At 59.1% G+C, this 57,671-nt stretch carries 44 protein-coding genes and 1 pseudogene (2 of these 45 only partly in view); 13 read left to right on the top strand and 32 right to left on the bottom strand.

All coding sequences use genetic code 11. The features are described from left to right. From MJA45_RS02370 to MJA45_RS02350, 5 genes are all read right to left on the bottom strand, one after another. Window positions 1–5,734, bottom strand: the 5' portion of a protein-coding gene (locus tag MJA45_RS02370) for a phosphodiester glycosidase family protein (protein WP_315605699.1). Its footprint begins 620 nt before the window's first position; only the first 5,734 of its 6,354 coding nucleotides appear in the window; the start codon lies at window positions 5,732–5,734; its stop codon lies off the left edge, out of view. A 218-nt stretch (window positions 5,735–5,952) separates the two neighbouring features. After that, on the bottom strand, window positions 5,953–8,610 hold the full coding sequence (locus MJA45_RS02365) for a PAS domain S-box protein (protein ID WP_315605698.1): 2,658 nt from the start codon (window positions 8,608–8,610) through the stop codon (window positions 5,953–5,955). Window positions 8,611–8,742: 132 nt separating this feature from the next. After that, window positions 8,743–9,519 carry an oxygen-insensitive NADPH nitroreductase gene (gene nfsA, locus MJA45_RS02360; RefSeq protein ID WP_315605697.1) on the bottom strand — a complete coding sequence of 259 codons (777 nt, stop codon included), beginning with the start codon at window positions 9,517–9,519 and terminating at the stop codon, window positions 8,743–8,745. A gap of 84 nt (window positions 9,520–9,603) precedes the next feature. Continuing rightward, entirely contained in the window at window positions 9,604–10,476 is an 873-nt protein-coding gene (locus MJA45_RS02355; protein ID WP_315605696.1) for a sugar phosphate isomerase/epimerase family protein, read from the bottom strand. 315 nt (window positions 10,477–10,791) lie between these two features. Beyond that, window positions 10,792–12,030, bottom strand: coding sequence for an MFS transporter (locus MJA45_RS02350; RefSeq protein ID WP_315605695.1), 1,239 nt, complete (start codon window positions 12,028–12,030; stop codon window positions 10,792–10,794). Window positions 12,031–12,425: 395 nt separating this feature from the next. Between MJA45_RS02350 and MJA45_RS02345 the strand changes: the two genes are divergently transcribed. After that, complete coding sequence (locus MJA45_RS02345) at window positions 12,426–13,325, top strand: cation diffusion facilitator family transporter (protein ID WP_315605694.1); 900 nt, start codon at window positions 12,426–12,428, stop codon at window positions 13,323–13,325. A gap of 25 nt (window positions 13,326–13,350) precedes the next feature. On the opposite strand, the gene MJA45_RS02340 is transcribed toward MJA45_RS02345, so the two are convergent. Continuing rightward, window positions 13,351–13,716, bottom strand: a complete 366-nt coding sequence (locus MJA45_RS02340; RefSeq protein WP_315605693.1) for a hypothetical protein — start codon at window positions 13,714–13,716, stop codon at window positions 13,351–13,353. Between the two features lie 266 nt (window positions 13,717–13,982). On the opposite strand from MJA45_RS02340, the gene MJA45_RS02335 reads away from it, so the two are divergent. After that, the gene (locus tag MJA45_RS02335; protein ID WP_315605692.1) at window positions 13,983–15,161 is read left to right on the top strand and encodes a sensor histidine kinase; all 1,179 of its coding nucleotides are present in this window, start codon (window positions 13,983–13,985) and stop codon (window positions 15,159–15,161) included. Next, window positions 15,145–15,819: a response regulator gene (locus MJA45_RS02330; protein WP_315605691.1), complete on the top strand. Its 675-nt coding sequence runs from the start codon at window positions 15,145–15,147 to the stop codon at window positions 15,817–15,819. Before MJA45_RS02335 ends, MJA45_RS02330 begins: the two co-directional genes overlap by 17 nt. Before the next feature lie 455 nt (window positions 15,820–16,274). Here the strand turns inward: MJA45_RS02330 and helD are convergent, their stop codons facing one another. From helD to MJA45_RS02280, 10 genes and pseudogenes are all read right to left on the bottom strand, one after another. Further along, window positions 16,275–18,665, bottom strand: coding sequence for an RNA polymerase recycling motor HelD (gene helD / locus MJA45_RS02325; protein ID WP_315605690.1), 2,391 nt, complete (start codon window positions 18,663–18,665; stop codon window positions 16,275–16,277). A 113-nt stretch (window positions 18,666–18,778) separates the two neighbouring features. Next, window positions 18,779–19,747 (bottom strand): ABC transporter ATP-binding protein, encoded by a 969-nt coding sequence (locus MJA45_RS02320; RefSeq protein ID WP_315605689.1) that lies wholly within the window; start codon window positions 19,745–19,747, stop codon window positions 18,779–18,781. Between the two features lie 51 nt (window positions 19,748–19,798). Further along, complete coding sequence (locus MJA45_RS02315; RefSeq protein WP_315605688.1) at window positions 19,799–20,590, bottom strand: ABC transporter permease; 792 nt, start codon at window positions 20,588–20,590, stop codon at window positions 19,799–19,801. Continuing rightward, window positions 20,587–21,363 carry an ABC transporter permease gene (locus MJA45_RS02310; protein ID WP_315605687.1) on the bottom strand — a complete coding sequence of 259 codons (777 nt, stop codon included), beginning with the start codon at window positions 21,361–21,363 and terminating at the stop codon, window positions 20,587–20,589. Before MJA45_RS02310 ends, MJA45_RS02315 begins: the two co-directional genes overlap by 4 nt. 320 nt (window positions 21,364–21,683) lie before the next feature. Further along, window positions 21,684–22,307, bottom strand: a complete 624-nt coding sequence (locus MJA45_RS02305; protein WP_315605686.1) for a TetR/AcrR family transcriptional regulator — start codon at window positions 22,305–22,307, stop codon at window positions 21,684–21,686. Window positions 22,308–22,455: 148 nt separating this feature from the next. Beyond that, window positions 22,456–23,571, bottom strand: a complete 1,116-nt coding sequence (locus MJA45_RS02300) for an aminopeptidase (protein WP_315605685.1) — start codon at window positions 23,569–23,571, stop codon at window positions 22,456–22,458. Window positions 23,572–23,997: 426 nt separating this feature from the next. Beyond that, a pseudogene (locus tag MJA45_RS02295) lies at window positions 23,998–25,110 on the bottom strand (putative glycoside hydrolase); the annotation flags it as partial. Window positions 25,111–25,790: 680 nt separating this feature from the next. Beyond that, window positions 25,791–26,693: an ABC transporter ATP-binding protein gene (locus MJA45_RS02290; protein ID WP_315605684.1), complete on the bottom strand. Its 903-nt coding sequence runs from the start codon at window positions 26,691–26,693 to the stop codon at window positions 25,791–25,793. A gap of 54 nt (window positions 26,694–26,747) precedes the next feature. Further along, complete coding sequence (locus MJA45_RS02285) at window positions 26,748–27,806, bottom strand: FecCD family ABC transporter permease (RefSeq protein WP_315605683.1); 1,059 nt, start codon at window positions 27,804–27,806, stop codon at window positions 26,748–26,750. Then, window positions 27,806–28,816, bottom strand: coding sequence for a FecCD family ABC transporter permease (locus MJA45_RS02280; RefSeq protein ID WP_315605682.1), 1,011 nt, complete (start codon window positions 28,814–28,816; stop codon window positions 27,806–27,808). The genes MJA45_RS02285 and MJA45_RS02280 overlap by 1 nt, the downstream gene beginning before the upstream one ends. Before the next feature lie 287 nt (window positions 28,817–29,103). Here MJA45_RS02280 and MJA45_RS02275 point away from each other — a divergent pair, with 287 nt between their 5' ends. From MJA45_RS02275 to MJA45_RS02245, 7 genes are all read left to right on the top strand, one after another. Next, window positions 29,104–30,105 carry an ABC transporter substrate-binding protein gene (locus MJA45_RS02275; RefSeq protein ID WP_315605681.1) on the top strand — a complete coding sequence of 334 codons (1,002 nt, stop codon included), beginning with the start codon at window positions 29,104–29,106 and terminating at the stop codon, window positions 30,103–30,105. A gap of 277 nt (window positions 30,106–30,382) precedes the next feature. Then, window positions 30,383–30,730, top strand: coding sequence for a DUF2512 family protein (locus MJA45_RS02270; RefSeq protein WP_315605680.1), 348 nt, complete (start codon window positions 30,383–30,385; stop codon window positions 30,728–30,730). Window positions 30,731–30,824: 94 nt separating this feature from the next. Beyond that, window positions 30,825–31,910 carry an endospore germination permease gene (locus tag MJA45_RS02265; protein WP_315605679.1) on the top strand — a complete coding sequence of 362 codons (1,086 nt, stop codon included), beginning with the start codon at window positions 30,825–30,827 and terminating at the stop codon, window positions 31,908–31,910. Then, a complete protein-coding gene (locus MJA45_RS02260; protein WP_315605678.1) occupies window positions 31,903–33,393 on the top strand; it encodes a spore germination protein in 1,491 nt (496 codons plus the stop codon). The genes MJA45_RS02265 and MJA45_RS02260 overlap by 8 nt, the downstream gene beginning before the upstream one ends. Continuing rightward, entirely contained in the window at window positions 33,380–34,528 is a 1,149-nt protein-coding gene (locus MJA45_RS02255; RefSeq protein ID WP_315605677.1) for a Ger(x)C family spore germination protein, read from the top strand. The genes MJA45_RS02260 and MJA45_RS02255 overlap by 14 nt, the downstream gene beginning before the upstream one ends. Window positions 34,529–34,629: 101 nt before the next feature. Next, on the top strand, window positions 34,630–34,857 hold the full coding sequence (locus MJA45_RS02250) for a cold-inducible protein YdjO-related protein (protein ID WP_315605676.1): 228 nt from the start codon (window positions 34,630–34,632) through the stop codon (window positions 34,855–34,857). Window positions 34,858–35,236: 379 nt separating this feature from the next. After that, the gene (locus MJA45_RS02245; protein WP_315605675.1) at window positions 35,237–36,628 is read left to right on the top strand and encodes an extracellular solute-binding protein; all 1,392 of its coding nucleotides are present in this window, start codon (window positions 35,237–35,239) and stop codon (window positions 36,626–36,628) included. Window positions 36,629–36,843: 215 nt separating this feature from the next. On the opposite strand, the gene MJA45_RS02240 is transcribed toward MJA45_RS02245, so the two are convergent. From MJA45_RS02240 to MJA45_RS02190, 11 genes are all read right to left on the bottom strand, one after another. After that, window positions 36,844–37,599: a sugar isomerase domain-containing protein gene (locus MJA45_RS02240; protein WP_315605674.1), complete on the bottom strand. Its 756-nt coding sequence runs from the start codon at window positions 37,597–37,599 to the stop codon at window positions 36,844–36,846. A gap of 164 nt (window positions 37,600–37,763) precedes the next feature. Further along, entirely contained in the window at window positions 37,764–39,101 is a 1,338-nt protein-coding gene (locus tag MJA45_RS02235; RefSeq protein ID WP_315605673.1) for a neutral/alkaline non-lysosomal ceramidase N-terminal domain-containing protein, read from the bottom strand. Beyond that, window positions 39,098–40,126, bottom strand: a complete 1,029-nt coding sequence (locus MJA45_RS02230) for a Gfo/Idh/MocA family protein (protein WP_315605672.1) — start codon at window positions 40,124–40,126, stop codon at window positions 39,098–39,100. Before MJA45_RS02230 ends, MJA45_RS02235 begins: the two co-directional genes overlap by 4 nt. Continuing rightward, complete coding sequence (locus MJA45_RS02225; protein ID WP_315605671.1) at window positions 40,123–40,989, bottom strand: sugar phosphate isomerase/epimerase family protein; 867 nt, start codon at window positions 40,987–40,989, stop codon at window positions 40,123–40,125. The genes MJA45_RS02230 and MJA45_RS02225 overlap by 4 nt, the downstream gene beginning before the upstream one ends. A gap of 254 nt (window positions 40,990–41,243) precedes the next feature. Then, entirely contained in the window at window positions 41,244–42,491 is a 1,248-nt protein-coding gene (locus MJA45_RS02220; protein ID WP_315605670.1) for a DegT/DnrJ/EryC1/StrS family aminotransferase, read from the bottom strand. 15 nt (window positions 42,492–42,506) lie between these two features. Next, window positions 42,507–43,412, bottom strand: coding sequence for a Gfo/Idh/MocA family protein (locus tag MJA45_RS02215; RefSeq protein ID WP_315605669.1), 906 nt, complete (start codon window positions 43,410–43,412; stop codon window positions 42,507–42,509). A 31-nt stretch (window positions 43,413–43,443) separates the two neighbouring features. Then, window positions 43,444–44,715, bottom strand: coding sequence for a DegT/DnrJ/EryC1/StrS family aminotransferase (locus MJA45_RS02210; protein WP_315605668.1), 1,272 nt, complete (start codon window positions 44,713–44,715; stop codon window positions 43,444–43,446). Window positions 44,716–44,836: 121 nt separating this feature from the next. Next, window positions 44,837–46,414 (bottom strand): extracellular solute-binding protein, encoded by a 1,578-nt coding sequence (locus MJA45_RS02205; RefSeq protein WP_315605667.1) that lies wholly within the window; start codon window positions 46,412–46,414, stop codon window positions 44,837–44,839. 52 nt (window positions 46,415–46,466) lie between these two features. Further along, window positions 46,467–47,354, bottom strand: a complete 888-nt coding sequence (locus MJA45_RS02200) for a carbohydrate ABC transporter permease (RefSeq protein ID WP_315605666.1) — start codon at window positions 47,352–47,354, stop codon at window positions 46,467–46,469. Between the two features lie 12 nt (window positions 47,355–47,366). Further along, window positions 47,367–48,335 (bottom strand): ABC transporter permease, encoded by a 969-nt coding sequence (locus tag MJA45_RS02195; RefSeq protein WP_315605665.1) that lies wholly within the window; start codon window positions 48,333–48,335, stop codon window positions 47,367–47,369. 98 nt (window positions 48,336–48,433) lie between these two features. Continuing rightward, entirely contained in the window at window positions 48,434–50,119 is a 1,686-nt protein-coding gene (locus tag MJA45_RS02190) for a polysaccharide deacetylase family protein (RefSeq protein WP_315605664.1), read from the bottom strand. Between the two features lie 235 nt (window positions 50,120–50,354). Between MJA45_RS02190 and MJA45_RS02185 the strand changes: the two genes are divergently transcribed. Beyond that, window positions 50,355–52,325, top strand: a complete 1,971-nt coding sequence (locus MJA45_RS02185) for a PQQ-binding-like beta-propeller repeat protein (RefSeq protein ID WP_315605663.1) — start codon at window positions 50,355–50,357, stop codon at window positions 52,323–52,325. 249 nt (window positions 52,326–52,574) lie between these two features. On the opposite strand, the gene MJA45_RS02180 is transcribed toward MJA45_RS02185, so the two are convergent. Both MJA45_RS02180 and MJA45_RS02175 read right to left on the bottom strand, forming a co-directional pair. Beyond that, complete coding sequence (locus MJA45_RS02180) at window positions 52,575–52,979, bottom strand: DoxX family protein (protein ID WP_315605662.1); 405 nt, start codon at window positions 52,977–52,979, stop codon at window positions 52,575–52,577. A 28-nt stretch (window positions 52,980–53,007) separates the two neighbouring features. Next, window positions 53,008–53,484, bottom strand: a complete 477-nt coding sequence (locus MJA45_RS02175) for an SRPBCC family protein (protein ID WP_315605661.1) — start codon at window positions 53,482–53,484, stop codon at window positions 53,008–53,010. Between the two features lie 334 nt (window positions 53,485–53,818). Between MJA45_RS02175 and MJA45_RS02170 the strand changes: the two genes are divergently transcribed. After that, entirely contained in the window at window positions 53,819–55,882 is a 2,064-nt protein-coding gene (locus tag MJA45_RS02170; RefSeq protein ID WP_315605660.1) for a hypothetical protein, read from the top strand. 161 nt (window positions 55,883–56,043) lie between these two features. Beyond that, entirely contained in the window at window positions 56,044–56,283 is a 240-nt protein-coding gene (locus MJA45_RS02165; RefSeq protein ID WP_315605659.1) for a hypothetical protein, read from the top strand. A gap of 131 nt (window positions 56,284–56,414) precedes the next feature. On the opposite strand, the gene MJA45_RS02160 is transcribed toward MJA45_RS02165, so the two are convergent. The 3 genes from MJA45_RS02160 to MJA45_RS02150 all read right to left on the bottom strand — a co-directional run. Continuing rightward, window positions 56,415–56,981, bottom strand: coding sequence for a dihydrofolate reductase family protein (locus tag MJA45_RS02160; RefSeq protein WP_315605658.1), 567 nt, complete (start codon window positions 56,979–56,981; stop codon window positions 56,415–56,417). A 100-nt stretch (window positions 56,982–57,081) separates the two neighbouring features. Then, complete coding sequence (locus MJA45_RS02155; protein ID WP_315605657.1) at window positions 57,082–57,609, bottom strand: nucleoside-triphosphatase; 528 nt, start codon at window positions 57,607–57,609, stop codon at window positions 57,082–57,084. 23 nt (window positions 57,610–57,632) lie between these two features. Further along, window positions 57,633–57,671, bottom strand: partial view of an aminoglycoside phosphotransferase family protein gene (locus tag MJA45_RS02150; RefSeq protein WP_315605656.1) — the 3' portion only. The gene runs 804 nt beyond the window's last position; only the last 39 of its 843 coding nucleotides appear in the window; the start codon falls outside the window, past its right edge; its stop codon occupies window positions 57,633–57,635.

Genomic DNA, 57,671 nt, shown 5'->3' with positions numbered 1-57,671 from the left:
AGCCTCCCACGTACGTAAGCTGGCCGTTGTCCGCCACGTAGTAGAGGTTCGTCAGCTTCCGGTCCACTCCCGCTTTCGCCTTAAATTCGATCGTCAGCGGCTTGTCGAATCGGCTTATCGTCATAGCCTTGCCGTCCTTGGTCGTGAAGCTCAGCCCGAATTCCATCAGGTCTCCCGCCGGCTCCACCCGGGCACCGGACTGCCGTTCCGCCGCGGTCAGCAGCCGTTCCACTTCCGCGCCCGAAACCTTATCGACGGTAAGCGAGAGCCGGCTGCCCGCCAAGTCCGAAGTGCCGGCCAGGCCGCGGAGCGACCCGAAGACCTCGGCCGGAATGAGGACGGCAAGCTCCGGCGATTGAATACGCAGCGCGTCCCCCTCAAGGCTCTCCAAAGCACGATCGGGCAAGACAATCTCCCGGAAGTTATCGTTCAAGATAACCACTTTCATCCCTTCGATTTCCGAAGCTGCGAGCTTCTCAGGGTCAAGCTTCACCAATCCGGGTACCGGCTCGGGCTTCTCCGGCACAGGAGGAGAGACGGGACCGGAGCCTCCGCCGCCCGGGTTCTCCGTGTCTGTTGATTCGGCCGTAACCGTCAAGGCAAAGGAGGCGGTTTGGCCTTCATACGATACCTCTATAGCGACCTTCCCTTTCTTGTGGGCCTGAATCCGACCATCCGCCGTCACTTCGGCTGTCGCCGGATCGCTGCTGCGGAAGTCAAGCCCTTCCGTAAGCTGCTTCACTAACCCGCTGCTGTAGGAGGCTATCACCTTCGCAACCTGATAATCCCCGGCTTTCATGATTGAACTAAGCCCCTGAATCTCCAGCTTGTCCAGCGTCACGGCCGGAGCGGCGCTGCGTACCGTCAGGGAAAAATCCGTCGTCAGGCCGCCGTAAACCGCCGTCAGTACGGTCGTGCCTTCCGAGCTTGCCGTGACCTTCCCTGAGGCGTCGATGGAGGCCACCTCTGGCTTCTGGCTGATGTAGCCAACCCCTTGTGTCAGCTGCGTGCGCAAACCGTCGCTGTACACGGCATAGGTAACGGCCTCCCGCGTCTCTCCCGTCTTCATTTCGCTGGGAAGTCCGCCGAATTCCAGCCGGTCCAGCGTCACAACCGGCTGCTCCGTACTAACGGTTAAGGAATAGGAGCCCTGGAAGTTCTGGTAGACGGCCGAGATAACCGTGGTCCCTTCCTTTAAGGCCGTAACGAGACCCGTTGGGTTCACCTTGGCCACCTCAGGATTGCTGCTGGCATATGACAAGCCGGTGCTGACGGGGAGTTCCAAGCCGGAGGTGTATACCGCTTTGGCTACCGTCTGGTCCGTGTCCCCCAGCCTCAGCCCTGTCCTGCCCGTCAACGAGAGGGACGTCATCGGGTCGGCCGGAGCAGCCTTCACTATAACAAAACGGTCGACTTCCCGTCCGTCAATGGTCTTGACCGTAAAGCTAAGGGTATCCCCTTCCAGCTCCACGGCGGAGAAGATTTGCTTCTCCTCAGCAAACGTCTTCTCCTGCCAGCTCCTAGGAGTCAGGGGATAAAACTTCGGGCCGGAAGAACCCCCGACGACGTAGACCGTTCCCTTGCCCAAATCCGTCTTCATTTGATTCTTCATAGGAGGCGTCCTGAGGTATACATGCTCGTGCCCGTTCATAACCAGATCGACCCCGAATTCATCGAATACCGGCGTCCACTCGGCGCGGATAACCCCGTTGTCGTAAATGCTTCCATACGGGCCTTGATGGAAGATGACGATCTTCCACTTCTTCGTAGATCCTGTCAAATCCTTGCGCAACCATTCCTTCTGGGCGGCGATCTCATATTCGCTGTTCAGCACGACATAGTGAGCCTCTTCGTAGTCGAAGGAGAAATTCGTTCCCTTCAAGCTCTCCAGTCCGTTCTCGGGGTTATAGAAGTGGGCGAGATAGTCCTCATTCTGCCTTGTTCCCATCACCTCATGGTTGCCGATAGCGGGAACCAACGTGGCCTTCATCAGGTTGGCTTGCGCCTCCTTGTACCACATGTTCCATTGGTCCTCCTGGTATCCGGCGTCGACAATATCGCCCGCATGGAAGAAGAGTTCCGCGCCCGGCATCTCCTCCAGCCCTTTTTGCAGAGTGGCTGCCCACAGAGAGAAGCCTGCTGTGTCGGAAGCCTGGGAATCCCCAAAGAACAGGAACCGGGTTTTGCCCCCTGTGGCGGAAGCCGTTCGGAACGTTCCTTCTGCGCTGTACAGCCCCTTGCCGTCGCCCACCCGGTATACATATTCGGTATCGGGTGCGAGGCCGGACGCCTTCGCCTTATGCACCCGGACGGTGCCGTCCTGATCGGAGACGAAAATCGAGCTCGTTCCCGTGAACCGCATGACGCTGCCGGAATCGAAGCTTGCCAGCTCCGAGCGTTTTACCACCTCCACGACCGTGTCCAACGTATCCACATGAGTATGCCAGGCAAAATGGCGCGAGGATGACGCTTCGTCTCCCATATTGACGCTGATATTGAAAGGCTCGGCCGTTCCCGCAAGCGGAGAAACCTTAAACGTCAGGATCGGGCTGTAGGAGCTTCCTTTAACGGCCTGCACCTTATGCGTTCCCGTTAGGCGCGTAGCGGCATCCGTTGCCAACAGCCCGCGGGCATCCGACTGGGAGGAAGCTCCACCGTCACCGGCCTCGACCCCGTCCAGCAGCAGCCGGGCGCCTTCCACCGGTCCCCCGTTCCGATCCTTGATCATGAATTGGGTGGTGAAGCTTTCCGTAACCCCTTCAGCGTCCCAGTCGAGCGTAAGCTCATGCTCAATCGCGGACGAGAGGGCATCTCCGTAAAAGGCGCGCGTGCTTCCATCCAACGCCGTCACGGTGCCGGAAGAGAAATGGATCACGTTGGTACCGGCCGCACTGCCTTTAACCCGGTACTCCACCTTGGCGAGGATATCCTCGTCGCTGAGAGTCAGGCCGTCCAAGCCGGTCAGGTCCACTCGGACCGTACCAGCCGCGGGGTCCAGAGAAGCCGCCGCCTGATTGCCGGTAAGCTTGTCGCCAGGCAGCATCCGTGTGATCTCCACCACAGCGGGATCAAACCCGAACTCGGAAGACCCGCTCTTCAGTTGAGCGATCTTATCCCCCCGGATATCAAGCGTATACAGATTTCCGGCGTAAACTTTGTCCGGTGTGCTGTGGAGAAGCTTGGGCAGGCCCAGGTCGACCCGGAAGCTCCATTCCCTAATCGTCTGGTTGCCGCTCATGTCCCGGACCGCCACCTTGACCTTGTGCGGCCCGTCCTCCAGCGGCTCGAGCGGCTTATACTGAATCCGGCCTTCCGGCGGATACAGGCCGTAGGAGACCTGCACGCCATCCATATACACCCGGATTTTGGCAGGGTCGATCAGCGTCGTTCCCGGGTGCTTCACCGGATCATAGCCACTGTCCTCTGCGTAGGCGGTAATGGTGGGCATGGCTGTTTTGACGACCGCATTCTCAGCCGGGGTAATATTCTTGATCACCGGAGGCGTTCGGTCCTCCGTTACCGGTCCATACAGGACGCGGATATCGTCGACATAAAGAGTACCGGCGGTTTTATTCTTGTTGTTCGTTTCCATGTAGCGGACGACCTGGTCTATCTGCAAAGGAAGGGTCTTCCCCGCCGGAATGGGCGCCTCCACGTATTTCCACCCCGTCCAGTTCACTCCGATTTCGGCGCTCGTCAGGTCCACCGCAAAGGCCTTGCCGCCGCCGTCGCGGAACTGGCTGCGCAGCCAGTGCTTCTGACCGTCCCCGTACACCCACATGCCGATCTTGGTGGGATAGCCGGGAACGGAAAGTCGGTCGTCCGCCGATTTCACCTCGAAGTAAGCGCCGGAGGTTCCGGTCTTTCCGGTAAAGTCGTAGTCCAGCTTAAGCGCCCCCTTTCCGGAGCGAACGTAATCCTGGTTGGTTTCCAGACTGATTCTCGCATAGTTTGCCACTACTGGAGTGGCTTTGTAGCGGGTTAAGTCCCCCTCGAAATCCTCCAGCATCACGGGAGGAACACCAACCGTCACCTCCATCGACGTTTCCACGTTCCCGTATTTGACATAGATTCTGCCCTTCTGGTCATTGGCGGAAGTGGAAGTAAAAATACCGTCCGGAGTAATCGTCCCGATCTGCCCCTCTAACCGCCACTCAAAGCTATCATTGGAGGCCTGGATGACCTGTCCGTCCCTCAGCGCCTTGACGGAAAGCTTCACCGTAAAGCCGGTCGTATACGTTTTGGCTTCATCAGGCAGCTTCAGCTCCGTCAACCGGTCAACCACCTCCACTTCTCCCATTCCCTGGAGGGAGCCATCTGATACCCGAATGCGGCCCGCCGCGGGAACGGAGCCCGCCGTGAAGCGGCCGGATGCGTCAACCGTTCCAATCGCGGGGTCCACGGACCAGTTTGGAGTTCCGCTCCACGCTGCGGGATGCCCCGCTTCATCAAGGGCTGCCGTCGCAAAGGAGAAGGAGGATCCCTTCAAGATGCGTTCCATCCCGGGGTTGACCGCGAGCCTGGCGGCAGGACCTTCCGGAGCTTTATTGACCAGAAGCAGGCTGTTGCCCGTCTGCCGCTCTCCGCCGTCTGATCCCTGATTCATCATGCGGACACCGACTTCTCCTGGCATTCGCGCCACGAAAGTGGAAGAGCCTCCCCCATCGAGATTGATGGCGTTCACCACTCCGAGGTCCGCCAAGATCCGGGCCAGCTCTGCGGTTTCCACCCCTTCGCTGAAGCCGGGCGCTCTTCCGTCGACTTCAAACAGGACGATAGACCCGTCCGCCTTCGTGCCAAGAGCGGTTCTCGGATGGACTCCTTCCGGAATAACATTCGTTTGCGGGACCCCGTCCTTCACCAAGGGGCCTCTGCCTCCGACCGCCACCGTTACCTCGGACCATTCTCCTTCCAGATCGAAGCGCGCCGTGATTTCATCTCCGGCCTTCACATTCTCGAGGACGGGCCGGGAACTCCCGGACGCGGAAAGCACCACCTTTCCCTCCGAAAGCGGCGTATCTCCGGCATTCCGGCGCACCTCCGACACCTTCAGCCTCAAGGTGGTGCCACTTTTGACGGAGCCTTCCAGAATGTCGAGAACCACTTCATCGCCTTGGTTGGAAGTTTTGGTAGAGGTGAAATAATCCGTTGTATAGAGAACGAGCTGATTGTCCTCCCGGAACCGGTTGATATGCGTAAGATTCGTGGTGACGTCCCCAATGGTAACCGTACGGGTTAGCTTAGGACTGCCGTAGAGGCTCGTCCCATCCTTCTTCAAGCCGTAAGCATAAGAATTGACCGCGGTGTTCAAGATCCTTCCCTCGCCGATAAAAAGCCCGTTCGGCACGCCTGTGGCATTGCCGCTGATATCGAAGAAGTCCGCGTTAATTCCCCCTATAACCCGGTTGCCCGGCTTATCCGCATAAGCCGCCATTTCGGTGACGCCTTCCATTCCCCGGACCTTCCCGGATTTGGTGCCGGCCTGCAGCTCGAGGTTCGGGTTCTTCGGGTCAAACTCCAGAAAATGAACCTTCTCCTGTCCCCTCGGAATGGTCATATCGTACCAGGTATAAACAGCTCCGGGTGCCAGCTCGGTTTGACGAATGTCATGGACTTGACCGAATGTACCGGAGGGCATGTCCATCGCCTTCGTATGTGCCGGCGGCGGCAGAACAGAAAACAGCAGGAGAGTCGCAAGAATCATACGGATCAAACGGTACAGCCGCTTATTCATCAAAAAGCTCCTCCTCGGCCCGAATGGGGGAAGTATTCTATAGGCACTCCTACTATAATAGAGACCGTGTCACGGTTCAATGCGATTTCCAATTTGTTACATAATCTTAATAAAAGCGCTTACTTTAACAATCAGCGTCAGAAAACCTTTAGGAATGCAAAAAGAGGGCTTGCGCCCTCTTGATTCTCTTGGTCCAGTAGATTCAATCCGTTCTTCCGCTAACGGCCCGCCTGCCCTTCGGCATGCTCCTGCCGGGAATAACGCTCGATGATGGAGGCCACGGTATCCCGGGTGATCGGCTTGCTGATATAGTCGTCCATGCCGGCGGCGAGCAGCATTTCCCGGTCTCCCTTGAGAGCGTTGGCGGTGACCGCCACAATAACGGGACGGCGCTCGGGAGGGAGCTTCTCCTTAAGCAGGCGCGTCGCCTCCAGGCCGCTCATGACCGGCATGCGGACGTCCATGAAGATCAGGTCGTAGCGGCTCCGGACCGCTTCCTCCACCGCCTCCTTCCCGTTCTCCACCAGACGGACGCGCTGGCCCAGCTTCTCCAGCATTTTCTGCAGAACGAGCCGGTTCACTTCGTTGTCCTCGGCCACCAGAATGGACAGCCCCTTCTGCCCCTCCGGCTCTTCGGGATTCTCCACGGCAGTGCCGGAAGTCCCTCCGGCCTCCTCCTGCTTAACCACAACGGTAAAGACGAAAGTAGCCCCCGGGCCCTTCACCGGCTCCGCCCAGATCTCTCCGCCCATCAGCTCCACCAGCCGGCGGCTGATCGCAAGCCCGAGTCCGCTTCCCTCCGATTTGCGCAGCATGAATTGATCGAGCTGGTAGAAGGGCTCGAAAAGGTGCTCGCGTTTGTCCTCCGGTATTCCGATCCCGGTGTCCCGGACCGTCACCTTCAGACGGAACTCTCCCCGTTCTCCCCCGGCCCGTTGAACCGAAACGGAAACCTCCCCGGAATCGGTAAATTTCACGGCATTGCCGATAATGTTAAGGAACACCTGCTTCAGCCGGGCGGGGTCCCCTCTAAGAACGCAGGGGATGGTTTCTTCCACGGACACCGTCATGCCGAGTCCCTTGCCGTCCCATCTCGGCTTAAGGATGTCCAGCGTTTCCGCCAGCACCTGCCGCACATCGAGAGGACTCTCCTCGAGCCGGATTTTGCCCGACTCAATCTTGGAAAGGTCCAGAATTTCATTGATGATGGCGAGCAGCGTCTCTCCGCTCTTGCGGATGACGGCCACATATTCCTTCTGCAGGGGATCGAGGTCGGTGGTGGTCAGAAGCAGATCGGTCATGCCGATCACCCCGTTCATAGGCGTCCGGATTTCGTGGCTCATCATGGCGAGAAACTCGCTTTTGGCTTTGTTCATCGATTCCGCTGCGTCCTTCGCCAGCACGAGCCTCTTCTGCTCGGTAATGTCCTTCGCGATAATGTAATACCCGACCGTCTCCCCGTTGATGACGATGGGGGCGATCGTGGTCAGCACCTCGACCGAATGTCCGTCCCGGTGACGGATCTTGTCAATCTTCTGCTCGGCCGTCCGGTCCTCCTCGGCATGGGTCAGGATTTCCTTCAGGTGCTCCTCCCCGATGAAACGGGCAAAGGTCACGCCGACCATGTCCGCCACGACATAGCCCGTCAGCCGTTCGGCCATCTGGTTCGTGTTATGAACCCGTCCCTGCAGGTCCAGGGAGAACACGGCGTCATGATTGTATTTCTTCAGGGAGGTATAGCGTTCCACGGTCTCCTGCAGCTTAAGCTCGACGTTCTTGCGGTCGGTCACGTCCTGAACCGTTCCGCTCATCCGGACGGCTTTGCCGTCGCCATCCAGAACCGTCTCGCCCCGGACATGCATATACCGGATCCCCCCGTCCTTATCGATGACTCGATATTCCTGCTCCAGTCCTCCGGTTTCGAGAGCCTGCGACAGACCGGCCAGAATATGGTCGCGGTCCTTCGGGTGGACCGTCTCCAGCATCTGGGCGGGAATCCACTCCTTCTCCCGCGGCTCCAGACCGTGGATCCGGTAGAGCTGATCGGAGAAGATCACCTCCGCTTTCGGGATATCCCACTCCCAGCTTCCGAGGGAAGCGACCCGCTGGGCTTCCGCGAGCAGCTCTTCGTTCTTCTTGCGGTCCGTTATGTCGCGCCCGACTCCGAGGATGAATTTCACCTTCCCCGACTCGTCCCGGTTCAACGTAACGGCCGTTTCGAACCACTGGTAATGCCCGTTCTTATGGAGGACCCGGCACGTAAACACATCGCTGTCCTCAAAGGTCCGGGAACGCAGAGCCGCCAGGTCGTCGGGGTGGTAGAAACTCAGGTTCCGGCTGCCGATAAGCTCCTCCGGCTCATACCCAAGCAGAGTCCGCGCGGCGGGGGAACAGTAAAGCATGGTTCCGTCCGCCCGGCTGTAGGTAATCACGTCCCGGGCATTCTCCAGCATAAGGCGGTAGAAGTCCCCCGTATCCTGAAGCTCGCTCTCGGCCGCTTTCTTCTCCGATATATCGATAAGATGCAATATATAATACAAAGGCTCCCCTGTCTTCTCCTCGCGGGCCAGCGATACGTGCAGAGAGGCCCACAGCAGGCTTCCGTCCTTGCGGAAATACCGCTTCTCCAAAGAGCAGGAGGAAGTTCGGCCTTCGATCAGTTCCTTTACATGGTAGTCGGCAGGCAGGTCATCCGGGTAAGTAAGGTCATGCAAGGTAAGCGTCGTCAATACTTCTTCGCTGTATCCCATCATCCGGCATAGCTCGGGGTTAACCCGCAGCCATTCACCTTTCAAGGAAACCAGGGCGATTCCGATAGGAGCATACGTGTAGACTTGTTCATAAAAAGGTTGAGATGGGATGGATTCGTGTCTCATGGGCTACCTCCATATGCCAGGATACGCTTATCCCATTATAATATGTTTTCTCTAACATAGGGACCCAAAGGGGAAAAAGATTCCCAGGTAAAGAAAGCCTTTTCCCCTTGCAGCCCTCGGCCGCGGGCCGGGTCAGGTGAGCTTAAACCCCTGCTCCTCCAGATACGCCCTCATATGCGCCCGTTGCGGTACGGACAAGCGCTCCGCCATCTGCGAGGACCAGTCCCGGTCCGACTGTCCCCCCGTGCGCACCCGCATGTAATCGCTCACGATGCGGTCATACTCGTCGATGGCGGGCCGGATCTGCTCCGGCCGGTACGCATTCTCGTGATAGATGCCGCTTACCGGCAGGCGGGGGCGCAGGCCCGGGTCTTGATCCGGGTAGCCCAGGCACATACCGAACACCGGATAAACGAGCTTCGGCAGCTTCAGAAGCCCGGTCACTTCGGCAATCCGGTTGCGGATCCCGCCGATGTAGACGATGCCGAGCCCGAGCGATTCGGCGGCAGACGCCGCGTTCTGGGCGGCCAGGGCGGCATCCACGGTGGCGATGATGAAATTCTCCGTCGTGTCCTCGGCAATCGCCGTCCCGTGCTTCGCCCCGGCCTCCTTCAGACGGTACAGGTCGGCGCACCAGACGAGAAAGAGCGGGCATTGCTCCACGTAAGCCTGGTTACCCGTAAGCACGGCCAGCTCCCGCTTCAGGGCGGGCTCCGTCACCCCAATGACGCTGTACGCCTGCATGTTGCTGGAGGTGGAGGCCATCTGGGCGGCGTACAGAATGGCGTCCCGCTTGGCCGGCTCCACGGGGTCGGGCTTGTAACGGCGGATGGACCGGTGGGCGATCAGGGTTCGGATGGTTTCGTTGGATAGATCCTGGTTGGCTTGGTCACGGGTGGTTTCGCTCATGCTATCCCTCCTGGTGAATGGGTGATCGGCTTGCGGAGTTAACAAAAAAGCCCCCTTAAGCAGGAAGGCTTTACGGAATGCTCTTTATTTATACCGCTTGATGAATTCCACGGCGCGGCGGATGTCTTCGGCCGGGTTGGCTCCCGCTTCCCGCTCGATCGTGAGGTAGCCGGTGTAGCCGATTTCTTGAATAGCTGCAAAATAGGCGTCAAAATCGACGTTGCCTTCCCCGAGCGGCAGCTCGCGGTAGATTTTGCCCTCGGTGCCCATGGCGGCGATCTTCTCGTGGCTCATCGGCTCATAGCCGTGCCCGCCGTATACCTCGCGCGGATCAAGCTCCAGGTACCGGACGCCGTCCTTCACGTGGGTATGGACGATGTAGTCCTTCAGCAGCTTGATGCCTTCCACCGGATCGTCGCCGGTAACCATAACCATGTTCGCCGGGTCGAAGTTAACCGATACCCCGTTCGTGGTCAAGGAATCGAGAAACTTCTTCAGATGAGAAGCGCGCTCAGGACCGGTTTCGATGGCGAAAAACGCATTCATGCTCTTCGCGTACACCCCAAGCTCCTCGCAGGCTTCCTGCATGGCCAGGTAGACCGGATCGTTCGCATCCTCCGGCACCACGCCGATATGCGTTGTCACCACGTTTGTGCCCAGCTCCACGGCCAGGTCCAGAATCCGCTTGGACTTCTCCACCCGCTCGGCGTTCTGCTCTTTGTAATGAAACCCTCCGCCCATATCGCCGCACAGGGCGGAGATTTCCAGGCCGAGAGACGCGATATAGTCCTTAAGCTCTTTGCGCTGGGCCGTGCTCAGGTTGTCCGGATCCATTTCTCCCTTTACCGCATACAGCTGCACGCCGTCCGCTCCTACTTCCTTCGCTGCCTTCAGTCCGTCCCGGACCCCCAGGCGGAAGCTGTCGGCGATGACTCCGATTTTGTTGGATAAGGCCATTGGTATGTAGTCCTCCTTGCGTTATAATCGTTTCCCCTTCATCTTATGGGTTCACCGGAGGAATTTCAACCCGGTTCGTCCGTCCCCGGTTAATGGACGACTTTAAGCCACCGGCGTCTGCCCGTAAGCGCCCCCCGTCACCGCACCTGTGCCGCATAACCGCATGAACCGTAAACGGCGCCAATCAACTGTTCCCTCTCCCCCTGGAATAAAAAAACCGCCCGGTCCCCAGGACCGGACGGTGCGGCTTACGGTGTCAGGCGGCGGAGGTCCGGCGGCTTAGCCGGCTTACGGAGTCAGGCGGCGTACGCCGGCTTAGCCGGCTTCCGCTGCGGTCCGAACCTCCTGCAGCCGGAACAGCGGCAGAAGGATGAACACGCCCACGATGAACAAGGCGGCTGAAACGCCGTAGATGGTCACGAGCGGAATGGCGTTCTTCAGCGCCCCTGCCAGGCTCATGGTAATGACCATGGAGCCCATGAAGAGCGGCGTCAGAATGCCGTTCGCACGCCCGACGAAGGCCTCCTCCGTGTTCTTCAGAATCATCGTGTTGATGCCGATCTGGATGGCCGGCATGACAAGGCCGCTGATGAAGTTGGCGGCCAGCGTCAGCCAGAGCATCGTCGACATCCCGCTGACGAGGATGAACACGGCGCTTACCGCCATGCCGAAGGCAAGCAGCTTCTGGGGAGCGGCGTTCTTGGCGATGGCCATCGTGAGGCCGCCCCCTACGATCATGCCGATGCCGTTCGCCATCATGAACCACTGCAGGTATTCCTTCGGCAGGCCGAGCCGCTCCGTCAGAAGGAATACGGCAAGAGGCTGGATGAGGCCGAGCGCCAGGCCGGCGGCGGCGAACGTTCCTCCGAGCGTCGAGAGCACCTTGCTCGACAGCACGTAGCGGAAGCCGAGCTTCATCTCCTGGAGTACGCTGGTCTGGGCCTTGGCCTCCGAGGCCACCCGGTCCGGCGGCAGGAACGTGAGCACGCCCGCCGACAGCAGGAAGGCGACGCCGGTCACGGCGATGGCCCAGTCGATGCCGAAGCTCTGGAAGACGAAGGTTCCCAGAATGGGACCCAGGATCATGAAGAGCGCGAACAGCGTCTGGTACATCGACATGCCCGCCTGCACGTGCTCCTCGGGCACATGCAGCTTGAACAGCTTCATCCCCGACGGCTGGGAGAACTGGGACAGAATGGAAGAGACAAGCGTAGCGAAGAAGACGGCCTTCCAGCCCCCGAACACCATAGCGAGGAGCACCGCGAAGATCGAGAGTGAGCTCAGGATATCGCACCAGACCATCGTCCGCTTCGGACGCCAGCGGTCGGCAAAGGTTCCCCCGATGAAGGAGAAAATAAAGATCGGGGCGAATTCCGCCACCGAAATCAGGGAGACGGCGACGGGGTCTTCCCCCGTTTTCTCCATGACGAATAACAGAATCGAATAGTTGCGCACCCATATGCCGATTTGCAGGAACAGGGCGGACAGCAGAATGGCCCGGACAAAGCCGTTGCTAAACAGGCCCGGACTTTTGGCTTTGGCAGCCGTTGACATGGGTAAACCCTCCTTAATCCAAATCCTCTACCAGTTTATACAGGTTTCCTGCCGGTCTTCAACAGGGAAAATCGATAAAGCTATTTTTTCCTTTCCTGTCCTCCTTAGTGCCTTATCCGAAATATCCGTAACATAACATTGTTACATCATAAAAATTATTCTATCGAAACATTGTTTCGCTGTAAAGCATTATTTTCTTTCCACTCTCGTTTGGATTCCTTTTTCCAATCAGGCTGGCCCCTTCCGGATTGACCCTTCTCCGGTTTCTCTTCCCTTTCGCAGAAAGAGCATGCCCGCACATACGAAAGCCCGTTTCGGAATAGGATGAAAAATTCGGAAGGAAACGAAAAGGATTCGGGGATTTTGGGCCATAATGAAGGCAGGAGGAATCCATCATGCGTCCAACCAACAGCCAAACCATGTTCGCCGCCTGGATCAGCCTGGTGAGCAACATCCTGCTGACCGGCATCAAATTCGTCATCGGCTTCCTGTTCAACAGCCAGGTGCTGATTGCCGACGGGGTTCACAACGCGGGAGACGTCATTGCCTCGGGCGCCGCCCTGAGCTCAATGCGCATCTCCAGCCGTCCGGCGGATAAAGAGCATCCGTACGGCCACGGCAAAGCGGAGGTGCTCGGCGCGGCGGTCGTCGCCGTTATTCTCGCGATGGCGGCCCTCTTCATGGCCTACCACTCGTTCGAGGTGCTTCTACAAGCCGAGCCGCCGGAAGCCCATCTTCTTGCCTTGGCCGCCGCCTTCGTCTCGCTCGTCTGGAAGCAGCTTCTGTACCTGTATACGATCCGCATCGGGCGGCAGCTGAACAGCAAGGGCCTGATCGCCACCGCGCACGACCATCTGGCGGACGTCTACGCCTCCATCGCGGCGGTGGCGGGCATCGGCTGCGGCCTCATCGGGGAGTATTACGACAATCCCGTGCTGGGTTTCGGAGACCCGGTCGCGGGTATCATCGTCTCGTTCCTCGTCATGAAGCTCGCCTATACGATGGGACGGGAATCCTTCGACATTCTCATGGAACGCAATGTAGCCCCCGAGCAGCTCGAGCAGTACGCCTCCCTGATCCGGAGCGTGCCGGAGGTGAGAAGGATTGACCGGCTTCGCGCCCGGGAGCATGGCCACTACACCATCGTGGACGTGCGCGTGGCGGTGCCCGGCACGCTTACCATCCAGGAAGGGCATGATATCGCCCGCACCATCAAGCTCTCCATCATGAACGCGCACCGTGATGTGGAAGAGGTGCTGGTGCACCTCAATCCCTGGTACGAAGCCAAACAATAAAAGAGCGGGGGCTACCCCCCGCTCTTTATCCGTTTATTAACGAAATGGCCAGCAGCACGGCGATTATAAAATCAAGAACCCCGCAAAATTCCGCGTACTCCCGCCATACGACCTTCCTCTTGATGAAATGATACACATCCCATATCGCATGACCCAAATAGCCTATGATGAGGAGAAGAATCCCCGCTTCCCTCCCCGCCATCATCGCCGCGGCGGCAATCCCTGCGAAAATAAGCAGGCCGCCCACCTGAGCCGTGATCGGCCCCGCTCCCCGCATATGACCCCGGATCGCCCCGGCGATCGGGTAAACCAGAGCGGCCAGGATCAAAATCTGCGCCAGCGGCTGGACGGTAGTGGTCGGCAGGCCGGATGCCGCAATGACTAACGCCACGATAGAGGGTCAGCGGTATTTGATCAACGTTCCACACAGGCATAACTTCATCATCATCGTCTCCTTTTTCTCTTGTAGGGCCTGTCGCATCAGGCTCCCTTGGAAAAAAGGTACCACGGACGGAGCGGACCGGTCGTCTACCCCTTGGCTGATTTCCGCCGCTGAAACCTACACCGATCGGTAGAGGCCGCCTTTCCGTTTTTTTGATAAACTGGGGAAAAGATGACCATTCTCAGTCGGGATCCCCCGATTACAGGAGGAGCTCCATGGAAATCGTACGATCTTTCCCCGCCGCCCGAGCCGCTCACCTGCTCTTTCTTGTGGGCTGGTTTCTTCTGATCTTTCCAAAAGAACGGGCGGCGGACCTTCCCGCTCTCCTGATCGCCCTGCTCCTCTTGAGCGGGTATGCCTTCCTGGTTCTGCTTCCCGCCCGTTTATGGAGCCGGGAACGCTACCTCGGGGGGCTGCTCCTCCTTCTTGCGGTGACGCTCGGCTCCCGCCTGCTTTATCCGGATTTTCCCGATCACCGGATCTTCTGGCCCTTCCTGTATCTAGCGGCGACGGCGGAAAGCGGGGGGAAACGGGGGCCGGCGGTTCTGGCGGCCGCCACCCTGACGATCATTACCGGCATGCTCCTCCTGGACGGCTTCTCCTTCGGAGCCTGGCTCGCCGCCTTCCTGGTGTACGGAACCTTGCGCAGCCAGGCTCTCCTGAGGAAGGCGCACCGGACCAACCGCGAGCAGCTCCGGCAGCTGGAGGCCGCCCATGCGGAGCTTTACCGGTCCTCCGTCCAGGCGATGGGCTATGCCGCCTTAACGGAGAGGACCCGGCTCGCCCGCGACATCCACGACGGACTCGGCCACCGGCTCACTTCGCTGATCGTCCAGCTTCAGGCGCTTCGCCTCACGATCGGCCGGGATGCCACGAAATCCGCCGAGATGGTGGAGGATTTGCTGGACACCGCGCGCCAAGGGATGCAGGAGGTGCGGATGGCCGTCAAGGAGTGGTCCGATGACGACAGCCGGCTGGGGGCGGCCGCGCTTAAGGGGCTCGTGTCCCAAACGGAGGCCCGGACCCGCCTGGCCATCCGGTACGAGGAACGGGAGCTTCTAACTCCTTGGCCGGAGGAGCACGGAATCATTCTCTACCGGGTTCTGCAGGAGGCGCTGACCAACATCCTGAAGCATGCGGAAGCGAAGCAAGCGGTCGTACGCGTGGAAGAAGCCGGGCGGGAGCTTACGCTGACGGTCCGCGATGACGGCTCGTACCGGGCTCAGGAGCCCCTGGAGCCCGGGTTCGGCCTGCGCGGAATGAAGGAGCGGTGCGAGGCCGCCGGAGGACGGCTGGTCTTCCGGGCCTTGAGCCCGCACGGGCTTGAGCTGGAGACCCGGCTCCCGCTCGCTCACGACGATGAGGGGGAACGCTATCATGGCCGCACCGGATAAGATACGGATTGTGCTCGTAGACGACCAGGCGCTGATCCGCAAAGGCTTGCGGTATATTCTCGATCTGCAGCCCGATATGGAAGTGGCGGGAGAAGCGTCGACGGGAGAAGAAGGAGTGGAGCTGGCGAGGCGGACCTCGCCCGATCTCGTGTTGATGGATATCCGGATGCCGGGCCTTACGGGAATTGAGGCGACCCGGTCCATTGCGGAGACCCTGCCCGACACCCGCGTGGTCCTGCTGACGACCTTCGACGTGGAGAATTATGTCTTTGACGGCATCCGGGCCGGAGCCTCGGGGTACCTGCTCAAGGATTTGAATACGGAAGAAATGCTGGCCGGGCTGAGGGCCATGCACCGGGGAGCGACCCTTTTCAACAGCACCACCGCCAAAAAAGCGCTGGCCCAGCTCGTCAGTCCCCCGCCGGGGGCGGAAGAGGGCGGCTTCCCGGATGACCCGCTGCTGGAGCCGCTGACCGAGAGGGAAACCGAGGTCCTTCAGCTCCTCGCCTACGGCAAGCGCAATGCGGAGATTTCGGCCCTACTCCATATTTCCGAGGGAACCACCAAAACCCACATTCATCACATCATCCAGAAGCTCGGAGCTCTGGACCGCACCCAAGCGGTGGTGATCGGCATCCGCCGCAAGCTGGTTCTCTAGCCCGGCAAACAAAGAGACCTGCAGGCACACCGGCCGCAGGTCTAAAGGTATATATTATTAAAAAGGGGGGTCAAGGTTTAGTATAGAGCCTCCCTGTTACAGATTCATGAGGCTAACGTTTCATTTGCATGACAATAGGTATCCCTAAAGATATAGGACTATCTGCCGTCCTTTGTCAGGTAGACGGTAGGTCCGAAAGCGGACTGGCCCTTCCTTGAGCCAAAAAGCATCCGCTGATCCGAAGGGTCTCCTTCCTCCTCCCCCGTCCGTCCGGCTGCAAAACTCCCTGCCAACAAAGAGGCCTGCAAGCACACCGGCTGCAGGCCTTAAGGGTTATATTATTAAAAAGGGGGGTCAAGGTCTAGTATAGGCCCTTTACGTTACAGGTGCGTGTTGGCCATATTTCATTTGTATGACAAACCATTAACGCTTCGAAACAAAAAGGCACCCGGCTCTTAAGCTTCCTGCCGCTCGAACAGGCTTTCCGGAACGCCGGCCAGGAACGGGGACGGCTCCGCGGTGTAATACAGATGCAGGCGGTGAAGCGCGCGGGTGCACGCCGTGTACAGGAGCTTGCGCTCCCGTTCCCGGCCGTAACGGAGGCTCCCCGCCTCGTAGACGACGACCGCGTCGAACTCGAGGCCCTTCGCCAGGTACACCGGCAGCACGACGGTTCCCGTGACGAACGTTTCCGTCTCCCGCGTGATCAGCACCGCGTCCGTCTCGCCCCGCTTCTGCAGGGCGGCGAAGGCCTGCTCGCTCTCCTCGGCCGTGTGGCAGAGAACGGCGACCGACGCCCCTTCCGCCCGCAGGGAGCGGACATCCGCAGCGACCGCATCGGCGAGCGCCGACTCGTCCTGCGCGCGGATCAAGCGCGGCAGCTCCCCGTCCCGGCTGAACGCCTCCACCGGCTGCCCTTCGCCCAGCAGGGCCTTCGTGAAGTCGACGATCTGCCGGGTCGAGCGGTAGCTCTTGAACAGGCGGACGGTCTTCGCCTCGTCTCCCCCGAGCAGCTCCCGGATTCCTTCATAGCCTTGCAGCCCTGCCTCTCCCTGGATGCCCTGGTTCAGGTCGCCAAGAAGCGTGAAGCCCGCCTTTGGAAACAGCGCGCGGATATACGCGTACTGGAAGGGCGAGTAGTCCTGGGCTTCGTCGATCAGAACGTGGCGCATCTCGCGGTACTTCTGCATCCCCTCCACCTCAGCCTGGAGATAGACGTAAGGCGTGGCGTCCTCATACGGCATCTCCCCGCGCTCGAGGGCTTCCAGCGTGTACCGGCAGATCCCCTCCCATTCGGGAGGAAGCGATCCGCCGAACTTCGCCGCTTCCCGCTCACCCTCGGCCGGCGCTCCCGATCCGGCAGATTCACCCGCAGACGCCGGCGCCCCTGCCACGCCAGCCTCAGCCCCAGGCTCCTCCGCCAGCAGGCGCTGAATCAGCCCGCGATCCGTGAAGAGCCGCTTGTACAGCCCAAGCGCGTCGGCGAATTCGAGCCGGTCCGCCATCTCCACCAGAGGGGTGAACGCCCGGCGGGCTTTGCGCCGGCTCTCCGCCTTCATCTCGGGCTCCGTGCCGAGGTAGCGGGGGTTGGCGTACATTTTGCGGTAAACGGCCTTGGCATACGCCTCTTCCTTCTCCTCCAGCTCGTCCAGCAGCCACCGGCGCATCTTCTCGATCCGGTATTCGATGGACATCCTCGGCTCGAATCCGTAGAACCTTTCCACCAGCCTTTCGGCCGGGATAACCGGTTTGTCCCGGATGGATAGGGTCTTAAACAGCATCCCCTCCTGCTTAAGCAGGGTCAGGTAGCGCCGGATGAGCCCGAAGAAGTCCGTCGAGGCCTTGTAAGCCATGCCGGCCGTGCGGGCCCGCCAGACTTCATTCTCCTCCGAGCCGAGCACAAGCTCCATACGCTCATACGGGTTCTCCAGCTTCCACTCGAACCCGAGCGTGTACGCCAGATAATCCTGGAACGTCGTCTGGCGCATGTTCGCCTCGCCCAGCTCCGGCAGAACGGTGGAGATGTAATCGTTGAACAGACGGTTCGGCGAGAAGAGGAGAATGTTCTCCGAGCTCATCACGTTCCGGTACTTATACAGCAGGTAGGCGACCCGCTGAAGAGCAACGGACGTCTTGCCGCTGCCCGCAGCGCCCTGAACGATCAGAATGCGGTGCCGGTCCGTACGGATGATCTCGTTCTGCTCCTTCTGGATCGTCGTGACGATGCTCTTCATCTTGTCGTCGGCGCTTTGTCCCAGCATCTCACGCAGCACATCGTCCCCGATCGGCAGGCCGGTGTCGAACATCTGCCGCAGCTCTCCGTGCCGGATCACGTACTGCCGCTTCAGCGTGAGCTCCCCTTGGACCGGCCCTACGGGCGTTTCATATTCCGCCGGGCCGGGCGGGTAATCGTAGAACATACCGGAGATCGGAGCGCGCCAATCGTAAATGTAGATTTCACCGCTCTCCTCGTCGGTAAGCGACTGGATGCCGACATATACCGCTTCGGAAGCTCCGCCGCGTTCGGTGAAGTCGATCCGTCCGAAATACGGCGAGCCTTGCAGCTTCTCCAGCCGGCGGAGCGTCTGGAAGGCATGCCGGTAGGCAATCTCCTGCTGCCGCTGCACGTTCGCCTGCTGGGTAATGCTCGCCGCCGTCTCGATTTCCTCGTCCTCGTTCTCGACGTTGACGGTGATGTCGTCCCAGAAGTTCCGGCGGCCGCTTACGACCGTTTCCCTCCGGTCACGGACGATATCCTCCAGCCCTTCGAGCTGCTTCCCGATCTGGCCGGCCACCTCCTTAAGCCGTTCCCTCTCGATAGTCCAATCCTTAGGCTCTATGCTCATACGAACCCCTCCCTTTCCGAAATAAAAAAGGATAATCCTCTTCGCCCTTCCTGCCGAAAGCCGGTCTTAATCCCTTATAGTCTATCCAAGGAGAATCGCTTTTCCTCCGCGGGTTAGTAGACCCGGTGAATGATTTCCTCGAACTCCGGCTCCTCCATATGCACGTCATCGATCTCTCCCCACAGGCCGAGCGTCCGGAGCACATCCATCGCCTTCTGCTCCTGCCGGTTGCACTCGATCGTAACCGCGGCCTCCGAACGCTCCCGGATCGTGAACGGGGCGCCGGGCTCTTCCGGGATGTCCACCGGCCCGCGGTAGGTCACCTTGATGACCGTAGGCAGGCCGATGCGCTCCCGGAGCCTCGGGATGGACCCGTCATAGCCGATCCGGCCGTGGTTGATGACGATCACCCGGGAGCACAGCTGCTCGATGTCGTCCATGTCGTGCGTGGTAAGCAGAATCGTCTTGCCGAACTCCCGGTTAAGCGTCTGCAGAAAGCCCCGGATGTTCTTCTTCGCCGTGACGTCGAGGCCGATCGTCGGCTCGTCGAGGAACAGGATATCCGGGTCGTGCAGCATCGCCGCGGCGAGATCGGCGCGCATCCGCTGCCCGAGGGAGAGCTTGCGCACCGGCGTCTCGAGAAATTCATCCAGCCCGAGCAGCTCCCGGAGACCGCCAAGCCTTTCTTCCTTCGCCTTCCCGCCGATCTTGTACATCTCGGCCAGAATATCGAAGGAATCCTTCACCGGCAGGTCCCACCACAGCTGGCAGCGCTGGCCGAACACGACGCCCAGCTTGGCGACCACCCGTTTACGGTCCTCGTGCGGGCTGATCCCGCCGATCCGCACCTTACCGGAGGTCGGGTGCAGGATGCCGGTGAGCATTTTGATCGTGGTTGATTTCCCGGCCCCGTTCGGCCCGATATACCCCACGAATTCCCCCGGCGGAATGGTGAAGCTGATGCCCTGCACCGCTTCCTTCTCCCGGTACTCCCGGGAGAAGAAGCTCCGGAGGCCGGCGAAGCGGCCGGTGTGCACGACGGGGGTCCGGAACGTTTTGCGGATATTCTCTACTTCTATCATGAACCTTCTCCTCTCTCTTCCGGTAATCCTGCCTGCTCCTGCTCCTCGTCCTTACGATCCCGTGCTTTGGTACCGGGACAGCCCGAGGCTCCATAAACGACGGCTTAAGAAATAACACAGCCCCGCTGCGCCGGCGGTGGCGGCCAGAATCCAGGGGCCGAGCTCTCCCCTCAGAACATAGAGAGCGGGAATATAGTTGGCGAACCCGACGGGAACGACGGAGAGCAGCATGAATTTCAGCCAGCCCGGGTACAGCGTAAGCGGGTATTGGCACGCATTCCGCGAGGCGTCCTCGGTGAAGGTCTGAAGCTCGCTGATCCGTGTGATCCAGAAGCCGACGGAGGCCGTGGCGAGTCCGATCGAGAACAGAATGACGGAGCCCATGACAATGATTAACAGCGTTAACGGAAGGGAAGCCCAGCCGAGCTGGCCCTCGAGCATCAGGTGCCGCAGGCAGACGGCCAGAATAAAGCCCCCCTGCAGAAGCTCCCCCAGCATGATGCGGAAATTTTGCGACATGAGGGCGAGCAGAATCGGGACCGGACGGATCAGAAGCCGGTCGAGGTCTCCGGTGACGAGGTATTTTTCCAGATGGTGAACGTCGCTCGCGAGCGTCCGGTACACCGTTTTGGACAGGGTCAGCACAGCGTACAGATACCCCACCTCATACACGCTCCAGCCTTGGATATCCCCGAACTTCACCAGAACGACCGCAACCATAAGAAATTCAACGGCATTAATAACCGCCGCCATTAAGGAGGTGAAGAAGAAATTGAACCGGTACTGCATCCGGCTCTTTACGCTCGCCCTGACGAGAAGGGCATACATCCGAAGCACGCTCATCCTCCCTGCACCTCCAGCTTCCGCCGGACTATACGCGTGGCCCCGATGCACAGGACCGTAAACAGCAGACACCACACGACGGAGCCCGTTAACACCGTAAACGATTCAAGCTCCAAATAGATTCGCGTTGAGTGATAGAGCAGATAAGGATAAGGCGACCAGACGCTGATCGCGTGGAGCCAGCCCGGCAGCCATTCGAGCGGAATGAAGAAGCCCGACAGCAGCATGGAAAAGGAATAGTTCAGCCAATAAAACCACGTGGACTCCGTCGTCCAAAGCGAGGTGACCCCAATTAAGTAGTTGATGCAGATGCTTATGTAGGCGGCAAAAAGGAGCGCGGCAGCCGTGGCCGCGTACGTCGACAGTTGGCTGGGAACCTGAAGCTGAAACACGAAGAAGTAGAGGAAGTAAATCGGAAGAAACTTGTACACGAACTGGTAAGCGATCTGCCCCCATTCCCGGCTCATCAGCTGGTAGAACAAGGGAACGGGACGCATAAGCTCGAGCGAGATCTGCCCGGTCCGCACGGACTCGGGAATCCCCAGGCCGTTGTTCAGAAAGAGGGCCACCCACAGGCTGACCTGGTTAAAAGCGATGTAGCTTACCATGCCCTTCAGGCCGTACTCCCCGAGCGAGCGGCCCTCCCCGAGGCCCATCCAGATCGAGATGTATACCACGCCGAAGATGGCGCTGGCCAGATTATGGACCAGGTGCGAGCCGCGGTATTGCAGGTTCCGCCGGTACGCTTTTTTGGCAAGGACGGCAAAAAGCATTCAACACCTCCGGGTACGCAGGCGGGAGACGGCAGCCGCGCGTCAACGCCTTGCATGAAAATAGAAAGCGGTAGACAGCCGCAGAGAAACGGAATCCCATCTTACCAAAATTTCGGAGCGGGATGCAATAGTTTTTTTGACCGGGATGTTCGGCTGTTAAAAAGAGCTTGCGGAACAACATTCCGTTAATCCGCAAGCCCTAAAAAGCAAAAGGCAGCGGGAGATTCCCGCTGCCGTGACTATCCTGTTCGGCCTTCCGGCCCTTCCGTTGCTCTTCCGCTCCTCCGAGGGTGCCGGCCTTCGCCCGCTTAAGGAGCTGTCTAACCCTCCGGCCGCTTGTTGGCGTACAGGAGGAGCATTCTCTCCATACCGCGCATGAGCACCTGGTACTGCTCGTCCTCCCCGCTGCCGATGAACTGCAGGGCGATGCCGTCCCGGAGCGCCCAGAAGAGGGACGCGGCTTCGCCGCTGTCCAGGTCCGGCCTGAACTCTCCGGAGCGGATGCCCTCCTCGATCACCTCGCGGATGAAGGCGACAGCGGTCTCTTCATGGCGGAGCATCACCTGGCGGAGCTCCTCCCGGCGGGAGGCCTGCAGCGAGAACTCGAGGTAGAAGGCGAGGAGGGGCCGGAGCTCCTGCAGGGCCTGGCGCTGAAAGCGACGCATGATCAGGCTGAGCTTGCCGGCGGCATCCGGAATCGTGTCGTACCGCTCCCCTTTCACCCCGACAATGAGCCGCTCCATCCGCTCCTCCATCAGGGCCGTGAACATCTCTTCCTTGCTGGCAAAATAATTGTACAAGGCGCCCTTGCTGATCCCGAGCCTCCGGACGATGTCGTCGACCGTGGTGGCCGGGTAGCCTTTGTCGGCAAAGCACTGCAGGGCCCCCTCCAGGATGGCGGCCCGCCGCTCTTCCTTGTAGGCGTCGCTTACCTTAGGTGACATGCCCGTTTCTCCTTTCTCCCCGAAAGGGAAAGCCTACTGTCTTCCTTAAATCTTCCCCCTAGGTCCTTCCAAAAACAAGGCACCGGTGGAAGCCCAGCCAGTGCCTTGCTCGATCAGGAACGGCCCGATCCAACGGGCCTCCTTTTCTCTATTTCAGGTTCTCGGGGTTCAAGCCCTCCAGCTCCGGAATGACGAAGCGGCCGTCCTTACGGATGAGCACGTCATCGAACCAGATCTCGCCGCCGCCGTATTCCGGGCGCTGGATGCAGACCATATCCCAGTGAATCGCGGAGGAATTGCCGTTATCCGCTACCTTGTAGGCCTGGCCCGGGGTAAAGTGGAAGCTGCCGTCAATCTTCTCGTCAAACAGCGTATCTTTCATCGGCTTCTGGATGTAAGGATGGAAACCGAGCGAGAACTCACCGATATAGCGGGCGCCCTCATCCGTATCGAATACCTTGTTGATCTGCTCCGTGTCGTTAGCCGTGGCCTTGACGATCTTGCCGTCCTTGAACTCCAGGGAGACATTCTCGAACGTGAAGCCCTGATAAACGCTGGGCGTGTTGTAGGTCAGTTTTCCGTTGACGGAATCGCGGACAGGGGCCGTGTACACCTCGCCGTCCGGAATGTTGCGCTTGCCTTCGCATTTGATGGCCCCAATTCCTTTGATCGAGAAGTTCAGGTCGGTGCCCGGGCCGACGATGCGGACTTTGTCCGTCCGGTCCATGAGCTCCTTCAACGGATCCATGGCGCGGGACATTTTCTCATAGTCCAGGGTGCAGACGTCAAAGTAGAAGTCCTCAAAGGCTTCCGTGCTCGTGTTCGCGAGCTGGGCCATGGACGGGCTCGGGTAGCGCAGCACGACCCATTTGGTCTGGTTGACACGGGTGGTGCTGTGCACGCGGTGGCTGTACAGCGACTGGTACAGCTTCATTTTGTCGGCGGGCACGTCGGACATCTCCGAGACGTTCTCTCCTCCGCGTACGCCGATGTATACGTTCATCCGATCCATCTGATAGTGATCGAATTCCGCCCAGGTGCGGATCTGCTCCTCGGTAGAATTCATCAGCATCGCCCGGATGACCGAATGGTCACGCAGGTTGACGAACGGGTGGCCGCCCGCCTGGTGAACGGCTTTCACGAGTTCCTTGACAAGCGCGGCATCAATGCCGAACGCTTCGATAAGCACGTTCTCGCCCTTCTGCACCTCGGTGGAATAATTGACGAGCACGTCCGCCAGCTTGGTCAGTCGGTTATCCGTCATGGTCACACGTCCTTTTTATTAGTTGTTGGAATTAAGGAATGGGAAATAAAACGACCAGTCGGTCTGTTTATAGTGTCGCATAAAACGCCGGGCTTTTCAATCCTTCCGTTCGGCTCCCAGCGGGGTTAATCCTTTGGGAGGCGGGCCTATGGGGAGCCGGCCCCGGGTATGCGGGCAGCCCGAGACAGGGAAGGTGCCGGGATAGCGGTCCAAGGCTCGTTGGAGCCGGAAAACTACTGGGGCGGCTGGCGTCCGGGTCCCGGTAAGCTGCCGATATGGAGGTCCGAGCCCAACGGGAGCCGCGGAAGGACCGGGACGGCGGTCCGATGCCCGACGGAAGCCCGGAAGCTACCGGGACGGCGGTCCGATGCCCGGAGGGAGAAGCGGTTCGTTCTCTTCCGGCCCCGCCGTCTGCTCCTCTCCCCCGTAACTCACCCCGCCCGTATAGGCGTTGGAAGCATTCCATAGAAGGAATTCTTCAATTCCGTTATCCTTCAGGGCGCGGATCTGGTCCTCGATCTCCTTCTTGCCGTAGGCGATATGCCCGGGCACCCAGCCGGCGGTAAAATCTTGAAGCCAAGGCCTCACCACAGGCTTATCGGAGCCGAGGGGCCGAAGCTTCTTCAGCGTATCCCGGCTAGCCCCTTCGATCACCTGGTAAGGCGCGGCATCGGGAACCGCGGCCCCGTACCAGCCTTCCGAATAATGGCTCGGGTAAATCATCGGGGAAATGACATCCACCTGACGCGACAGGAGGCCGAAATCCTGTCCGATCCCTTCCGCCGCGGGAACGGAGGCCGCATAGCCGAAAATGTCCACCGACACCCGCACCCCGAGCGGATGAAGCTGCTCCCGGGCGTACTGGACGAAGCCCGTCACCGCCTGGGTGCGCGTACGGGAGTCCTTCGTGTAGTCGAGGGAACCGGCCCGGTTCTCAAAGCCTTCCGCAAACCGGACGTAATCGAACTGAATTTCTTTGAAGCCGAGCCGGGCGGCTTCCTTGGCGACGGCGACATTGTATTCCCATACCTGCCGGTCGTAGGGATTGACGAAGCTGTCTCCTCTGCCGTTCTGCCACAGGGTGCCGTCCGCGTTGCGGAAGGAAAACGCCGGATTTTTGCGGGCGAGCAGCGTATCCTTGAAGACGACGATACGGGCGATCGGATAGATGTTATGGTCCGCCAGCTTCCGCATCAAGCCCGGGAGGTCGGGGATAAGAAGGCGGGGGCTTCCCCACTTCCTCGCTTCCGCGCCGAGCGGATTAAAGGTAAGGAAGCCGTAATCGTTCTTCAGGTCGATCACGGCGGCGTTAAGCTCCGTCTCATCGAGGAGCCGGATGAGGCTGTCCATCTTGGAGCCTCCGGCGTTGGAGGCGGTGATGTAGATGCCCTTGACCCGGGGAGCGCCGGGCTGCGGGTCCGCTTTGCCGGAGGAAGGGGTGGCCGCGGCGGTGGGGCGAGCCGTGGCTGCAGCGGGCGGCCGGGGTGCCGCTGGTTGCTCGGGCGCGGTGCTCGGGGCTTCCGTCGGCGGAGCCTGCACTGCCGCGTCATCGCTGCCCGTACGGGCGGACGGACGCGGCGTTCCCGAAGCGCCGGAAGCTTCAGCCGACTGGCCGAGCGGGCCTGCCGCCTCGGAAGCGGGGCCGGATGGGCGAAGCGTTTCTGCCCCAGCGGGAGCGGCAGCTCCCGGCTCGAGGCGTGCCGCCGGCAGCGCAGCACCGGCACGTTCCGTCGGGTCCGGGCTTCCGCCTGCAGCGCCCTTCGCTCCTGCTACCGAGCCGGGACTTCCGCCCGCCCCGCTTTGCGCTCCCGCCGTCTGGCTTGCGCTTCCGCCCGCGGCCCCTGGCACTCCTGCCTCCAGGGAGGAGGGTAGGCGAACAGGCCGCTGCCCGAAACCGCCCGCCTGGAGCCAGACGGCCGTTACAGCGGCCGCACCTAATAGAAGCAGTCCAGCGGTTCTTTTGTTATGCGGCATGATCATGCCCTCCTCCTTGTGGAATAAGCCCTGCCCGTCAACCTTACTTTCCATTCTCCCTAGCTTGCCCATCTTTTGCTAAAGGATAACCGGACCGGTCGAGCCGGACTAAGCTTGGCCCCTGGGGTAGAGACAATGAAGAAACCCGCCCCCCGGATAGCCGGGAGACGGGTTTCGATATCGGTTCCAACCGTGCGTATGGTCTTAATAAAGAAGGTATAGCGCAGCCACAGGAAGGCTTGCGGTCAGCGGGCCGAAACGACGAGCCGTTCCGATTCCCTTTCGCTGCTGCTTTCGTTTTCTCTGTCCGGTTCCGGTTCCCTTTTTCCATCCCTCCGGCTCTTCCCAGACCTATCCACCGGGGCTTTCCCTTTGCCGTACGGAATCACCATCGGGGTGCCGAACAGCGGGTCGGGGATCACCTGGCAGTCGAGCTCGAACACCTGGCGGATCAGCTCGTCATCGACGACGAGGCTCGGGTCGCCCTCCGCCCAGATGCGTCCGTTCTTGATGGCCACCAGGTGGTGAGCATACCGGCAAGCCAGGTTGATGTCGTGAAGCACCATCACGATCGTCCGGTTCTCCTTCTCGTTCAGCTCCTGAAGCAGGTCGAGCACCTCGATCTGATGAGCGAGGTCAAGATAGGTCGTCGGCTCGTCGAGCAGGATGACCGGGGTCTCCTGGGCGAGCGTCATCGCGATCCACGCCCGCTGGCGCTGACCGCCCGACAAGGAATCCACCGCGCGCTCGGCGAGCACATCCATGCCTGTAAGCGTAAGGGCGCGGCGCACGGCCGACTCGTCGGCGTCCGACCACTGCTGAAGCCAGCTCTGGTACGGGTACCGTCCCTGCTTGACGAGCTGGAGCACGGTCAGCCCTTCAGGTGCGGTCGGCCCCTGGGGAAGAATCGACAGCCGGCGGGCCACCTCCTTCGTGGAGAGGGTGGCGATATCGCTGCCGTTCAGGACGATTTGTCCGCTTTGCGGCTTGAGCAGCCGGGCGAGCGACCGGAGCAGCGTCGATTTCCCGCAGCCGTTGCCGCCGATGAATACGGTGATCTCCCCCTGCGGGATCGTGACGTTCAGCTCTTGAAAGATGGCGGTGTCTCCGTAGCTTAAGTTCAATTGATGAGACCGGATGGCCGTCATGCGATTCTTTCCTTTCCCTGCTCCCTTATAAGGAGGTTAATATAGTCAGCGGGACTACTGCCCGCGGCTGCGGTAAACCAGATAGATGAAGAACGGCGCCCCGACGGCGGCCGTGAAAACCCCCGCGGGAATGTCTAGCGGGGAGAACAGCGTCCTCGCCCCCAGATCGGCTACAAGCAGAATAAGCGAGCCGAGGAGGGCGGAGACGGGCAGCACGCCGCCAAAGGCGGGGCCGACAAGCCGGCGGGCCATATGCGGCGCCATGAGGCCGATGAAGCCAACGGCGCCCCCGATGGCCACTCCCGCTCCGGCGAGCGATACGGCGAGCAGCAGCAGCACAAGACGCTGCCTCTGGACCCGCCCGCCTACGCTGCGGGCCACATCCTCGCCCAGCTCCTGAATGTTAACATGCCGCGCATAGAGGAGCGTGGCCGGCAGCAGCACAATCAGCCAGGGAAGGAGCGGAAGCACATGCTTCTGCCACGACACCCCGTAGATGCTGCCGGTCATGAACGTAAGCGACAGGTTCGCGAGAATGATCGGACCCGAGATCATAAGCATATACGACAGGGCGTTCGCCGCCTGGGTGAACGCGGTCCCGATGAGCACAAGACGCAGAGGCGTCACCCCGCCCCCTCTTCTCCAGGAGAAGCCGTAGACGAACACGGCGGCGGCGAACGCTCCCAGTACTGCACACAAGGGCAGCCAGTGGATGCCCAGAGAACCCGCGAGGAGAAAGAAATACAGAATCGCTCCCAGCGTGGCTCCTCCCGTCATCCCGAGCGAATCCGGAGAGGCGAGGGAGTTGCGGACCATGCCCTGCAGGACGGCGCCGGATACGGCCAGTGCCGCTCCGACGAGAACGGCGATGAGCGTCCGCGGCAGCCGGAGGCTCCGGACGATCGTCTCGCTCATGGGATCGCCGGTGCCGATTATGGCCTTCACAACCTTAACCGGAGACAGGAACACGCTTCCGGTTCCGGTGCTTAGGAGAAACACCGCCGCGGTAACAGCCAGGAGAACGGCTGTGACGGCGAGCGTTTTTTTACTGATAAGATAAGAATAGCTCTTGGTCCTTACGGTCCAATAGCGTGATTTCTTGGAAAAGTCCATCAGAGGCGCCCTCCTTTCCTCGCGATGTAAACGAAGAAGGGAACGCCGATCAGGGCCGTGGCCACGCCGACTGGAACTTCCTTCGGCATGATGAGGAAGCGGGCTCCAAGATCCGCCGCGACAAGCAGCAGAGCCCCCAGCAGGGCGCAGTACCGAACGATCCAGCGGTAGTCGGCACCGATGAGGAACCGGACGATATGCGGAATGATGATGCCGACGAAGACGATCGGACCCGCCACGGCGACCGAGCCGCCCGCGAGCAGAACGATCACGAGAGCGGCCATGCTTTTGATCAGCATGGTCCGTTGCCCGAGCCCCTTCGCCACGTCGTCCCCCATTGTCAGAATGTTGATATGCGGGGAGAGCACGAAGGAGCCGGCGAGTGCCCCCAGCATATACGGAAGCACGGCAAGGAGCATCTCCATCGTCCGGCCCGACACAGACCCCACGAGCCAGAACAGTACCTCGTCGAACGCTTTTCCGTTCGCCAGCAGTATGCCCTGGGTCAGAGACAGGAAGAAGGCAGATAAGGTGGACCCGGCAAGGGTGATCTTGATCGGCGTCATGCCGCCGCGCCCGGCGGAGCCGAGCCCGTAAACGGCAGCCGCACTTACGGCCGCCCCGGCAAAGGCCGTCCAGGTAAAGGTCGTCAGACCCGACAGGTCAAGAAAGGCAACCGAGAAGACAATGGCGAAGGCCGCCCCCGCATTTACGCCAAAAAGACTGGGCGAGGCAAGCGGGTTTCGCGTAACCGCCTGCATGAGGGCTCCGGCGACAGCCAGTGAGGCCCCCACGACGGCGGCGATGCATGCCCGCGGCACGCGGGTGGTTCGGATAATGATATGCTCGTTGGAGCCGTTGTACGCCGTATAGGCTTCCATAACCTGATGCAGGGAGTACGGCTTAATGCCGAGCGTGACGCTTCCAAGCATCGCCAGAATAAGCAATAGGGCAAACACCAGAAGGCCGGTATATTTGGCTGACGTACGATGACGGAGTGACCTGAGCATAAATGAACGAACCTGCTTCCTTCTTGTCTTCGGGAACGGCTTGGGTTAGGGCTTTCCCCTGCTTCCAAGGGAACAGCCCCATCAACCGGCTCAGCCTGTTAACGAGAACCAGCGCTGCCGGTCCGGCTATGTTTCATTTTAAAGAATAGCCCAAGGCGCGTCAATGACTTTGATAATCATTATCAATATATTTATTGACAAAGCGGCGAATCCCGCTTACTATATTGCTGTGAATGATAATCATTATCAATGATAAACCATATAGTCACTAGGAGGTCACCTGATTCATGCTTTCCCGCCGTCATCTGTCCCGCCGTTTCCGAGCTCTTCCCCTGCTGTCCGCCGTTGTATCCCTATCCGTTTGGTTAACGGCCTGCGGCTCGCCTGCCGCCGATTCCACTCCCTCTCCTTCCTCCCCCGCTGCTTCCGGAGCCCCGGCTGCCAGCGGCACCCATAAGGTGAAGCATGCCATGGGAGAGACCGAAGTGCCGAACAGCCCGCAGCGGGTTGTCATTCTGACGAACGAAGGCACGGAAGCCCTTCTCGCGCTTGGCGTCAAGCCCGTTGGAGCGGTTAATTCCTACGTCGGCAACCCGTACTACGACCACATCAAAGCCGAGATGGAAGGCGTCAAGCCTCTCGGAACCGAGTCCCAGCCGAACCTGGAGATGATCGCCGCGCTCAAGCCGGATCTCATTCTCGGCAACAAAATGCGCCAGGAGAAGATCTACACCCAGTTGAACGCCATCGCCCCTACCGTCTTCTCGGAAACGCTCCGCGGGGAATGGAAGAACAATTTCCGTCTCTATGCCGAAGCTTTGAACAAGAAGGACGCGGGAGAGAAGGTCATCGGGGACTTCGACAAGCGGATTGAGGACTTCAAGTCGAAGGCCGGCGACAAGCTGAAGGAGCAGGTATCGGTGGTCCGGTTCATGGCCGGCAAGACGAGGGTTTACCTGGAGGATTCTTTTACCGGCGTCATCTTCAAGCAGATCGGCATCGCCCGCAAGCCTAACAATTACAAGGATCCGTTCATGGAAGAGATCACGAAGGAACGCCTTCCCGAGGTGGACGCCCAGCGGCTGTTCTACTTCACCTACGAAACAGGCGATAACAAAGGGACCCAGCAGGAGAAGGATTGGCTGAACGATCCTCTGTGGAAGAACCTTAATGTCGTCAAAAGCGGCAAGGTATACCGGGTCAACGATACGATCTGGAACACGGCGGGCGGGGTTAAGGCCGCCAACCTGATGCTCGACGAGCTGTACAAGATTTACGAGGTAAAATAATGAAGCCGTTATGTAAGCCCACCAAAAATTAACGAAGCTAAAGGCCTTCCGGTCAACCGGAGGCCTTTTTGTTTTGCCTGCTCTTTGCCTGTCTCTTGCTTCTCCCCGCTCTGCCTCTTGCTTTCTCCCTGTTCTTGTCTTCCCCCTACCTGCTTCCTGCCTTGCCTTCTCGGCCCTCGTTTCCCTTTTTTCGCCTTCCGAAGGAAAAGGAGGAATTGGTTTCCCCTGCCCGGGGGAGGATAAGCGAAAGAACCCATTTCCCAAAAGGTGGCCCCTCATGACTCGTTTTCTCAGCAAAATCGTCGTTAACGGAATTCTCCTCGTGATCCTGCTGCGGTATCTGGCCGAGGCGGACCTGATCGCAGCCACCTTCACCGCGGTCGCGCTGTCCGTTATCGCTTATCTGGCCGGAGACCAGTTTGTTCTCCGGATGACGAACAATACCCTCGCCCTCGTCGCCGACGCCCTGCTTGCGTTAGCTTTCTTGTGGCTCGCGGCACGCTATTTTCAATGGCCTTACAGCTACGCCGAAATCCTGGTGACCGTTGTCATCCTGACGGCTGCCGAGGCACTTTATCACAAGCTTCTCCCCTCCTGGGACGATGGAAAGTCCAGTCTCCGTTAACGCGGCCGGGGCCGGAAGCATTCCTCTCCATTTCACAGTTGCGTGTTGTCCGGCCTCGGATAGTAGCCGGCATCGATCCTAAGGGGGAACCGTCATGACCCGAATCCGACCTCTCGGTCTATGCTTCATCTTCTTCTTGTCCGCCGGGCTCATGAATCACGTTCTGGTCATTCCGCTGCTGGCCGAAACCGGGGGCCGGGATGCCTGGCTGAGCATCCTGCTCGTTATGCCTCCAGGACTGCTCGGGCTTGCCCTGCTCTATTATCTGATCCAGAGGCTGTCCGGAAGCTCCCTGCCCCAGTGGACGAAGGCACGGTACGGGAGAGCGGCTTCTCTGCTGCTGACCGTTCCCCTGCTCCTTCAGCTTCTCCTGATTCTGTTCATGACGGTGAAGGATACCACCAATTGGACCGAAGCCACTTATCTGCCGCGCACCCCGGATCTGGTCGTGGCCCTGCTGTTCATGGGCTTGTGCTTCGCGGCCGCTCAATTCGGCATCGGCTCCATCGCCATCATGGCCTATTTGCTGCTTCCCTTTGTCGTCATTTTGGGCCATTTCGTTATGGGGGCCAATATCCGCTACAAGGATTATTCGTTTTTGCGCCCTTTTCTGGAGCATGGCATGGGACCCGTTTGGCACGGCATGCTGTACGCCTCCGGAGGGCTGGCCGAGATGGCCGTCCTTCTTCTGGTCAACCACCGGCTGAGCAAGCCCTTCAAGCTGTGGGGCCTGCTGCTTGCCGGAACTCTGGTCACTTCCCTCTCCATCGGGCCGCTTATCGGAGGCTATGCGGAATTCGGGCCGGCCGAAATGATGAAGCAGCGCTACCCTTCGTACGCTCAGTGGAGACTGGTCTCTGTCGGCAAATACATCGAACATTTGGATTTCTTCGCCATCTACCAATGGCTTTCCGGGGCGTTCGTCCGGGTGTCCTTTGCCATGTTCGTGATCGCGGACGTCACGGGGCTGAAGGGCCGGAAGCGCTCCTTCGTGCTGCTCCTTCTCTCTCTGCTGCTTGTCCTGGCCGTTCTGCTTCCGATCAGCGACCACCGGTTTCTCACGATGGTCAAGGAAATCTTCATTCCTTACACCGTTGGATCGGCCATTCTAGTCCTATTAGCGGCTGCCGGTCTGGTTTTCCTGGCCAGCCGCAGAAAGAAGGCGAACGCGAATGAATAACCGTGCCGAAACGGCCTCCATCGGGGGGCTGACGGAAGAAACGCTGCTGGAGGAATTCGCCCCTTGCGGAGACGTGCTGTCCCAAACGATTCTCGTCGAGACGGGCGGGCAAATCCGCAGGCTGCTTCTGCTGTATGCGGAGGGGTTGACGGACCGCAAGCTGTTTACCGAAACGGTTCTCCCGGCTCTCGATAAGCTGCTGGCCGATCCGGACCTGCCTGCCGATTCCTGGGGGGAACGCTCCCCGCTCCCCTTGTCTCTTCTCGATGGAAAGGAGAACCTGCAGAAGGCGGCGGACCGCCTGTTCAGCGGCAGCATTCTTCTGTATAACGGGATGGCCAAGCTTCTCTATTCCCTGGATATCGCCAGTCTCCCCGGACGTCAGCCTGAGGAATCGAGCATGGAGGTTTCGGTTAAAGGCGCCCGGGACGGGTTTGTAGAGGAGCTCTCCGTGAATGTGGCCCTCGTCCGCAAACGGATCCGCACATCCTCTCTCGCCGTCGAATCGTTCGTGGTCGGCCGGCGCAGCCGGACGAAGGTCTCCGTCCTGTATGTGACCGATGTGGCCCGCCGGGAGATGATCCAGGACGTCCGGGACCGTCTCCGCCGCCTTGAGATCGACGCCCTGCTGAGCGCCGGGCACCTCGAGGAGCTCCTGTCGGACAACCCCCGTTCCTTCTTCCCGCTCACCGATTACATCGGCCGTCCCGACCATGTGGTGGAATGCCTTATGAAAGGCCGGGCGGTTATCCTTCTGGATGGAGCGCCGAACGCCATCATCGTACCGGCCAACCTGCTCCTCCTGCTGAAATCCCCCGAGGATTCCAGCCTTCCGTACTACTACGTTTCGCTCGAGCGCTTCATCCGCCTGCTCGGCTTGTTCGTGGCTTTGTTCCTGCCCGGCTTCTGGGTGGCCCTGACCGCCTTCAACATGGATCAGCTGCCGTTCCCGCTTCTGGCCACCATCATCAATTCAAGGATCGGGCTTCCTCTCAGCGCTCCTTTGGAAGCGTTCCTTATGATTTTCCTGTTCGAGGTGTTTCGCGAGGCCGGCGTCCGTCTTCCGAAGCCCGTCGGGCAAACCATTGCCGTGGTAGGCGGTTTGATCGTGGGGGACGCGGCCATACGGGCCGGGTTCACCTCTCCGACCATGCTGGTCATTACCGCCTTTACCGCCGTGGCCAATTTCACGCTTGTCAACCAAGGCTTAGCAGGAGCCGTCACCATTATCCGCCTGATCGTCCTCCTGATCTGCTCGGCCTTCGGCATGTACGGCTTCTTCCTTTCCCTGTTTGCGCTCCTGCTCTATTTGTCCACCCTCTCGTCCTTTGGAATGCCTTATCTTTCCCCGTTATCCCCGCCTTATGGGAAGGACATTCTGGCCTCCGCCTTCCGGCTCCCGCCCTACCTAAGCCGAAGACGGGCCTCCAGCCTCGCCGGCCGCGATACCGTTCAACAGGGAGATTCCGATGAAAGCAAGTAAACGGCTGTTTCTGCTGCTAAGCTCCCTCTGTCTCCTGCTTCTAACCGGGTGCTGGGACGAGACCCATCCCCAGGATGTTGTTTATGTGACTGCTCTCGGTATCGATTACGACGGGAAGGCGTTCCGGATCTTTACCCAGGTGATGGACTTCTCCTCCGTGGCCAAAATGGGTGAGGGCGGCAAGCCGAATCAGGAGGTCCCCGCCTGGATCGGGACAGCCCAAGGGGAGTCCGTTCAGCAGGCGCTTAACAACCTGGAGCTGTCGACCCAGCAGGTGACTTCCCTGGAGCATTTAATGACGGTCATCTGCACGGACAAGGCACTGCCGAGACTCGATTCTATACTCGATGCGATCAACAGGATCCGCGCCGTCCGTTACACGACATGGGTGTACGCGACTCGTATTCCAATAGAGAAGCTGCTGACCGTCAAAGGATTCTTCAACCTTTCCCCACTGTCGACCCTGCTGTACCAGCCCGAAGAAAGCTACCGGCAGAGCTCCTTCATCCCGCCCCGGGAAATGATGCGGTTCGTTTCCCGGTACCGGGAACCGGCAGGTAGCGCTTACCTTCCCTCCATCACCCTAACCCGTTCCCACTGGAGGAAACAGGATAAGAAGGAGACGGTGTATACGCTCGACGGTGCTTATTTCCTGCAGCACGGGAAGCCGGCCGGTTATTTCTCGAGAAACGAGCTTCGCGGCTTCCGATGGCTGACCCCCGAATTCAAGAGCTCTCCGCTTCACCTGAAGAAGGAGAACCACCGGCTGGCCGAGATGATGATTACAGGCATGAAAGCCCAGTACAAGGTGGAGGTCAGCGGCGGCAAGCCGCGCTATTCCCTTTATCTAAAGGCCACGGGAAGGGTCGATGAGATCGATCCCGGGGTTTCGGAGCAGGACGTGGTGGAAGAAGTCCGTTCGCAAATCGTCTCCCAGATCCGGGACACGTACCGAATAGGAGCCGAGCGGGGAGTGGATGTGCTTAACCTCGAGGAGAAGCTGTACCGCTCCAATAACAAGCTGTGGAAGCAGGTAACCTCGTCCGGTCCGTATTCCCCTAAGGCCGAAGAGCTGGGGGAGATCCGGGTCGATGTCCATATCCTTCACTATGGACGGTTTAAGCTCGTTCCCTGAAGCCGCTGTGCTTTCTCTTCCCTCCTGACCAGATAGGCTTGAACATTTCCGCGGATTGTAAGATAATAAAGCTTCACAAACGGAAACTGGAGGAAATAGCAGTGGAATCGGCAACAACCGCAACGGAACCGAAGCAAGAGATTCAACAGATTCAAATCTGGAAATGCAAGGACGCGGAATGCAAGGCGTGGATTCGCGAGGAATTCGTGACGGAGTCCAACCCGGCTTGTCCTATGTGCAAGGGAGCCATGATCCGCAGCTACAAACACCTGCCGGTTGTGGCGAAGAAGGGCAAGAAGAAATTTATCGTGGGACGGATCCGTTCCTAGTGCGCATACGGAGGCTTTTCTCGCCAACAACGTTACCGGATAAGGCACTAAACAGGCCGGCTTCCGGCCGAATTTCTGCCGACTGCAGAAAGCTGGAACGCTCAGCCTGAACATAAAGAGGCCGATTGGGGGGTCTCTATTCATAAGGGCGTTAGGAAGCGCCCGTGTCCGCGAGCCTATGCTCATCCGGACCTTTCTTGTAGGGACCGCCAGGAGGCGGTCTTTTTCTTTTTCCGTGGCATGCGAAGCGAGACCCTGGTTTTCGGAGCAAAACTCCCTCCTCCGGCATCTTGCCAAATAACGATTCTTGTTCCATACTTGTATTTATCCTGTTTCTTAGAACATTCTCCCTTTATACACCCATCTTAAGGAGGTTTCCATGCGCAGAGAAAACGAATTTCTTCATACGCAATTAACCGGACGCCTCCGTGAGCAGATTGTAACCGGCTTTATCAAACCGGGGGAATTCCTGCTCTCCGAGAACGAGCTCTGCAAGTTTTACGGGCTCAGCCGTTCCTCCGTCCGCAAATCCCTGGAGCAGCTCGTGAACGAGGGCTTGATCGTCAAGCTGGCCGGCAAAGGAGCGCTCGTTCCTCCCGATCTGCAAATCGACAACACCATGCGCAAGGTGCTTCATATTGTCATGCCGGCCCCTTCCCACTTTGCCAACCTCGGCTTTTCCGTCATTCTGGATGCTTTCCGGCGGGATCATCCCCTGGTTGACATCAAGATGCTGACCTTGCCGGCACCGGGGTATTGGGATAGCCTTAGGATCAGCCGGGAAATGGGGCTTCAGCCCGACGTCATTCTGGTCACGGATACGCAGTATTCCGAGCTCGTGAACCCCGATGCTTACGAGGATTTGGATTCCTTATGTCCGGCCGAATCCGCCGATCTGTATCCCAAGGTTCTGGGGGCTTTCCGCGACGGAGAACGGATTAAAGCCCTTCCCGTCACTTTCTCGACAGTTTTCCTTGCCTATAACCCATCGCTTTTCGCGGCCAACGGAATCCCGGTACCTAACGTGCAGTGGACTCTGGACGAGTTCAAGCAGGCGGCCCTCAGCCTGACCCGGGATACGAATGGAGACGGCATTCTCGACCGCTACGGCTTCTCCCTTTCCTCCCACATGAGCCGCTGGCCTGTGTTTGCCCTGCAGAACGGCTTTAAGCCCGACGGCCGGGAGTCCAACCGCGAGACGATTCTCCGGACGTTTACTTTCTTTCATGACATTCTGTACCACTCCCGGTGCGCCGTTTTCCAGCCCGGCTCCCCCAATCGGCTCACCTCCAATCCTTTTGTGAAGGGAAAATCGGGGATGGCGCTGACGACCACCTTCGAGATGGCCTCCTGGCAGGAGCTCGACTTCAAGCCGGCCGTCGGTCCGCTTCCGCTCGGCGACGTGGACGCCACCCTGCTCCTCGCCAATGCGCTGATGATCCCTTCGGACAGCAGCGAGCCGGGGCTCGCGGAGGCCCTGCTGCGGACGGCCATCCGCCCCGATGTGCAGGACCGGATCTGCCGGAGCACGCCGTTCCTCTCGGTGCTCCGGAGCATTAACGAAGAAGCCCGCTCCCACGCCTTCCTGCGTAATCTTAATATTCTGGACCCGGCGATGGAGAACAACCTGTTCCTGAACGAGCTAATCGGGGATCCGGACGCTTGGCAGGGCATTCAGGAGCAGATCGAGCTGTTCATGCACGGGCTGGAATCCGCTGAAGAGATCGCCAACCTGTGGAGGCGGGAAGGGGCAAGCGCCAAAGCCCTGTAGGCGAGTTGTCGCTTAACCGCGCGGCCACTCCCGGGTGCGGTGGTGTTCCGTGTCATAGGAAGACCGCTTCCCTGCTCAAAAAGGCTGTTTGGTCTCCGCTTGAGGCGGATGAACCAAACAGCCTTTTTCCCGGACGATAGGGGGAACTCCTTGAGCATCTCCGTCTGCCCTATGCGCCTACGCAGCCTTCCCGGCCGAAGCCGGCAGACTCCCGGCTACAGCTTCTTGATGCGTCCCTTGAACCGGTCGATGAACCGGGCATTCGATTCATCCCCGCCGGTGGCGTTGCCGCTCATCCAAATCGGCGGCGTTACGCCTTCCCGGACAAGCAGATCTACCGTTTCGGCCACAAGCGCGTTCAGCAGGAAAGAGTTCGCAAAGGTGGACATCGCGGCCACCCGCTGCTCGAGCCCTTCGATATCCACAACCGCGTCCCCTACCTCCACCTTGCAGTCAAGGACCACGTCGGCCAGCTCATACAAGTTGCGCTTGGACGGATGCCGGGCCGGATGCTCCGCCGGGGTCGCCTGGGCATGGCGGACAGAGGTTACGGCGATCACCGTAACCCCCCGGCGCTTGGCTTCCAGGGCGGCATCGATCACGGCCGAGTTGATTCCATAAGCATTGATAAGGATGAGGAGGTCGCCCTCCCCCAGCCCGTAATCGTCCATCACGATCAGGCCGTAGCCCGGGGTACGCTCCATGGCCATGGAACGCAGGGCCCCTCCGCTGATCAGTGTCCCTTCATCCAGCATGGCGCTGATGTGCATCAACCCGCCGGCCCGGAAAAAGATCTCCTGTGCCCCCAGGTTGGAATGTCCGCCAGGGCCGTAGGTGTACACAATGCGGTCCTGCTTGACATGGTCGGCTACCAGACGGGCCGCCCGGCGGACGGCTTCGGTTTCCTCCGCCTGAAGGCTTTGAAGGTGGGTGATGATTTTGGACAAATACTGCTCGGTCACCGTTGTCATAGAATCCTCCAGAGTTTTGTTATACGTATCATACCTGTATTTAATAGCGTAAGGTGTACCCGGAAATGGTAGCGCGGCCTTGTTCGGCCGGTTCCTCGTTCCGATCACCCTTTGGCGGGAAGCTAGTGCCTTATCCCCTCCCTAACCAGTTACCGGATAGGGCACTACGCCGTCCGGTCGTTCTCCGCCGGTTCCCCCGGGCTCTCCGGCTTCCCCCGCATCTCCGCAATAAGGGTCGTGATTTGCCCGTATAGGATCGCCTCTACGGACGGATGAAACGGAGAAGGCATCCCGAAATACACGCCCGACCGGTCGGCTTCATAGCCCCCTTCTGCGAGCTGAGCCGCCGTTGGCACATACCCGATCATTCCATTGCTGTAGGGAAGCGGGAGCACCGTGCCCCGGAAGCGTTCCTTGATCAGACGGCCATACTCTCCCACGACTTCCGCATTCATGGAGGCGAGCATCAAGCCTTCCGCGATCTCCAGGACGCTCACGTGCATGGGGGCGGTACGGCCGGACGGCGATCGTCCCGACGCCAGCAGCCGGCTCCATTCCGCTTGCGGCCCTTCTTCCTGCTCCGCCTTGGCCAGTTCCTCCGCATCCGGATACCGTTCATAAGGAAGGGGAATCGTCACCCGGCGGGCTTCCAGGGAAGCAGGCTCCAGCCGCTCCATTGGCCCTTCGAGCACCCGCTGCACCTCTTCGGCGAGCGCCGTTCCCAGCTGCTTCACTTCCGCAGGCCCTCCGCGGTAAAAGTGGCCTTCCCGGAATAAGGCCGGCCGGACATCGCCGCAGCAGCCCTGAAGGAAGGAAGCGGGCACGCCTCCCCAAGCTTCCTCCAGCTGTTCCATGGCGGCGCCGGAGAAATCGGAGGAGACGGCATTGTCGGCGGTTGTTGTCGGATGACAGGCATAATGGAACCAGATTCCCTTGGTCCCTCCGCTCCCGGTCACAAAACGGATGACGGTGACTTCCGGGTCGGTGGGGCCGTCCGGGTTGGGGGCCATTTCCATTACCCCGTTGATGAATTTCCTCCGGTTAATGCCGATCCGGCATTCTCCCCGTCCTCTCTCGAGCGAGACCGCTTCCTTGGAGCGGCCGGCCCTCTCGATTCCTTCCTGGATCTGCCCTTCCAGAAAAGCAAGGTAAGCCGGGTCGGCCTTGCCGAGCCACGGGTGCAGGCAGTCACTGGTTTGGGGACCTCCGTGGGTATGGGAAGCATGCAGAATGACGGCCGCTTCCGGAATGTCCCACCTCTCGGCTATGGCACGGATCAGTCCCGGAGCCACCTCCTGTCCGAACCAGATCAAGTCGGCCTGAACGAGAACGGCCCGGCGCAGGGGCGTCTGCTCCGCCGTCTCCCATAACCAGATTCTGGCGTACAGACGCTGATCGACCCGCTCGTAAGAACCCGACCTTCCGGCAAATCCGGCTAGAGGAACCGGCATAGGGGGAGTAATCTCCATTCTTGCCGTTCCAAGAAGCAGCTTACGATTCATATGTTCTCGTCTCCCATATCGATTTCCTTATTCTGCGCGGAGGATTCGTAGATCGCCTCGACCAGCCGCACCGCCCGCCAGCCGTCCTCTCCCGTTACAAGGGGAGGACGACCGCTGTCTAGCGCGTCCAGCACATCCAGAAGCTGAAGCCGGTGGTACCGGTCGGGAATGCTGCGGGGATCGGATACGCCTCCCCCCGTTTCTTCCGGTCCTGCCGGCTCCGGCCAGCCGGGCACGGCCCAATGGTGGATCCCGCTTCCTGCCAGCTTGATCGTGCCCTTCTCTCCGTAGAAATGGAGATAAGGCGGGAACCCCGGCTGAATGGAGGTCGAGGCCATGACGGTCCCGAACGTCCCGCTGCGGAAGGTTAGCAGGGCAAGACCGAGATCCTCGGCCTCCATGCGGTGGGCTTGGGTGGCCGTTCGGCCGGTTACCTTCGCCACTCCGCCTGCCAGCCACAGCATCAGGTCGAGTGAATGAATGGCCTGATTCATCAGCACTCCGCCGTCCTCGCGGATGGTGCCGCGCCAATCGGCCGAATCGTAATATTCCTGCGTGCGGTAGTAAGGGCAGCCTACCTCCACCAGCAGGAGGCGGCCCAAGGCCCCTTCCGCCAGGACGCGGTGCACCTCCTGATGCTGGGGTTCGAACCGTCTCTGGGAGACGGTAGAGAGCAAGAGCCCCTTCCGGCGGGCAAGCCGGACCAGCTCAGCCGCTTCCGCGGAGGACATGGCAAGCGGCTTCTCCACGAGAAGAGGCTTGCCGGCTTCGAGAACCTCGCGACCGATAACGGCATGGCTTCCGCTTCCCGTGGTCAGGCAGACCAGCTCGACGGACGGATCCCGCAGCAGCTCGCGGTAATCCGTCGTCCAGCGGCACCCTTCCTGCTCCGCCAAGGGACGGACGGCTTCTTCCCGCCGGCCCGCTATCCCCACAAGACGAACCCGGTCCGTGCTCCTTATGGCGTTGAGATGGAACGACGCGACGGAGCCGCAGCCAATGACAGCCGCTCCCCGCGCCTTCACGGCTTAGCGCTGCCGGCGCCCAATACGTCGGCGAGTCCTTCGAGTGTCAGAGCCGTGCCTTCCATGGCCGTTCCGCCCTCCGGGATATAGTGCGTTTCGATCGTGTACAGCCCGGTGTACCCGTTCGCTTCCAGCGCACGAATCTGCTCCGCCATCGGGACGGCTCCCTGGCCGATCGGAACGCACTTAGGGGTTCCGTCCTCTTGAAGGTACGCATCCTTCAAATGAACATGGCCCAGGACACGGCTGACCTCGTTATATCCTTCAGGATAAGCGGAGCGCCCGCCGTAGGCCTCATTGCCGGGATCCCAGAGCACCCGCAGGCGAGGATGTCCGACGGCTTCCGTCAGTCGGGCCACCTCTTCCGCGAATCCTCCGTTGCAGGCCGGCTCATTCTCCAGCAGCAGCGTGATTCCCTCCTTGTCGGCCATCTCGGCGGCTTCCTTCAGCTTGCCCGCAATCTCCTCTTGATGAAGCCCGGGCTCTTTCTCCCTCCAGAAGGAGAAGATGCGGATTTGTCCCGCCCCAAGCCGCTTTGCGATCTCCATCGCGCGGTTCAGTTTGAGGAAGTGGGCTTCTACGCTTTCCTCCGCCTGGCCGAATGTATCGCCGGATGCCACTTCCCTCGACGGGTCGAGCGAGCATTTAAATACAGGTGAAGCCACGGCGGATACGAAAAGCCCCCGCGCCTCGGTTTCCCGGCGCACGCGGTCGATTTCCTCATCCGACAAGGCCATGACGTTCCGGCCGTCGACCATGCGGATTTCCACATGCTTCAAGCCCTTCCCGGCCGCCCAGTCCAGGGCCGTCACCAAATCCGGAGATACTTCGTCCGTTAATACTCCCAATCGATTCCAAATCATTCCCCTTGCACCTCCGGTTGCAGTTCATTCGTTCCTTATGGATAAGGTTCGGTATAACGCCCCTGTATTGTAAACCAAATGGATGGTAATGAACAGGATTTCCCATCCATTATCTTCCTGATGCTAAGCTTGGTATCCTCGGACGGCTTTCGCCAGCAGGAGGCTTACGTGGCAGGAAGTAACCGCAGCACGCTCCGTTTTGTAACGGCAGCCCCAGCACCACCGGTGCTCCGGCAGGACTGGGGCCGCTCCAATTACTTACGGAAGTGCTCGGCGACCTTGCGGATTCCGCGAATGATATCCTCAACGTCCCCGTCGGTGTAGAATTCGCTTACCCCGAAACGAACAGCCGTCTGAAGAATCGCTTCCCCCTCCGGACACAGTCCCCGTTCGTAGGTGGCTCCCGTCAGGTCAAAGGGAAAATGGCTCCCGAGGTACGCCTGCCGGTTCTGGAAAAGCGGCTGCATGTACACCACGTCCGGAATATAGCCGGGCTGGTTCGGGATGCCTTCCGCCGCCAGCGCGGCCGAGAACTCTTCCCGGGTGCAGGTCAGCTGGGCGGTATCGAGCCTCATCATATAGAACCAGTAGGTGCTTTCGTTGCCCGCTTCGACCTTGTGAGGCAGAATGCCGGGCAGCCCCGTGATTCCTTCGGTGATCCGGTTCCCGTGACGGGTCCGCTTGGAGCAGATGTCGTGCAGCTTCTTAAGCTGGGCGATGCCTACGGCTCCCTGCAGCTCCGTCATGCGGTAATTCGGCGCCAGGCCCCGCAGGTCCCGCGTCACCGTGCTGCCGAACCGCTCGTAGTTCTTGTCGGCAAAGGCGTGTGCCGTGCGGAAATCCGCCTCGTCCCCCGAATTGATCGTGACCATCCCGCCGTCTCCGGTGGAGATGTGCTTGAAGTCATTCGTGGAGAAGCAGCCATAGTCGCCGATCGTTCCGGCCAGACGCCCTTTGTAGCGGGTCAGGTAACTTTGGGCGCAGTCCTCGATCACCTTAATTCCATGCTTGGCGGCGATATCCATAATGGGATCCATGTCGCATGGATTCCCGGCCAGATGCACCACTACGATGGCCTTGGTCCGCGGCGTGATTCGCGCTTCGATCGAGGCCGGCACCATGTTGTACGTGTGGGGATCCAGGTCGGCGAAGACCGGAATGGCGTTCTGGTACAGGATACCCACGAGCGTCCCCTGGTCGGTAATCGGGCTGGTGATGACCTCATCGCCTACGGTAACGCCAGCCGCTCCGAGCGCCACATGGATGGCGGCCGTCCCCGAAGAAGCGGCCACGCTGTATTTGACCCCGTAGATGTCGTTGAAATCGCTGAGGAACTGCTTAACCTTCCCGCCGAAATGATAAAACAGCGTATTCTGCTCCAGTGCTTCGAGAAGCTCCTTTGCTTCTTCGAAGCCAAACCTCTTTCCGGTTCCAAAGGGGGTTTCCTTTACCTTCGGCCCGCCGTTAAGGGCGAGCTGCTCGCGTGTTTCGGTTTCTTTCATCTCGGGTTCCCTCCGTTATAGGGACACGGTTTGACCCGTGCTCCGGCTTTCGTTCGCAGCTTCAATGAAACGGATGATCTCGTACGTTTCTTCGCGGTCGATCGGCTCTTTGCCATTCTCAAAAAGCTCCATGACCGCTTCCAGCAGACTGGCGTAATAGGGCTTCGGATGAGCATACACGTCGACGAATTGGCTGCCCTTCTCGCGGTGGATCAGCTCCCCGAACGTGTTGTTCCCTTTGCGGTTGCCCCGGATCGTTCCGATCCGGCCGTCCTTCCATACGCCGGTTACCAGGTCGTGGTCCTCGTTGGTCGTCACGCTTACGCTTACGCAGCCCCGGCCAAGCGTCCTATAGAGCATTTCCACGGTATGGATGCCATACCAGAACAGGCCCGGCTGGGTCGGCTGAATGGCCATCGGTCCGTAGCAGTCGGCCCCGATAACGGCTCCCTTCTCAGCATCCGCAAGGGCATGGGACAGTCCTTCCGAATAGCGGAGGGACGAACAGCTCATTAGGGGAACGTTATGCTCCTCCGCCAGGCGGAGAATCTCCCGGGCGTCTTCCGTGGAAACGGTAAACGGCTTGTCGATGAACACCGGCTTGCCGAACGGGGCGATGGCGCGGAATTGTTCCAAATGAACGCGCCCGTCTACCGACTCCAGCATGATGGCGTCGCATTTCTCCGCCACTTCGGCGGGCGAGGAGACGATCTCCACGCCGTAGCTTTCCTTCAGTTCCTTCGTAAAGCCCTCTACGCGGTTAGCGCTCAGCTCGAAGTCCGGAGAGCCTCCGGGAAAAGCGGCGGTTACCTTCCCTCCCGGAACGCGGTACTCTGCCTTCTCGTCGTTCAACAGCTTGGCAAAGGCGGAAACATGGGATGTGTCCAACCCGATAAACCCGATGGCGATCTGCTTTGACATTTCAATACCTCCGTATATGAGTAGGAATGGGCTACACTTGCACCTGGGCGATGTGACGATAGACTTTAACGATGCCTTCGGCAATCTCTTCTACGTCTTGCTCCGTCAGAAGCGGGCTGATGGGCACATAGACGGTCCGGGCGATGTAATCGACCGCCTGCGGGCACATGTCCTCCGTATAAACGACCGGATTCTCGAACGGATAGTTGAACGGGAAATTGTCCTTTTCCGCCGTCCGCTGATGGAACAGCTGGGGCAGCATATAAACCGGACGCGAGCCGTACAGGGTATAAGCGCCGATGTTCTCGGCGGCCATCGCTTTAATGAAAGCCTGGGTAAAGGCGGTCGAAGGAAGAATCATGCCCAGGTTCGAACCGATATCCCCTTCCGGATCGGCCAGCCGGCGGAATTTCATATCCGGCAGCTCGGCGGTCAGCTTGGCCTGCAGCTCCCGGCAGCGGGTCTGCATGGAGGAAACGATCCCACCGAGCTTCTTCCACTGCTCGTTCAGAACGGCTCCCGTGATTTCGCTCATCCGGTAATTTTGTCCGATAAAAGCCTTCTCCTCGTCGGCCGACTCGATGCCGTAGCGGGCCTTATCCCGGAACATGCCCTGGTCGTGGTAGCGTACTGCCCGGTCAAAGAGCTCGGGATTGGAAGTCACCAGCGCTCCCCCTTCCCCGGCCGTAAGGATTTTGTTCATCTGGAAGGAATAAACCCCGATATCGCCCATCGTCCCGGTAACCTTGCCTTTGTAGGAGGCGCCGCAGGACTGGGCCACGTCTTCAATAACGTACAGGTTGTGTTTCTTGGCAAACGCCAGGATGGGATCCATGTCGCACGGGTTGCCCAATATGGAGACGGCGATAATCGCCTTCACGTCTTTGTCCATGACCCGCTCCAGATCGGCGGGATCGAGGTTCATGCTGTCGTCGGCATCCACGAAAACGGGTACGGCATTGGCGCAGACGACGGCTCCCGGAGTAGCCAGAAAGGTAATGGCCGGTACGATGACCTTGTCTCCGTAGCCGATTCCAAGAGCCTTCAGGGCCACGACCAGCGCCGCTGTACAGGAGGTAACGCCTAATACGTACGGCACGTTGAGATGGCGGGCCATCTCTTCTTCGAAGGTGCGGACCTCATTCTTGACGTTCGGTCCGTAATACCGAAAGGGGGACTGGGCGTGAATCACTTCTGCGGCGCCCTGGGCCTCCTCCGCGCCATATACGGTCGCTCCCGGGTAGTTCGGGGGCAGCGGCTTCGTACGGGCCGGCCGGCCGCCTTCCATTGCCAACTTCGTCATCACATTAACATCCTTCCTTGTTTAGAATGGGCAGGACCGCCGGACGAGACGCCCGCTAGCCCCGCATAAAGAAATAGAGCACAGAGAAGGACTTTCCCTGTGCGCTATTGGAAAACCGTTTTTACTTAATGACGCCTGCATCCTTCAGGTTCTTCGTATAGTTATCGACAATCTTCTGGCCGTTGTATTTGGTCATAAGCTCTTCGCGGTAGGCCGGCCAGTTTTTGGACGACTTGTCGTCGAACAGCATTTTGCCTTGCAGCTCATACATCCGGTTTCTCCAGGTAGCCAGGTCGACGCCCTGAGGAGGGAAGAGGTTCGAGCCGAGTGCGGCGTAGTATTTCATGCCAAGAAGCTTCTGCTCGATCTTCTTGTCGCGGTCCGTCATCGTGGTGTCGTTCACCTTCAGGCCGAGAACCTCCGGCTCGTTAGGGGCGAAGAAATCATAAATGTCGAGGAAGTTGCCGTTCTTCGAGATGTCGGCTTCATAGGCTTCCTTTTTGATCGTGATTTCCTTGCCATTCTTCGTGTAGTGCTTGCCTTCGATGCCATAGTGGGTCAACAGGAAGCCTTCCTCGCTGCAGAGCCAATCCAGAATTTCCACGGAACGCTTAAGGGCTTCCGGATTCTTGTCGCCTACCTGCTTGGAGAACATGATCCCAGCGCCCGGAACGACGCCGGCACGAATAGGCGCTTCGCCGAGCGGGTTGAACGGCTGCCAGTCGGCCTTCGGATTCACGGCCTTGGTCCGGGCTTGAAGGCCCGCAGCATTCCCGTCAAAGGCAAAATCGCGCGTTCCCCCGAGAATAATCCCGATCTTTCCTTGAACCGCTTTATCAACATGCGTCTGTCCTTTGTTCAGGAACCAGTCGGGGTCAATTACCCCTTCGCCCATGCGGGCCAGAATATCGTCAACCACCTTCGATACGCGCGGGTCGGTTTGTCCGTCAATATACTGGTTGTTCTCCACGAAGGAGGCAAACAGGCCATTCTTCGGCCATTCCGGGAAATCCATCGACATCCGGCTGTTTCCAGCGGCCGAGAAGCCGTACGTGTCCTTCTTGCCGTTGCCGTCCGGGTCGTTGTTGGTGAACGCCTTCAGCACGTTGACATACTCATCGTAGGTCGTGGGAGCCTTCAGGCTGAGCTTATCCAGCCAGTCCTGGCGTATGTAATACGAAACATATTGGGTACGGGCAAAAGGAATCGGTACCCGTCCGGTCAGGCCTTCGAGCCGGTAGCCCTTGAACTCGCTCGGCTTGACCCATTTGAAATAGTTAGGGGCGGTCTTCTCATTCAGAAACTTCTCGGCGTCGGTCGTCAAGCCGTCATTCTGAAACTTAACCCCGCCGGTCGTTCCCGGCGTAAAGATGGCCGGGGCGTCCCCGCTCGCCAGCTTGACCGCAAGCTTCGCTTCCCGTTCCGGACTGTTGACGGCGGCTTCGATCTTCAGATCGACATTAAACTTCTCATCGATGGCTTTCTTAACGAAATCCTTGCTCGCATCGGCCGGAAGCTGGGACGCGGCAAGCGTCTGCTCCAGGTTCCAGACGAGGGTAATCTTCTCTTTCGCCGGAGCGGCGGATTGGCCGGGTGTGGCGGAGCTTCCGGGAGTACCGGAACTGTTATCCTTGGAACAGCCCGCTACGGCGACGGCGGCGACTAACGATGAGGCCAGCAATGCTTTGTTGAGTTTCAAAATAACCCCTCCCCAATGTGTATACACTTGCTCTATAGGAACTAGCCGGCGCCTAGCCTTTGATGGCGCCGATCAGCATACCCCGGATAAAGTACCGCTGAAGAAACGGGTAAACCGCAATGATGGGAAGCGTAGCGACCACGACCGTCGCCATCTTGATCGTTTCCGGAGGAAGCGCGTCGAGCACGGTCGTATTTACCTGCAGCTCGGAGCTAACGCTCGGCGTCTGAATCATCGAGCGGAGCACCACTTGAATCGGCTGAAGCTTGGGATCGGTCAAGTACATGATCCCTCCGAAGTAGGCGTTCCAGTGGGTGACCCCGTAGAACAAGCCCAGCGTAGCCATAATCGGCAGCGACAGGGGAAGCACGATCCGCCACAGCGTCTGAACCTCGCCGCAGCCGTCCACCCGGGCCGCTTCCTCCACCTCTTGGGGAAGGTTCTCGAAGTAGGTTTTCATGATGAGCATATTGAACGAAGAGACGAGCCCCGGGATAATCAGCGCCCACAGGGAGTTGAGCAGACCGGTCGCTTTTACCGTCAGGTAGAGCGGAATCAGCCCACCGGAGAACAGCATCGTGAACACGATGCCCATCAGGACGATGCCTCTTCCCGGAAGGAACTTCTTCGACAAAGGATAGGCAAGCAGCGTCGTCACAAGCAGATTAAGGAACGTGCCCACCACGGTGATGAAGATCGTGATTTTGATCGCCTGCGGAATGCGGGCGCTGTCGAAAATCGTCCGGTAAGCCTCCAGGGTCAGCTTCGTCGGAAAGATGACGAATCCCCCGTTGCGCATCACCTCAGCATAAGGAGTGAGCGACATGACCAGCACGTAATAGAGCGGAAACAAGGTGGCGAGACAGAAGACGGTCATGATCGCATAGAGGATAAAATCCACGATGCGGTCGGACGTGCTGCGGTGTTTAACGAACGACATGGCTTATCCCTCCTACCATATTCCCGAACCTCCGACTTTCTTCGAAAGCTTGTTGGCGCTGATGACGAGCAGGAACCCGATCACCGATTTGAACAAGCCGACGGCCGCCGCCACACTGTAATCCAGCTGCTCGATCCCCCGGCGGAACACCCAGGTATCGATAATATCGCCCGTCTCCAGAACGCGGGAGTTCAGGAAGATGTATACTTGGTCGAAGCCCGCGTCGAGAATATGGCCGATCCGAAGGATGAGGAGAAGAATGAAGACCTCGCGGATGCCGGGGAGCGTGATGTGCCACATCTGACGCCACCGTCCCGCCCCGTCCACGACCGCCGCCTCATAGAGCTCCTGGTTGATGGCGGCGAGGGCGGCCAGGTAAATGATGGCCCCGAAGCCGGTGCTCTTCCAGATGTCCGTGATGATGAGCATCGGCCGGAACAGATCCTTGTTCGTCAGGAAATCGATCGACTGCATTCCCGAATCCCTCATCCAGGTGGTGACCAGCCCCGCCTCCGGCGCGAAGAAGGCGAAGACGAGTCCGTACACGATGACCCAGGAGAGAAAGTAAGGACCATAGGTAATGGTCTGCACCCATTTCTTGAACCACTTGACCCGAAGCTCGTTAAGGATAAGGGCGAGCATGACGTCGGGCACCATGTTGAACAGAATGCGGTACAGGGAGATGACCAGCGTGTTCTTGATAAGCCGGAAGAAATCCGGGGTGTTGAACAGCTCGCGGAAATTGTCCAGGCCTACCCAGGGACTTCCCCAGATGCCTCCGAGAATGTTGTACTTCTTGAAGGCAATGAGAAGGCCAGCCATCGGCCAGTAATGATAAATGAGGTAGTAGGCGATGCCGGGGACCATCATCAGATAATACCAGCGGTACCGCTTCAGGGCGCGCAGCGGCTGGAGGACTCTTCTCTTCGTTGTGAGGACGTCGGCAGAGGTCCGGTTCAGTAGTCCGTTGGGTGTGCTCACCACAGCGTTCCTCCATTTCTAGGGTTTGTTGTAAAACGCTTTCATTGGCTAAGCCCTATTTTACAATGGATACAGGTATAATACAAGTATAATTTCTTCTAAACCGACAAGATGCTGGCTACGCTCTGCTTCCGGCAGCGCACCCCGAACCTTTCCTCTACGGCTTCGCCCGGGGCCGGCTGGTAGCTGTCGGCAACCGGAATCCAAACAACGGCTCCCTTGGCCTCCCCGGCTCCCTCCACCTGAACGGCTCCCTGCGGGTCAACCGACAGAACAGCCAGCTTGCGGCGGGCTCGGTGCCAATCGTTGACCTGCTTGCCGGTCCAGAACACGAACCCGCGGTTCCGTGCTTCCCGGACTACCTTGCGCAGGGCGTCGCGTACGGATTCCTTGCCTTGAATATGAACCTGATGGAACAGGAAGTGGGCGATTCCCTCTACCTGAGCCGCCGTTTCCAGGAAAGGAAGGACGATCGAGCTGTCCGACCAGTGCGGAGACAGGTCCATGTCCTGCGTGGTGAAGCTGATTTCGACGACGTCGTGCAGACGGTTTTGCTCGTTTGACCAGGAAATCGGGTAGTAAGGGTGGCACGTTCCAAAAAGGAATCCCACGTTGCCTTTCTTGCTAGGCCCGCGCGTCTGATCGGATTCCACTCCGTTCTTCTCGCACCAGGCGAACAGCTCCGACCAGCCCTCGAAGCGGGTGTAATGGTTCTTGTTGGAATGAACCTGCGGCAGACCGGCCGCTTTCTTCAGCCACTCCAGCTGGCGGTCGAATTCAGCCTCATCCCATTTGCCGTTCTGGGAGTCGAGGGCGTTGTAATGGAAAGCAAGCTCATGGCCCTCCGCCTTCACCCGGTCGTAAATGGACGGGGAGTAGCCGGACTCAATCATGCACCAAGTGGAATGAATGCCGCATTCCTTCAGCAGCTCCAGCGTTGCCTCGGCATGAATATCCTGGTTGCCGTCGCTGTCGTGGGAGATCATCGCGACCTGGCGGATTCCCTCCGGCCAGTACCCGACGAAAGGAAGAGTCAAGCCCTTGTCGACCACCGTCCGCAGCAGCCTTCCGAGGAACAGCTCCCGCCAATAGTCCGCGTAAGGATAGGCGTAATAAGGATAGCCGGTTTCCGTGTGCAGGCGGTCGTGGTCCCAATCCATGGCGCAGCGGTCGTCCGCCTTGAGAATGTTCTCGTTAATCGGACCCGAGCCGTCCCGGGCGGGAACGCCGTCCGTCAGCACCGGCTCCGTCCCCTGCTGCAGCCTTACGATCGTGTCGGCTATATCCACCGACCAGCGCACCAGCCGGCCTTGGCCGATGGCGAACTGCTGTAGGGCCGCTCCGATCTCCACGCCGTCCGGGCTTTCCTTGTGCAGCAAGCCAAGCTCGCTCTGCAGGCCCTGCCCCGCATCCTTCACCCTCCAAGGACGCGCGCTCAAGAAACGAACGGAATCGGCCTTGCCGTAAGCCTCGCCAAAGCGGGCGTATCCGCTTCCATATACCCCTGCAAGCTCGCTGCCGAGCTTTACGGCAAAGGGATTGAGCCCCCCGCAGGAAAGAATCGTGCCTCCCCGCTCCGCATACTCCCACAGAACAGCCGTTGTTTCCTCGTCCTCACCCGCCAATGCCGCGATCAGGACATCGGGAGAGGCTTCCACCGCTTCCCGGGCGCTCTCCCATTTCTGAAAAGCCATCCCGGCATGGGACAGCACTTCTTCCATATAACGTTCAAAAACATTAAGGCCGTACGTCCAACGGCGTTCCGCAGCCTTTCTGTCAACCAATACCCCAATCCGAGCCATACTCATGCAGAAAACCCCTTTCGCAGCAGACAAGTCGTTATATGTACCATACTTGTATTGTATTATAGTATAGGGGGAGAAGATTGACTAGCAAAACTTTTTGAAAATTCGATTTTCACCGTTTTCATAAAGAGGTCGCTGCCCATTCTCGCTCTCCTCAAAAGGATAAGCATGAGGTATAGTAGTATCATACTTGTATGTTTGGAGGCCTATGCTAATGAAGCCCACTCTCCCCCATGCTGCGGCCGATCTCGGTCCCCAGGTGCTTAATGCCACCGTCCATACCGCCGTTCCCGGACGCGGCCCGCAGGACGGTCATCTGCTGTATGCCGTCATTGACGGGTCCTACGATGCCGACGCCCGGCTCGCCGTCATCGATCTGAACACCGGAGGGGTGCTTCGCGAGCTTCCCCTTCCGGGTGCTCCTTCGTCCTGGGCTTCCGCCGCCGCCGCAGACGGAACCATCTATGTCGGGTCCAACATGAACGGCCACCTGTACCGGTATGTCCCCGGCAGCGAAACCGCCGAAGACCTCGGCCTGGCCGTCCCCGACAACAGTTACGTCTTCGCCTTGGCGGCGGCCGAAGACGGCTCGGTCTACGGCGGAACCTTCCCCGGAGCCCGGCTGTTCCGCTATCATTCCGATTCGGGAATCACGCTGATCGGGGACGGGCCTCTGCAGGAAGGCGAGCAGTACATCCGCAGCCTGGCCTGGGATGCCGAACGGGATGAACTTTATGCCGGCATCGGCTCTCGTGCACACCTGGTCCGCTACCGCTTAAATGACGGAAGCCTGGCGGAGCTTCTGCCGGAGGAAGCCCGAGGCCAGTTCGTCTACAACCTGAGCGTGGAGGCGGGACGGCTGTTCGTCCGCGTCACTCCGGGCCGCACGGTATTCGTTTTCCGGCTGGCGGATCCGGCCCGTCCTTCCGGTGGGCTTGAGCTCGAGTCCAGGCTGGAGGAGGTCGATTCCTTCGGCGTCTCCCCTCTTCTGGAGGGAGCGGTCTATTATTCGTCCGGCGGCAAGCTCTATGCGTATGAACCCGGCAGCCCGGCCGGCCGTGAGACCGGCGCCGCCGTTCCCTTCGATCCGATCGGGTTCGCACAGGTCCGGCTGGCCGATCAGGACACCTACCCCGGCCGTACGTTGGTTGGCGTCGGCAACCGCAGCGGGCAAACCTGCTTGTTCAAGTACAACCCCGCCGCCTCTCGTATGGAGCTGGAGATTCCGGCCGTGCAGGAGTCTCCGACGCTCCTCAACAGCTTGCGCCCCGGCCCCGACGGTCTCCTCTATACGAGCGGCTACCTCGTCGGGGGGACCGGCGTCCACGATCCCGCGACGGGCCTTACCCGCCAGCTCCGCGGGCTCGGCCAGTCCGAGAATATAGCCGTGCTTGACGGGATTCTGTATTTCGGCATTTACCCGGGGGCCAAGGTGTACCGTTACGATCCCCGCTTGCCGTGGACGTTGGATCAGGGGGGCGATAACCCCCGCATGCTGTTCGCCCTTTCGGGCCAGGACCGGCCTTTCGCCATGACGGCCGGCAGCGACGGGAAGCTCTACATCGGAACCGCTCCTGTTTACGGAACGCACGGAGGGTGTCTCGCCGTGTACGACCCCGTGACGGACGGGCTGACCGTGCATGACCGTCCGGCGGGCTCTCTCAGCTTGGTAGCCGCTGTCTTCCACGACGGGATCCTCTATGCCGGAACGTCCGTATGGGGTGGACTCGGCATCGATCCGGTCGAGAACGAAGCCGGCCTGCTCGTCTTCCCTGCCGGAGAAGGCCGACCCGAGCTCGTCCGGCTCGGCATCCCCGGCCTGCACGAGGTTTCCGCGGTCACGCTGGACCGGGACGGCCTCATCTGGGGGATGGCGGAGGGCTACCTGTTCACGTATGACCCGTCCGTGCGTGCCGTCACCTGGAAGACGCTGGCTTTTCCGGAGATCATGAGCTACGGCAAGCATTACTGGCGGGACGCCCACCTGCTGCAGGCTGAAGACGGCTACATTTACGGGACCGTCCGGCTCGCCGAGGCCCTGTTCCGCATGGACCCGGCGACCAAGGAGATCACTGTGCTTGACCGGTCCGGGGCTTTCCTGCTCTGCGACGGCGGGAACGGCAGCCTGTATTACTCCGATGCCGCGAGCCGGCTCAAGCGATACGCTTTGCTGCCCCAAGGTTAGGCTGGTGCCTTTGCCGCGGCACGCCCCCGCCCGCCCCACCGATGTGGGCAGTGCCGCTCTTTCCGGCCCAGCCGACATCAAGAAGGACCAGTCCGCAATGGCGGCTGGTCCTTCTTGATGTCGGCCAAGGGCCGTTTGGGGGGCTGGCGCGGCGGAAGCGTGGATGCTTTCGCGTTAGGCGCTAGCTTGGTGTTGGCCAAGGGCCGTTTAGGTTTGGGCGGCGGAGGTAAGGCGGCCCCGCATGAGACGCTAGCCCAGCGTGGGAACGGCAGCCGCCGTTACGGCCACGCTTGCTTTTTTCCTCTTGTGGTAGAACACGTAGGAGCCGGCAATGATGAGGTATCCCACAAGAAAAGTAATCCATCCCCCAACGGGATCGCCTACGGAGATGGTCGAATACATGGCCCCCGTCAGATCAAAGACGAACCCCGCGTACGCCCATTCCTTCACCCGGGGGAAGCCCGGAACGAGAATGGCGACAATCCCCAGCAGCTTAGCCAGCCCGAGAAACGGAAGCAGGTAGGCCGGATACCCCAAATGCTCGAACAGTTTAACCGCATCGGGAACGGACAGCAGGTCGGGAATGGCCCCGACACCCATCAAGCCAATAAGCAGAACGGTAAAAATCCAATAGCCGGTACTGATTTTTCTCATTTGCGATCCTCTCCTTTGGATGGGAAATTTAGAGTCGGGCCAGCTCTTCTTCGAGACGGTCGAGAGTCGAAGCCGCTCCCTCCACCGCTCCATACCGTTCGACGCTCACCTGCAGCTCCTCGGCGGAACGGAACGCCATTCGCATGACGATGTCCGTCTGGCTGCCCTCCTCGGCAAAGGTTACCGTCACCTGGAACTGCTCTTCGTCCACGCTGTCCCCGTGGGAATAAACGAGCCGCTCCGGCCGGACGACTTCCCGGTAACGGATCACATTGTCGTAGTCCACGCCGTCCGGCCCATGCATCACATAGCGCCATACTCCCCCCGGCTTCACCTCGATCTCCTGAACCGTAATGGTAAAGCCCTTCGGTCCCCACCAGTTCTGCAGATGCTCCTGCTTCGTCCATGTCTGGAAGACCAGCTCGCGGGGAGCGGGCATGAGGCGTTCGACGATCAGTTCTCTTCCTTCCACGGTCGTCTTGGTGTGTTTGGCTTGGCTAGTCATTGTCTTCATTCCTCCTGAGTGGTTTTATTCGATGCGCTTTCCGATGTCTTAAATATACCCATATTGGAATATTCCTGTCAAGGAATAATTTAAATTTTTCTTGGCCTTTTCTGCTTGCCTGACGCGATCCCTTCCTGGATTCCTCCCAGGGAAGAAAATCTTTTGGAAACGAAGGTCCGGCGCCACTGGATTTCAGCCAACGGGTATGTTATCGTAATTTCGTGTCACACGTATCGAACCTGTATTATTTTTGTCCATTCAGTTAAGGAAAGGAGGATACCCGCAGATTCTGAAATGATTGCGCTTACAACTTCACATTCAGGAGGAATGCACCATGACCATGATCCGCCGCTTGCCCCTTACCTCTCTTAGCCGCAAGCTTCTCGTTTCGGTTCTCTCTTCCTTGATTCTCTTGATGGGCGTCTCACTTCCGGCCCGTGCCTCGGGCAACCTGTGGTACGACAAATATACCGCGCTGGAGCAGTCCATCGGCGGCCAGTATTACACCAGCCCTGAATCCGGCACCCTTGCCTGGTCCGAAAGCTATATCCTCCGCAGCTACCTGTCCTTGTACCAATCCACCAAAAACACCGCCTGGCTCGATAAATTCACCACCCATTCCGATACCATTCTCGCCAATGCCAACGACAACGACGGAGACGGCTACCTTGGCTGGGATACGTACAGCTACTCTCCTCTCGACGTGCCGAACGAGGGATTCGAAACGGCTTCCGCCACGGACAGCACCCTCCCGGACGGATGGATTCGCTTCCAGTCCACCTCGGCCACCGCTTACCGCTCCAATGCGGCAGGCGAGTACAACAACGACAGCTGGGGGCTTGTGCTGAAAACGAACGGAACCTCCTGGCAGAAGCTCTACCAGCCGTTCATAGGGTATGAGCCGAACACTCACTATGTCCTTCGCCTCTACGGTAAAACGAACGGCTCCGCCGCCAAAGGCCAAGCCTACGTCTATGACCGGACAGCCGGCACGATCCTCGGCAGCGTCACGGTGGACGGTACCGCGTGGTCCTTCTATTCCGTGGAGTTTACGGCTCCGGCGGCCGGACATACGCTCGAGCTGTGGCTCGGGCACCAATCGTACAACGTCACCGGCGGAACGGCCTACTTCGATAACGTGAAGGTCAGCGCCCGCTACCCCTATCTCGTTCATGACGGCATGACGACGCTGCCCATGGCGGAATTCGTCCGCCTCGTGGCCTCGGATTCCTCTCTGTCTGCTTATCAGACGAAGGCCACGACCTACCGCAGCTTCATCGAGAACGAGATTGTGCCCCGCTGGGAATCGAGCTCCTACATAGGCAACAGCTGGAAGGAGGTAACCCCCGGGGTGTCGGGCATCTACATGCACCCGCCCAATCTCCGCGATACGCTCGGCTTCGGAGCTCCGAACAAGAGTCTTCCTTTCAATATGTCGATCGCCTTCACCCACATGCTGAAGGTGATGTATGACGTGAACGGAAACGCCGCCTATCTAAGCAAGGCCAAGAAGATGGCCCAATATCTGAAGGACAATCTTGCCGCGAACGGCACCGCCTATACGTGGAATTACAGCGATTCCAGTTCTACCCCTCCCGAGGATACGGCACACGGGCATGTCGATGTTGCTTTCGCCGTAGAGATGTACCGGAGCGGACTCATCTTCACAAGCTCCGATATGGACAAATTCACCTCCACCCTCGTCGACAAAATGTGGAACCAGTCGCTCACCGCGCCTACTCTGGCGCGCTATGTAAGCGGCCTTTCCCCCAGCCAGACCCAGTACTCCAAGGTGATGATGAACTGGCTCGAACTGGCCCAATTCAAGGATGTCGTCTGGTCCATCGCGGCTGAGCAGTTCCGCAGCTATACCCCGGCCAACACTGGAGATCTGCTGACGCTCGCGCACATCATGAAGTGGGATCCGAAGAAGCTGACGAACCAAGGCTTTGAGCTCGTCTCGAGCGCCGACAGCACCTTGCCCGCCCGCTGGGCCCGCGTGGGCTCGACATCGGCGACGGCCTTCCGGGATGCCGCCAACAAGTACAGCGGCGCTTACGGGGCCACGATCGTAGGCAATGGCACGTCCTGGCAGTATTTGACGCAGTCGTGGAAGGATTGGACGTCTTCGGCCTCTTATATCCTTACCTTCTACGGCAAAACCGACGGCTCCGGAGCCGGAGGGCGGGTGATCGTCAAGAACGAGACCACGAACACCTCGCTCGCTAACCTTACGTTCAGCGACACGGCCTGGACCGCGAAGTCGGTCACCTTCACGGCCCCGGCCAACGCCACGGATGTCGTCACCATCTACCTCGGCCACACCACCTATACGGTGGCGAACGGCAAGGTCTTTTTCGATGAGGTGAAGATCAAACCGTCGGCCGACGCCTGGTAAAAGGGACTTGGTGTAAACAAAGAGGTAACGGAAGAAGATGCGGCAGCCTGGGACGGTAAGGTGACGTCTTGGACGGCCGCTTTTTTTGTATTGGGCGTCTTCGGCTTAAGGACGTACACATATATTAATAAAATTACCTGAAGGAATAGAGAGGAAGAAGTATGAACTTAACCTCAAAGCAACGAATCGTGTTACTAGCATTAACCACTGAATGGCAAACACCAATACAGATTGCTAAAGGTTTTCCAACAGCATCAGGGGATTTTCCAGATGTACAAAAGGTCCTTAAAGACCTTTTGAGAGTTGGATTGGTGCAGATTAATCCAGTTGTTATCGGACTATATCGGCTAACCCCAGATGGCATAACGATAAAGGAGTTAGAATTGAGAGAAAACCAATAAATGGCGTATAGCTTACATCAGAAGATATAAAAATTTTTATTTGATTAGATATAAATGATATTAACAAGGGTTTGAAAGAATTCTTCCCCATGGATATCCATTCCATTGAGCATTTTAATGCAAGATGTCCGTTAAATCTTCCGGTAATGGACCACTATCGCCCCGTTTTCATACGTTTTGCTGCTTTTCAACTGCAAACGGGCAACCCTTCCCTCCCCCTCAAACAATCGATCGCCGCTTCCGGCAATGGCCGGATGCACAGTCAGCCACAGCTCATCGTACAGATCATGCTGAAGGAAAGACTGCCACGTACGGACGCCACTCTCCACGGAGATGGACAAGCCGCCTTTTTGTTGGAGTGCCGTTATTTCTTGGACAAAGGCCTCCGGCTCCTTAACAATCAGTCGTTGGGAGTTGGCCCACACCAGATCCGGATTCGATCGCGTAAGAACTAGCTTCTCCATTGCATGGATTCGCCTGGCCACGTCGCGTTCAAGCGCTGACTCCGAGGTCCGTTCCGCCGCCTGCCAATAGCCGGCCATGGAAGCATACGTTTGGCCTCCCATGATGATCGTATCGACGGTTTTATAATAGTCATAAGCATCCAGGAGCATCTCTTCGCTGTAGTCCATCCAACGGTCGAGATCGGTAACGACCCCATCTAGCGACATATGCAAGTACAAGTTAACCTTTCGCATCTCTTCCCACCTTCCGAAAATCCTCCATGCCCCATCATTATAGCAGGCAGCGAAGGCCCCGGATTTCTTTTCGATTGCGGTTATGCCGTTCCCAAGCCCTTTACAAAAACTTACGAATATCCTTTGATATTCTTTCTATCATTGACTCCCGATTCTCTTCACCCAGATGATAAAGCTTTACCCCCGGCAGCTTCTTTATCTGGTCCATACTCGGATGGCTGTCCACACCAATGGTCCCTAGAATAGCATGGGTAGAACTCGAAATAACTTCGTGGATCATGGTTTCAAAAGGAGCGGACAACATTTGCATAAAGCCGATCTCATCTACTACCGTGATTTTCTTAGTAGTTAATGACACCCTCACGGCTTCCAAAGCCACACTTTCAAAAGCATCCAGGTCCACCCCGTATCTCCCTACCCTTACCGGACTTGTACTATCCACGCTCGCCATACAGACGGTCTTACCATCAAGCGTTATGCAGGTAAATCCCGTACGATCGGTAGAGCTGCGGATTTCTTCCGTGTAAAAACCGCCAAAATATTCGGGACCCGTTTGTTGAATAATCCGCTTGATCGCTGATGATTTCCCGGCCCGGGGTTTACCGGTTAACAAAAAACAGGTTTCCAATCTCTCGACTCTCCCTTTAGCCTCTAGCTAGGCCATCCATCCAAGCATCTCGCGAAGCGCTC

The organism is Paenibacillus aurantius, assembly GCF_032268605.1.
Lineage (GTDB): Bacteria > Bacillota > Bacilli > Paenibacillales > NBRC-103111 > Paenibacillus_AO > Paenibacillus_AO aurantius.
The sequence above is the reverse complement of the archived record's forward strand: the minus strand, read 5'-3'. Positions and strand labels throughout refer to the sequence as shown.

Coding starts and splice junctions, on each gene's coding strand:
- MJA45_RS02320 (WP_315605689.1), bottom strand. CDS start 19,747: ATGATAGAAGTAGAGAATATCCGCAAAACGTTCCGGACCCCCGTCGTG.
- MJA45_RS02225 (WP_315605671.1), bottom strand. CDS start 40,989: ATGATTTGGAATCGATTGGGAGTATTAACGGACGAAGTATCTCCGGAT.
- MJA45_RS02300 (WP_315605685.1), bottom strand. CDS start 23,571: ATGACGGATAACCGACTGACCAAGCTGGCGGACGTGCTCGTCAATTAT.
- MJA45_RS02220 (WP_315605670.1), bottom strand. CDS start 42,491: ATGAAAGAAACCGAAACACGCGAGCAGCTCGCCCTTAACGGCGGGCCG.
- MJA45_RS02315 (WP_315605688.1), bottom strand. CDS start 20,590: ATGAGCGTGCTTCGGATGTATGCCCTTCTCGTCAGGGCGAGCGTAAAG.
- MJA45_RS02285 (WP_315605683.1), bottom strand. CDS start 27,806: ATGGACTTTTCCAAGAAATCACGCTATTGGACCGTAAGGACCAAGAGC.
- MJA45_RS02350 (WP_315605695.1), bottom strand. CDS start 12,030: ATGTCAACGGCTGCCAAAGCCAAAAGTCCGGGCCTGTTTAGCAACGGC.
- MJA45_RS02335 (WP_315605692.1), top strand. CDS start 13,983: ATGGAAATCGTACGATCTTTCCCCGCCGCCCGAGCCGCTCACCTGCTC.
- MJA45_RS02355 (WP_315605696.1), bottom strand. CDS start 10,476: ATGGCCTTATCCAACAAAATCGGAGTCATCGCCGACAGCTTCCGCCTG.
- MJA45_RS02200 (WP_315605666.1), bottom strand. CDS start 47,354: ATGTCGTTCGTTAAACACCGCAGCACGTCCGACCGCATCGTGGATTTT.
- MJA45_RS02365 (WP_315605698.1), bottom strand. CDS start 8,610: ATGAGACACGAATCCATCCCATCTCAACCTTTTTATGAACAAGTCTAC.
- MJA45_RS02345 (WP_315605694.1), top strand. CDS start 12,426: ATGCGTCCAACCAACAGCCAAACCATGTTCGCCGCCTGGATCAGCCTG.
- MJA45_RS02235 (WP_315605673.1), bottom strand. CDS start 39,101: ATGAATCGTAAGCTGCTTCTTGGAACGGCAAGAATGGAGATTACTCCC.
- MJA45_RS02160 (WP_315605658.1), bottom strand. CDS start 56,981: ATGCGAAAGGTTAACTTGTACTTGCATATGTCGCTAGATGGGGTCGTT.
- MJA45_RS02175 (WP_315605661.1), bottom strand. CDS start 53,484: ATGACTAGCCAAGCCAAACACACCAAGACGACCGTGGAAGGAAGAGAA.
- nfsA (WP_315605697.1), bottom strand. CDS start 9,519: ATGAGCGAAACCACCCGTGACCAAGCCAACCAGGATCTATCCAACGAA.
- MJA45_RS02210 (WP_315605668.1), bottom strand. CDS start 44,715: ATGACGAAGTTGGCAATGGAAGGCGGCCGGCCGGCCCGTACGAAGCCG.
- MJA45_RS02265 (WP_315605679.1), top strand. CDS start 30,825: ATGACCCGAATCCGACCTCTCGGTCTATGCTTCATCTTCTTCTTGTCC.
- MJA45_RS02215 (WP_315605669.1), bottom strand. CDS start 43,412: ATGTCAAAGCAGATCGCCATCGGGTTTATCGGGTTGGACACATCCCAT.
- MJA45_RS02165 (WP_315605659.1), top strand. CDS start 56,044: ATGAACTTAACCTCAAAGCAACGAATCGTGTTACTAGCATTAACCACT.
- MJA45_RS02310 (WP_315605687.1), bottom strand. CDS start 21,363: ATGCTTTTTGCCGTCCTTGCCAAAAAAGCGTACCGGCGGAACCTGCAA.
- MJA45_RS02255 (WP_315605677.1), top strand. CDS start 33,380: ATGAAAGCAAGTAAACGGCTGTTTCTGCTGCTAAGCTCCCTCTGTCTC.
- MJA45_RS02185 (WP_315605663.1), top strand. CDS start 50,355: ATGAAGCCCACTCTCCCCCATGCTGCGGCCGATCTCGGTCCCCAGGTG.
- MJA45_RS02290 (WP_315605684.1), bottom strand. CDS start 26,693: ATGACGGCCATCCGGTCTCATCAATTGAACTTAAGCTACGGAGACACC.
- MJA45_RS02270 (WP_315605680.1), top strand. CDS start 30,383: ATGACTCGTTTTCTCAGCAAAATCGTCGTTAACGGAATTCTCCTCGTG.
- MJA45_RS02280 (WP_315605682.1), bottom strand. CDS start 28,816: ATGCTCAGGTCACTCCGTCATCGTACGTCAGCCAAATATACCGGCCTT.
- MJA45_RS02245 (WP_315605675.1), top strand. CDS start 35,237: ATGCGCAGAGAAAACGAATTTCTTCATACGCAATTAACCGGACGCCTC.
- MJA45_RS02170 (WP_315605660.1), top strand. CDS start 53,819: ATGACCATGATCCGCCGCTTGCCCCTTACCTCTCTTAGCCGCAAGCTT.
- MJA45_RS02180 (WP_315605662.1), bottom strand. CDS start 52,979: ATGAGAAAAATCAGTACCGGCTATTGGATTTTTACCGTTCTGCTTATT.
- MJA45_RS02330 (WP_315605691.1), top strand. CDS start 15,145: ATGGCCGCACCGGATAAGATACGGATTGTGCTCGTAGACGACCAGGCG.
- MJA45_RS02260 (WP_315605678.1), top strand. CDS start 31,903: ATGAATAACCGTGCCGAAACGGCCTCCATCGGGGGGCTGACGGAAGAA.
- MJA45_RS02240 (WP_315605674.1), bottom strand. CDS start 37,599: ATGACAACGGTGACCGAGCAGTATTTGTCCAAAATCATCACCCACCTT.
- MJA45_RS02275 (WP_315605681.1), top strand. CDS start 29,104: ATGCTTTCCCGCCGTCATCTGTCCCGCCGTTTCCGAGCTCTTCCCCTG.
- helD (WP_315605690.1), bottom strand. CDS start 18,665: ATGAGCATAGAGCCTAAGGATTGGACTATCGAGAGGGAACGGCTTAAG.
- MJA45_RS02305 (WP_315605686.1), bottom strand. CDS start 22,307: ATGTCACCTAAGGTAAGCGACGCCTACAAGGAAGAGCGGCGGGCCGCC.